Raw genomic sequence first — 53,153 nt, forward strand, 5'->3', positions numbered from 1 at the left:
GGTGCCGATCGCCATGACGATCGGCACCGGCGACCGCAGCCGCCGTTCGATCTCGGCCGCCGCCGCCTCGGCGACGCCGATGACGGTGGAGGAAGAAGAAGGGTCGCTCGGCACCACCTCGACCAGATCGAGCGCAAAGCGCGATTTCAGCCGTGCCGCAAGGTCGAGGCAATTGGCGATCGGATGGTCGACGCGCACCTTGATCAGCCCTTCAGAGACTGCGAGCGACACCAGGCGCTGCGCCGTCTGCCGCGAGATGCCAAGCGTGGCGGCGATCTGGTCCTGGGTGTTGCCTGCGACATAATAGAGCCAGCCGGCACGCGCCGCGTCGTCCAGCCTGTTGCCGCCGCTGTCCTGCCGCGAATTCAAGTTCCTGCCTCCCAACCCCGCCGAGCATAAGAGGCGGAGCGCAGTAGTTTCGCAGGGAATGAACTTGCGCGCAATTGCCTATTGTAAGAGCAATTGCCTGTTGGTGAAACTTGGTGTTTGGAGCGAAGTGACAAGTCGACCCAGTCTCGTTGCAACAGCAAGGCTGTCGAGGTTGCACCAATCCCGGTTCTAAAGCGCGTTGCGTTCGATCGGCCTCATGCGACACGTTTTAGGTTGCTTTTTATGCATGTCGTCATCGCAAAACCGCTGCACACTTTGCGCGACATGCATTAGCGGGGACGCGGCGGTTTATCTCGTGCGCTAAACGCTTTAAGGAATTTTTTGAGAATGGAGCCTGGCATGACGCCGAAAGCGGTTTTCTGGGATATGGACGGCACGCTGGTCGACAGCGAGCCGCTGCACGAGGCGGCGCTGATTGCGGCGCTGCACAGCGTCGGCATCGCGCCGCCGGCCGACCTGCATGAGCGCGTGCTCGGCATCGCCGCATGGCCGGTCTACGAAATGCTGCGCGACGAGTTCGGCCTCGACCTGCCTTTCGACGACTGGATCGTGCGCAAATACGATCACTATCTGCCGATGGCCGAAACGCTGACGCCACGCACCGGCGCGATCGAGATTTTCAATGAGCTGCGCGCGCTTGGCGTGCCGCAAGCGGTGGTGTCCAACTCGGACAGACTGATCGTCGATGCCAATCTGCGCGCCGTAGGCCTCGTATATCCCGGCATGAAGACGGTCAGCCGCAACGACGTGCGTGAAGGCAAGCCGCATGCCGAACCTTTCCTGCGCGCCGCCTGGTTGGCCGACGTCGATCCCGCCAAGGCCGTGGCGGTCGACGACAGCGTGACCGGCGCCACGGCGGGGCTGGCAGCGGGAATGAAGACGATCTTCTGGCCGGAGGTGCCCATGGAAGGACCGCCGGGGGCGATTGTCATCAACAGCGCCGACGAATTGCGGGCTCAGTTGGGGCTTTAAGCCAGGCTCGGCCGGACCGCGCTCAACTCCGGTAGGCAGGCTCCTGCTCGTCGAGGATCGCCTTCAGTTCGGAAAGGTGGCGCTCGGCCTGGCCGGGATAGTCTTCCTGTTCCGTTGCCGCTTTCTCCGCGATCTCATCCGACAGTACCCGCAGCGGCCGGCCGGTCCACAGCGCCTTGATATAGGTTTCGGCGGCGCGCTCGAAATAGAACATGCGGTTGAAGGTGTCGGCGACGCTGTCGCCGATGACCAGCACGCCATGGTTGCCCATCACCATCACCTTGACCTTCGGGTCGACAAGAAGCTGGGAGCAGCGCTCGCCCTCTTCCTCGAAGGCCAGCCCGCCATAATGAGCGTCGACGACATGGCGGTTGAAGAAGATCGCCGAGTTCTGGTCGACCGGCGGCAGCGTCGAGTCGGCGAGCGAGGCAAGCACGGTGGCGTGGATCGAGTGAACATGCATGACGCAGCGCGCATGACGCACGTTGCGATGGATGGCACCATGCAGGCCCCACGCCGTCGGGTCAGGCGCATTCGGGCCGACCAGCGTGTCGGGATCATTGGCGTCGATCAGAAGCAGATCGCTCGCCTTGATGCGCGAGAAATGCACCTGGTTAGGGTTCATCAGTAATTGCGAGCCATCGTCGTTGACCGCCAGCGAAAAATGATTGGCCACCGCCTCATGCATGTTAAGCCGCGCCGTCCAGCGGAAGGCGCAAGCCAGATCGACGCGCTCCTCATAGAACGCCAGGTTGGTCAGCACTTCCTTCTGCAGGCGAGTGATGCTCATCGTAAACCTCCGTGAAAAAAGCAAGGATGCCGCGCGGCTGGAACACGCGCAACCCGGTTTCGTTTGGTGCAGGCGAGCGCCGTTATGCCGCCGTGCTGGTGGCCGCGCCGACCCTCAGCCCGCCATGCTCGACGATGAAATCGATCACCTCCTGCAGCCCCTTGCCGCGCGACAGGTCGGTGAAGCCGAACGGCCGCTTGCCGCGCATGCGGGCAGCATCGCTCTCCATGATGTCGAGATTGACGTTCACATAGGGCGCAAGGTCGCTCTTGTTGATGACCAGGAAATCGGACCGGGTGATCGCCGGTCCGCCCTTGCGCGGAATCTCCTCGCCCTGGCAAACCGAGATGACATAGAGCGTCAGGTCGGCAAGGTCCGGCGAGAAAGTGGCGGCGAGGTTGTCGCCGCCCGATTCGATGAAGACGATGTCGAGATCCGGGAATTTTTTGGTCATCTCGGCGATCGCCTGCAGATTGATCGAGGCGTCCTCGCGAATGGCGGTGTGCGGGCAGCCGCCGGTCTCGACGCCGACGATGCGATCCTCAGGGAGCGCCTGCAGCCGGGCCAGCATCATGGCATCTTCCTTGGTGTAGATGTCGTTGGTGACGACGGCGATCGAGAACTCGTCGCGCAGCGCCTTGCAGAGCTTTTCGGTGAGCGTCGTCTTGCCCGAGCCGACCGGACCGCCGATGCCGACGCGAAGAGGACCGTTGGCCTGTGTCATCTAGGGAACTCCGTGATCGCAAGAACGGCGAAGCCTGCCCCAATCAAAAGGCAGAGCGGCGAATAGTAGCGGACATCGAGCCGCGCGAAAGGCTGTTCGGGCGCCAGCCGTCGCCACCAGGGCGTGAAGCCGGCAATGCCGCGCGCCAGGAACACCAGCGCGATGAGCAGCGCCGTGGCGGCCAGCCCGGCCTTGGGAAAGGGCGTGGCGAACACGCCTTCGAGCGCCATCGGCCACAGTGTCGCAAGGCCAAGGCAGGCGGCAACGGCGAAGCTGGCGAAGGGTGCCGGCATTTCGTCGACGCCGCGAAAGCCGATGACCGCACGAGCGCAGGAGGCGGCGTCCCTGCCCGGCCAGATGCCGCCAATGCCCCAATAGACATGCAGTGCCGTGATCAACAGCAGGACGAGCGAGAGGGCGAAAGCAAGGACGATCATGAGCGGAACAGCCGCGAATACTGGGCCTCGTGCTTCATCGCCGTGACGTCGGAGATGAAAGCGCAGCCGCCGAGATCATCGAGCGTCGAGCCGGCAGCGCGGTCGGCCGTGGTCAGGGCAAGCGGTTCGAAGGCGGCCAGTAGCGTCATCGCGGCACTCTGGCCAGCGATGCCAAGCCGGATCGCAGCCTGGACGAGATTGGAGAAGAAGGCCTGCAGAAAGGCCGCCAGGGCGTCCCGCAGCGCAATGCCGTGACCGCCGGCAACGACGCCGACGGCAACGCAATAGGCACATTCGGCCGGCAGGCGATCCAGCACCTGGCACGGCCAGGCGAAGGCCGCCTTCAGGAAAGCAGCGCCCTGCAGCATGGTCTCGGCATGGCGCTCGCGCGAGCCTGCCAGAGCTTCGGCAAGGGCGACGATTTCATCGAGATCGCCGGTTTCGCGCGCCCTGCGCCAGCTTTCGGCAAACAGCACCGCATCATTCCAGCCCGAACCCATCTCGACCAGCGTTTCCAGCCACGCGGCGAGCTCTTTGCTGTCGGCAACCAGCCCGGCATGCACGGCTTGCTCGAGACCATGGCTGTAGGAAAAGCCGCCGACCGGGAAGGAAGGCGACAGCCACGCCATCAGCCGCAACAAAGCAATATTGGAAGGCTGGGCAACGTTGGAAGGCTGGTCAGTCATGGTCATGGTCGTGCGAATGGCTGTGGGAATGCGATTCGGTATGGGTATGGGAATGCGCTTCGGCATGGCTGTGCGCATGCGCCTCGGCGTGAGAATGGCCATGGCCGGAATAAGCGCCGCGCACCGGCTTGAATGGCTCGGAGACGTCGCTCACCGTGGCGCCCAGCCCTTCCAGCATCGCCTTGATGACATGGTCGCGCAGGATGAGGATTCGGTCAGCCTCGATGCTTGCCGCGAGATGACGGTTGCCGATATGCCAGGCAAGTTCGGCCAGATGGACAGGGCCGCCGGCACGGATATCGTACAGCGGCTCCTCGGCCGCGATGATCTCGATGTGGCGGCCATCCTCCAGCACCAGCCGGTCACCATGGTTCAAGGTCACCGGTTCGGGCAGGTCGACCAGCACCTTGTCGTTACGCACCGTTTCGATGGCGCGACGGCGCAGATGCCGCTCGTCATGGGCAAGCACCGCACTGTCGTATGGCGTGGTGGTTCCGGCTTCGCCTGCGGCCAGGACGGAGACGGCGCGCGGGAATTTGGTGAAGTCGGTGCGAATATCGAGCTTCATGTAAAAACTGCCTCTCCCAAAAAGCCTAGCCTATCGCGTCCGCCGCCCCAATGGGGCTCAGACGATCGTGTCGAAGAGCCGCAGGATGAACGATATCTGATAGACGAGCGCGCCGGCGACAAAGGCGATGTGAAAGCGGCGGTCGCGCAGCAGGATCGCAATGACGCAAAGCGCGACGAAAACCGGCGTGCGGATCAGATATTCGACGCCAAAATGGGCGAAATGCTCCGGCCCTTTCAGCAGCGTATCGATCACGTCGAGCAGATAGGTCGCCGCCAGCAGGCCGAAGAACCAGGCCCGGCGCGAATAAAAGAAATCCTCATAGCTGGTGTAGTCCAGCATCGAATCCGGAAACAGCAGCGCGCAGAGCAGGAACAGCGTGACGGCGTAGAAGATGATGAACAGGTATTTGCCGAAAGTCCAATTCTCGATCTGGAACAGGCCGAACTCCCACCACCAGAAATGCACCAGCATCAAAAGCACCGACGCAACCCAGGCGAGGTGCACGGGATAGAGCCGGTACTGGCCGGGATGCTGGACGATGCGGGCGAGCCCCGACAGCAGCCGTGTGACGCCAAGGCCGATCACCATGCCCAGGACGATGCGGATATGCGGGAAAATGTCGTGGGCGTAGGGGAGTTGCTGGTCCATAGGCCTGGCGCGGCATGTTCTACATTTGGCGTTCTAGATTGTGATCTGAAAAGTGAAAACCGGTTTCTGCTGCGCTGACCTGCCGTTCGAATCTTGAGTCCGTTGAGACCTTGGCTATTGGTGCGCCGCAAGCAGATCGGATGAAATGGATGGCGTCTGCGCCAGATACTTCGTTGCCTTGCGAAAATAGGCCAACGGCCCGGAATCCAGATACTCGCGCGCGTCCTGTATTCCCTGACCGCGCGCCTGGATGAACAGCGCCAGCGCAAAGGCGCGTTCCGCTGGCGACAGATAGCCTTGTCGCTCGAAGGACCAGCCTTGCGTGCCGGTGGCGGTGTCGCGGTACTGAGTGAAACTCGCCGCAGTGTTGGAATTGAAGATACCAAAGCCGAAGAAGGTGACCGCGAGATCGGTTGCGAACTCCTCCATCTCGGTTCCGCCCGGCGGTTCTTCAGGCACCGAGAACAGCAATGGATGACAAATCTCATGCGCGAACGTCGTAATGAGCTTCATGGGCTTGGGAACGATCGCCGGATTGTAGGTGATTGTCATGGCACCGCCCCGGGACACGGAGAAGGTCCCGGCAGGCTCCCGCGGCGCGTCCTGAAGGACCTGAAGCGGTCCCAAAACCGGATCGATTGAATCTTCCTGTGGCACGAGATTGAAGCGGGCCGCATCGATGCCAAAATATGCCGCCACCTGCCCGAAATAGTGCGATGCAGCGGCGTGCCCCTGTTCTTCAGAGGGGGTGAAAAATGCTCGTGTTGGCAAGATCAGCGAACGTTTGCGCAGCGCGGCTGCCCCGCCGAAATGCCTGAGCAGCCAACCCCAGCAATCGAGCTGCCACTCCTCGTCGTCGGCGTCCAGCGGGGAGCTTGTGCGCCAGAACACGCATCACCTCAAAACAAAAAGTACCTTTGCGCCATCGGTAGCACGGTTGCTGGCTCGCAGGTCAAGAGTTCGCCGTCGGCGCGGACCTCATAGGTTTCGGGGTCGACCTCGACATGCGGCGTGGCGTCATTGAGCACCATCGAATGCTTGCCGATGCCGCCGCGGGTGTTTTCGACCGCGACCATCTGCTTGTCGACGCCGAGCCTGCCGCGCAGGCCGGCGTCGAGCGCGGCCTTCGAAACGAAGGTCACCGACGAATTGGTCATCGCCTTGCCGTAGGCCCCGAACATCGGCCGGTAATGCATCGGCTGCGGCGTCGGGATCGAGGCGTTGGGATCGCCCATCGGGGCGGCGGCGATCATGCCGCCGATCAGCACCATGTCCGGCTTGACGCCGAAAAAGGCCGGATTCCACAGCACGAGGTCGGCGCGTTTTCCCACCGCCACCGAGCCGATGTCCTTCGACAGGCCATGCGCGATGGCCGGATTGATGGTGTATTTGGCGATGTAGCGGCGGACGCGGAAATTGTCGTTGTCGCCGGTCTCCTGCGGCAGCGAACCGCGCTGCCGCTTCATCTTGTCGGCGGTCTGCCAGCAGCGGATCGCCACTTCGCCGACACGGCCCATGGCCTGGCTGTCCGACGAGATGATCGAGAAGGCGCCGATGTCGTGCAGAATGTCTTCGGCGGCGATGGTTTCCTTGCGGATGCGGCTCTCGGCAAAGGCGATGTCTTCGGGGATCGACGGCGACAGATGGTGACAGACCATCAGCATGTCGAGGTGTTCGGCCAGCGTGTTGATCGTGTAGGGGCGTGTCGGGTTGGTCGAGGACGGAATGACGTTAGGCAGGCCGCAGACCTTGATGATATCAGGTGCGTGGCCGCCGCCGGCGCCTTCGGTGTGGAAGGCATGGATGGTGCGGCCCTTGATCGCCGCGACCGTGTTTTCGACGAAGCCGGACTCGTTCAGCGTGTCGGTGTGGATCATCACCTGTACGTCGTAATCGTCGGCGACCGACAGGCAGCAGTCGATTGCAGCCGGCGTCGTGCCCCAGTCCTCGTGCAACTTCAGCGAGCAGGCGCCGGCAAGCACCATCTCCTCGAGCGCGGCGGGCAGCGACGCGTTGCCCTTGCCCGACAGGCCGATATTCATCGGGAAGGCGTCGAAAGACTGGATCATGCGCGCCAGATGCCATGGCCCAGGTGTGCAGGTGGTGGCCAGCGTGCCGTGCGCCGGGCCGGTGCCGCCGCCGAGCATGGTGGTGATGCCCGACATCAGCGCTTCCTCGATCTGCTGCGGGCAGATGAAGTGGATATGCGCGTCGAAGCCGCCGGCGGTCAGGATCTTGCCCTCGCCGGCGATTATCTCGGTGCCGGGACCGATGACGATGGTGACGCCGCCTTGGGTATCCGGATTGCCGGCCTTGCCGATCGCGGCGATACGGCCGTCCCTGAGGCCGATATCTGCCTTGACAATACCGGCGGTGGCATCGACGACCAGCGCATTGGTGATGACGGTGTCGACCGCGCCTTGCGCGCGCGACACCTGGCTCTGGCCCATGCCGTCGCGGATGACCTTGCCGCCACCGAACTTCACCTCCTCGCCGTAAAGAGTGAGATCCCTTTCGACCTCGATGAACAGCTCGGTGTCGGCGAGCCGGACCTTGTCGCCGACGGTCGGGCCGTACATCTGCGTATAGGCGGCGCGGGTGATTTTAGCCATCAGCAATTGCTCCCGAAATACAGCCCGAAAATACCGCTTGTCGAAGCCGGGCCCCACATTGCCGCCATCCTATGGTCACGCAATGACCCGCTGAGCGACACTTTCCGATCCCATTTAGCGTTTGAGGTGGCCGGGCCACCCCAAAACCACAATTTGCCAATCGATGGAAAGGAACATCCATGCGCAAAACGACCCTTCTGGCAGCCGCCGCCACGCTGGTGCTCGCAACCGCCGCCAGCGCCCAGCAACAGCCCGCGCAGCAGCCCAGTCCGGCGCCGGCCGCGCCTGCTCCTGCCGCGCCCGGGGCGCAGCCGCAGGCCCCCACCATCCACGCGATCAACGTCGTCGATATCAAGGATCTGCCCGCGGACACTCAAGCCAAGGTCAACGAGGTGATCGCCAAGCGCAGCGATGCCGACCTGCAGAAACTGCGCGGCTCGATCGACGCGACACCGCAGGTCAAATCCGCGCTCGAAGCCAAGGGGCTCACCTCGGCGCAGGTGATCGCCGCCAGCATGAGCACCAATGGCGCGCTGACGCTGATCACCAAGAAAGCGAGCTGACGAGACGAGGCGGCGGGCCGGCGCCCGGCCAGCCCGCCGCATCGCAAAGGGAACCTTCACGGGGGACGTTGCGTTTCGGTCCTGTCGCCCTGACACGAGCCTCGAAAAGAACCCTGAGAACGAGCGATGGCGATCACCACCTTCTCCGACACCAGATGGCTGCATGGGATTGCCGCGACCGCGTTTCTGGCAGCCAGCATTCCGCACGCCGCGCTGAACGCGCAGAGCCTCGACAGCGCCGAGACCGTCAACCGGATCGTCGGCTCGGAGGTCGGCCAGGAAGAGACCCAGACAAATGCGGAAGCCGGCAAGGTCAGTTCGGCGATCGACCGCACGCGTGAAAACATCGCCGCCGTGCGCAAGACATCCAAGCTCGACAAGGTCGATATCGTGTTTCTTACCGATGCCGCGCGCACCGAAGGCGGCCCGCCGCCGGCGATCGAAAACAAGGTCAGGCAACATCGGGACGACATCGCCGAGCTGCGCAAGGAGATCGAGGCGAACGCATTGCTGTTCAACGCCATCGATTCGCGGCGAGTGCAAACCGAGGACGTTCTGGCGGTGGAATTCGACGATCCGGGAAAGATCGTCATCTATGCGGCGGCCAAGCCGCCCGGCTGAGCCGAAACTGCTCGACGCCTTCGATCTCACAGGGCGCCCATGATCTTCTGCTGAAATCCGTAGACCTCGCGCTTGCCGCCGAACGGCACCAGGGTAACGTCGCGCTCTTGGCCGGGCTCGAAACGCATGGCGGTGCCGGCAGCGATGTCGAGGCGCATGCCGCGGGCCTTGTCGCGATCGAATCTCAGTCCCTCATTGGTCTCGAAGAAATGATAATGGCTGCCTACCTGGATCGGCCGGTCGCCGCTGTTGGCTACCTTCAAGGTGACCGTCGCCAGACCCTTGTTCAGTTCGATCTCGCCGCTTGCCGTGATGATTTCGCCGGGGATCATTGCGGCCTCACATGACGTCAAAAGCGAGGCCGGCGCCAAGCGCGGCACAAGCGGCGCCAGCGGCGCGGGCAAGCCCGCGGAAGCGCCAGCCGAGGCCGAGACCGGCCGCGATGCCGACGGCGTGGAGCAGTGCGGTGGCAACGGCAAAGCCCGCCATATAGCCGAGTCCGCCGACATTCTCAGGCACCTCGGTGCCATGGGCATAGCCGTGGAACAGCGCGAACAGGCCGATGACGGCGACGCCGGCCGAGACAGGAAGATCGACGGCGAGCGCAACCAGCAGCCCGAGTGCCACGACGGACGCCAGTATCGCCGGCTCGACGAAAGGCATCGGCACATGCAGCATGCCGAACACGCCGCCGGCCAGCATGACGCTTACGAAGGCCAGCGGCCATGCCCACATCGCTTTGTCGCCCTTGAGCGCGGCCCATAGCCCGACGGCAATCATCGCCGTCATGTGATCGAGGCCGGAGAGCGGGTGGGAGAAGCCGGCGGTGAAGGACCAAACCGTGCCGACGCCGACATGGGCATAGGCTGGCATTGCTGCCGCCAGCAGCAGGACCGCCGACAGCGTTGAGCGTTTCATCGTCGCGGGGATCATCGGCGTAGCTTCCATCTTCGAGTACCTCTCACGCCGCCTTGCGGGCCGGAGCGCAGCCCTCTGCCTTGAGGACGCGCCTGGTGGAGGCCGGATATTTCTTCAGCAGCGCTGCCGGACGGATCGGGCGGGCCGAGAAGTTGCCGCCGCAATTCGGACAGGCGCCGCCGAGCACGTTTTGTGCGCAGTCGGCGCAAAAGGTGCATTCGAAGGTGCAGATCACCGCATCCGTCGCATCGGGCGGCAGATCCTTGTCGCAGCACTCGCAGTTGGGACGCAGCTCAAGCATTTTCCTCTCCTTGGCGGTGTTATCTGATCGGCTCGTGCACGGTCACCAGCTTGGTGCCGTCTGGAAACGTCGCCTCGACCTGCACATCGTGGATCATTTCTGCAATGCCTTCCATCACCTGGGCCCGGGTGACGACATGGGCGCCGGCCTCCATCAGCTCGGCGACCGCGCGGCCGTCGCGGGCGCCCTCGACGACGAAATCGGTGATCAGCGCGATCGCTTCCGGATGATTGAGCTTGACGCCGCGTTCGAGCCGCTTGCGGGCCACGATCGCCGCCATGGCGATCAGCAGCTTGTCTTTCTCCCTCGGCGTCAGATTCATGCTTTTTCCTGCGGTGGCACAATCGAAATCAGAGTGACCATAATTTGGGCAGGCCCGCCCGTCCGTTGAGCAATTCGACAAGCGGCACCAGCCGCTTGCGGAGCTGGTAGCCGTCGTCAGCGAACAGCCTCGCAAGAAGCTTGCCAGATTTCCGCACGCTCCAGAAACTGACGCCGCCCTGGCCGCCGACTATGCCCCGGGCCGGCTCGAGCAAAGCCTCTGCCCGTGGCGACACCATCAGCAGCGTCGCCACTGCGACGGCACCGCCGGCCGCTGCGGGACGGTTCAAGGTGGCCGCAATGTCCGGCCCGATGCGGAACTCCTCTGCATGGACCAGCGCCCCGTCCTGGCGGACGCGCCAGCGGTCGTGGAAATGGCCCTGCGAAGCCCGTTCACCCATGGCCAGGCGGCCGAAGACGGTAGCCTCCAGGATCAGCGCCTCGGCTCCGGTGGCAAGCTCCACGTCAAGGCTGCGGGCAAAGGCCGAGCGGTCGAAGACGATGGTTTCCTGTGGCAGCCAGGCAATGTGGCCGTTTTCCCCGACAGTCAGCTGCACCCGCACTTCGGCGCGGTCGGATGCGGCGCGATAGATTTTCTCGCAAGCCTGCGTTGTTATGGTTGCGGAAGCGCCGGCACCGACATCGACCTCCCAGGCGAGACGGTCGCCACCGGTCAGCCCACCGGCGGTGTTGATCAGGACGGCTTCGAGCGGATCGGCCGAGACCGCCGGCATGCGGATCTTGGCCGAACCGTCCTGGTACAGACGCCGAAGACGCGTGCGGCCTCCGTTCCAGTCGCAGCCAAGCCGCGCGACGCCGGCAACACGCTGGGCCGGCGGCACTGAAGTCAAGCTATATGCGATCGTATCCACGACACCAACGTTAAGCACTGCGGCGGCTTTGTCGATATATAGCTTGTTGCTTGACAGCGTTTCGGTTTCTATAGAGGGAGCCACCTTGGTACGGTCACCGGCGCCTGGCGGGGGTAAAAGGCGACGATGACGACGTAATCGAGGACAAAAGGGGCGCTGATCAGTTGGCGTCGGGAAACGACAGAGTTGGGGAAGAAACCGAATGGCTGACCAGCTGGCAAACGATATCATCGCCAAGATCAAGGCTCATGCCGAGCCGGGCGGCGAGGAAATCACCACCAGTACCGAACTGACCGCCCTTGGCATCCATTCGCTGGAACTGACGGAGATCATCTTCGATCTCGAGGAAGAGTATGGCATCGAAATCGAGATGAACACTGTCGATGCCTGGAGCAATCTGAAGAATGTCGGCGACATGGTCGAGGCGGTTCGCGCGCTGATCGCGAAAAAAGCCTGACTGAATGCACAAGCGCGTCGTCATCACGGGCATCGGCGGATTATGCGGGCTCGGCACCAATGCATCGGCAATCTGGAATGAAATGCGCGCCGGCCGTTCGGCAATCGGCGCGATCGACAATCCGCTGCTGCATGATCTGAAGGTCAAGGTCGGCTGCGAAATCAAGGCGCTTCCCGAGCACGGCATCGACCGCAAGCAGGTCGTGTCGATGGACCGCTTCAGCCTTCTGGCGACGATCGCCGCGCGGGAGGCGGCACAGCAGGCGGGATTGAACCCGCACGCCGCCAACACCTACCGGATGGGCACCGTCGTCGGCGTCGGCGTCTGCGGCTGGGAGGCGATCGAAGAGAACTATCGCGCCATCCTGCTCGAAGGCAAGAACCGCGCCGGCATCTTCACCGTCCCGAAAGTAATGCCGGGCGCTGCAGCCGGCCATGTCAGCATGAATCTTGGTCTGCGCGGGCCGGTGTTCGGCATCACTTCTGCCTGCTCGTCATCCAACCACGCCATTGCCTCGGCGGTCGATCAGATCAGGCTCGGCCGGGCCGACGTCATGGTCGCCGGCGGCACCGATGCGCCGCTGGTCTGGGGCATCCTCAAGGGCTGGGAGGCCCTGCGGGTACTGTCGCCGGACACCTGCCGGCCGTTTTCGGCCGACCGCCAGGGGCTCGTGCTCGGCGAAGGCGCCGGCATGGTGGTGCTGGAAACATATGAGCATGCCATGGCGCGCGACGCCGCCATCCTTGCCGAAATCGCCGGCGTCGGCCTTTCCGCCGACGCCTCCGATATCGTCGCGCCAACCATCGAAGGGCCTGAGGCGGCGATGCGCTTCTGCCTCGTCGATGCCGGGCTCAATCCCGAGGACGTCGACTATCTCAACGCGCATGGCACCGGCACCAAGGCCAACGATCAGATCGAGACGGCGGCGATCAAACGCGTGTTCGGCGGCCATGCCTACAAGCTTTCGGTGTCCTCGACCAAATCGATGCACGCCCACTGCCTCGGCGCCTCCGGCGCGCTGGAAATGATCGCCTGCGTGATGGCGATCCGCGAAGGCATCGTGCCGCCGACCGCCAATTATCGGGAAGCCGACGCCGACTGCGATCTCGACATCACGCCGAACGTGGCGCGCGAACGCACCGTGCGCACCGCGATCAGCAACAGCTTCGCCTTCGGCGGCACCAATGCGGTGCTGGCGGTAAAGGCCGTGTGACCGCACCCCTTGCGGGTCCTTCACCGGGGCCGGCGAAACTTTCCATGCGCATATTGATCGCGCCAGGCGTCGCGCCTAACTCTCTGCGACCCGCCATGACCGTGCCGCTCGGCGCGGTCCCCTACCAGGAGTTTCGATGACCGATCTGTCCGCGTTTCCGATTGCCAGGCGCTGGCCGGCGAGCCACCTCGACCGCATCCAGCTTTATTCGTTTCCGACGCCGAACGGGGTGAAGATATCGATCGCGCTGGAGGAACTTGGCCTGCCTTACGAGCCGCATGCCGTCGATATCGGCAAGAACGAGAGCTGGACCCCGGAATTCCTGTCTTTGAACCCGAACGGCAAGATACCGGCGATGATCGATCCGGACGGCCCGGGCGGCAAGCCGATCGGCTTGTTCGAATCCGGTGCCATCCTGCTTTACCTCAGCGACAAGACCGGCCAGCTGGTCCCGGCAGACGCGACGCTGCGTTATGAGACGATCCAGTGGGTGTTCTTCCAGATGGCTTCGATCGGGCCGATGTTCGGCCAAGTCGGATTCTTCCACAAATTCGCTGGGCGCGAAATCGCCGACAAGCGCCCGCTGGAACGTTATCGCGACGAGTCGCGACGGCTGATCGGCGTCCTCGAAACGAGGCTCAAGGGCCGTAGCTGGATCATGGGCGACGATTACACGATCGCCGATATTTCGATGCTTGGGTGGGTGCGCAATCTGATCGGCTTCTACGAGGCGCGGGAACTCGTCGGTTTCGACGATTTCCCCAGCGTGGGCGCATGGCTGGAGCGTGGCCTCGCCCGACCGGCGGTGCAGAGGGGCCTCACCATTCCGGCCAGAAGCTGATCTTACGTCGATTCCGCTCGGCTATTTTGCCTTGGTCCGGGGCTTTGAGCCGCCCTTGCCGACTACGGAAGCAGCAAGCGACGCCGCACCTTTGGCGGTGGCAAGCACGGCACCGGCGGCGACATTGGCCGTTGCTTTAACAGTGCGCATTGCGCTGCCTGCGATCGATCCTCTGCTGCTTGCCGATCTTTTGGGCTTGGGTGCAGCGGCTTTGGCCGCGGCAGGCATCACCTTTTTCGGCGCCGCCTTGCCAAAGCTGGGCTTTGCCGCATCCTTGGAGCGGGCCGCTGCTGCCGGGCCGGCGCTGGTTTTCACTCGAGTGGCTTTTGATCGTGTTGCCCTGCCCTTGGCGGGCGCAGGCTTTCTTGCCATGGTTTCCATCGAACGGTTCCCTCATGGGCACAATTGCCGTGTCCGGGATAACGGCCTGAAACTGGCAAGGTTCCGGCCGGGCGGTTCCTTGCAAGTCAGGCCAGGTCGCCGACCACCAGGTCGGCGGGCCGCCGACGGGCAAGCACGCGGTCGATGTTCGGCATATCGTTAGAGGCGATCCAGGCGCGCGCGTCCTCGTCGGAGCGGCCGTGCTCGTGCCATCGCGCCAGCAGTCGGCGCTCGAGCTCGGCGCGCGGCACATCGACGAAGATCGAGAAGTCGAACAGCGGCGCCAGCCGCGTCCAGGGTTCCTCGTCGAGCAGCAGATAATTGCCTTCGACCAGGATGAATTTGGTGTCGGCGGCGACAATCGCAGCGGCGGCGCGCGACAGCTCCATGCTGCGGTCGAAGACCGGGATGGCGATATCCGGCTCGCCGGCGCGGATGCGCTTCAGCAGCGCTTCGAAGCCAGCAAAATCAAAGGTTTCCGGAGCACCTTTTCGCGCGCGAAGGCCGCGTCGATCGAGCACGACGTCATCGTAATGGAAGCCATCCATCGGCACGACTTCCGCCGTGCCTTCCGGCAGCAGGTCGTGCAAGCCTGCCGACAATGTCGACTTGCCGGCGCCGGGCGGACCGGCAATGGCAACGATGAAGCGCGGCGCCTTGCCGGCGCGCTTGAAAATGGCAGCAGCGATATGGGCGATTTCTGACATTGGCCCCCTTACGGTGGTTCTGGCGCATTTTGGCGGCAGTTTTCGGAAATTTCAAACGCCGGATTGTGCCAAGCCTTCAATCGGGCCTGGATTGACCGATCCGCAGGAAATCGCCGTCGAAGCCGATGTCGCGCACGGCACCGTCAGCCGCCAGGATACGCATGCGGCCCGGCGAGGTCGTGACGTCGTGCGGCGGCTCGCCGGATGGCCAAGGCAGCGCGCCGATGACATGGCGGAACGAAAAGCGGCGCCCTTCGGAAAGGGCAAAGGCGGTCGCCACGCCTTCGCGCTTCAGCCAATTGTCGCCGAGCGATGCGGCGTGGCCGACGGCCGTGCGGCCGTCCTCGATGCCGAGCACGCCGCGGTGGCGGCCGCTCCACGGCGCATAGTCGCGCCCGCCATTGCTGACCCACAGCATGGTGACCGGCAGTTCGGCCGGGTTCTTCAGCACCAGCACGAGGTCGGCTTCCGCCTGGCGCGCCAGCGCCGTCCAGCCCGGTCCGCCATGGTCGGCTTCGACCAGCGTGACGAAGTCCTCACGCAGCTGGTCCATGCGATAGGTGGTCAGGTCAATCGTGCCGCCGTCGGCAGCGGGAAAGCGCGTCAGGTCGGCGGTTCGCGCCGGGTAGGCGAGCAACGAGCGGCCGCGGGCCGGATCGGGCTCCGGCGCCTCACTCGGCGTTGCGGCAAGGCGCTTCGGCGAGAACGCTAGCCTGCCGCCGGCCGTCATCACCGTCATCGGGTGGTGGGCGACGGGAATGGCGCCGGCGCCGCCGGAAAAGACGTGCTCCTGATAGAGAAAGGGATGATCGTCGCGCAAGGTCAGGATCTTGTCGACGGTTGCGCCCATGACCGGGCGCTGCAGGCGGAAGACGGCGCGCCAGCCGTCGGCCGCTGCCGCGCTGTCGACGACGTCCCAGCGACTATTTGCCGGCCAGCCATGCAAAGGTGCCGCTTCGACGTCGCTGATCGAGAAGGGTGCGCAGAGGAAATCGCCGGACAGGTGGACCGTCCCTTCGGGCAGGTCTTTCGGCAGCATCTCGCGCGGCTCGCCGACCCAGGGTGCGCGATGCAGCGGCTTCAGCCGGCGGCCATCGATATCGACCGTCATGTCGGCGAGATGGCCGACGGCAAGATCGACCGATACCGAAATGCCCTTCGCCGTGATCGTGACCATATCCATGTGCACCTACCGATTCAGCCCGATTCTGCCAGCCCGATTCTGGCGGCCCGATTCTGCCGGCGCCAGCAAAGCCCACTCGCCGCCGGTTGCGCAAGCGCGGTGGCCGGCAATTCACATCAGGCGGCGCCACGTCGGCCTGTGGACAGGGCACCGTTCGAGGCCCCGACCGATATTAACCAAATGGACTGTGCCTTTGCGTTAAGATAGCTTCGCGTCGTCTCAGAAACAGCCTGCCTTCGGAACTGACTTGTCCGCCTTCCGGTTCTTTTCGTCCGTCCACAAATGCGTCGCTGTGCTGGCGCTGCTGCTGTTTGCTGCCGGCTGCACGACTGTCACGCCGCCCGACAGCGTGCTGGCCGTACCGGCGCCGCCGCAGAAATATGCCGCCATGGTCATCGATGCCGGCACCGGCAAGACGCTGTTCGAGGTCAATTCGACGGCGCCGCGTTATCCGGCGTCGCTGACCAAGATGATGACGCTCTACCTCCTGTTCGAGGCGCTGGATTCTGGCCGCATCAGCAAGGAGACGCAAATTCCGGTGTCGGACAACGCCGCCCGGCAGCCGCCGACCAAGCTGCGGTTCAGGCGCGGCGAGACCATCGACGTCGATTCGGCGATCCGCGCCATCATCGTCAAATCGGCCAATGACGTGGCGGTCGCAATTGCCGAATATCTCGGCGGCAGCGAAGAGGCGTTCGCCGGCATGATGACCGCCAAGGCGCGCCAGATCGGCATGAGCAGCACCGTGTTCCGCAACGCCTCGGGCCTGCCGGACGGCGACCAGCACACGAGCGCGCGCGACATGGCGGTGCTCGGCATGGCGCTGCACGCCCGCTTCCCGCAGCATTTCCACTATTTCTCTGAAAGCGACTTCATGTTCCGCGGCAGGCTGGTGCGCGGCCACAATGACATGCTCGGCCGGGTGCGCGGGGTCGACGGCATCAAGACCGGCTACATCAGGGCTTCGGGCTTCAACATCGTCACCTCCTATAATGCGGACGGGCACAGGCTGATCATCGTGGTGATGGGCGCCGACAGCGCGCGCCAGCGCAACGACCACGTCGAGGCGCTGATCCAGCGCAGCCTGTTGCCGACCTCCGAGGCAAAGACGCGGCTGCTGTATGCCGAGGAGCAGTGATAGTTGAAGTCCGAGTGTTGACCGCGTGCGGGTTCAGGCGACAAACGCAGAGCCGCCGTTTTGCGCGACACTGCTGAGATACTTTGCCGGCGGCTTGCCAAGCGCTTTCTTGAACATGGTGATGAAGGCGGTGACCGATTCGTAACCGAGATCGGCCGAAACCTGTTGCACGCTGGCGCCGGAGGCCAGCTCGCGCATTGCGACGATCAGGTGCAGTTGCTGGCGCCAGCGCCCGAAGGTCAGCCCTGTCTCCTTCACCACGAGACGTGCGAGACTGCTCTCGCTGAGCGCGACGCGACTGGCCCATTCCGCCAGGGTGCTGCGATCGGCAGGATCTTGCGCCAACGCCGCCGCGATGCGCCTCAAGCGCGGCTCGGACGAGATCGGCAAATGCAGCTGCTGGACAGGCATGCGCGGCAGTTCGGTGAGCAGAGCCCTGGTCAGGAGCTCGCCCCTCGCGTCATCGTCCTCAACGCGATCCGTCAGCTCTATGATGAGCTCGCGCAGCAACGGCGTGATCGAAAGCGTGCAGCACCGGTCCGGCAGGTCGGCAGCTCCCGGTTCGATATAGACGAAGAAAATCCGGGCATTGGCGGTCGCGATATTGCTGTGCTCCATGTCGCCGGGAATCCACACCGCGCAATGCGGCGGCACCATCCACAGACCGCTGGGGACGCGACATGTGACGCCGCCGCCCAGCGCGAAGACGAGTTGCCCCTTGCGATGGTGGTGGTCCGGCACCTCCGCCCCGGTTTCGGTAACGTCAACGCGCACGGCGATTGCCGGGGCGAGGACGTCATCCGGATCGAAAGGCCAGGGGTAGCGGAGCGGCTGTCTCACATTGACTGTTTTTAGCGATCGACTGCCAAGATATCTAAATTACTCAAACAGGAAAGTCGATAGTTTAGGGATGAGTAACTCAGAAGCCGACAGGCGGACTTCCATTTAGTCATGCCCTGCTTGCGTTCTGAACGTCGGACCAACAAGCCCGGCGCACGAAAACAGGCTGGCGTCCGCCACGCAGCAAGAAGGGACGATACCAATGCTCGCCTTGGTCACATCTTCCGACAGCGCCACCGGGTTGCGGCTCGCCGAGCTTGGTGAGCCCGAGCCCGCCCCGCATGAGGCGCTGGTCTCGGTCCGGGCAGTCTCGCTGAACCGCGGCGAACTGCGCTTGCTCAACATCCGTCCGAACGGCTGGGTGCCTGGCCAGGACGTCGCCGGAATTGTCGAGCGCGCCGCGGCCGACGGCTCCGGGCCGGCCGTCGGCGCCCGGGTTGCGGCTCTGGTCGACGAGGCCGGGTGGGCCGAACGGGTCGCCGTTCCGACCGACCACCTCGCCGTCCTGCCGGACGACGTCAGCTTCGTCTCCGCCGCCACTGTTCCGGTCGCGGGCACGACCGCGCTGCGGACCCTGCGCCTCGGCGGCGACCTGGCCGGCCAGCGGGTCCTGATTACCGGCGCAAGCGGCGCGGTCGGCCGTTTCCAGATCCAGATCGCCCGCCAGCAGGGCGCGTCGGTGGTGGCGGTCGCCGCTGAACGGCATGCCGACGATCTCCGCGGCCTCGGAGCCGAGCGGGTCGTCGAAACGATCGAGCTGACCGAAGGACTGTTCTCGCTGATTACCGAATCGGTGGGCGGCGATAGCCTCGCCCACGCGATCGAACGGATCGCGCCCGGCGGGACCGTCGTCATGTTCGGCTCGAGCCGCGGCGAACTCACGCCCATCGGCTTCCGCCAGTTCGTTCCGGGGCACGAAGGTGCGCGGCTGCAGACCTTCGCCTACTACGCTTCTGGTCCGGAGGTAGGCGCCGACATCGCCTCGCTGCTCGCGCCGATCGCAGCCGGCCGGCTCGAAACGCGGGTGGTCCTCACCGTGCCGTGGCGGGACGTCGGTCAAGCCCTCGACGCGCTGCGGCAGCGCAGCATCAGCGGCAAGGCGGTGCTTACCGTGACCGAATGAGCAGGCGGTGGCGGCGGACGGGACGGTGTCTGTCTCCCCCGGGCTGCTACGGCAGTTTGAGCCCGCTGGCGATTGCCCGTTGAAGCCGGCGCCTGCTTCCGCTAAGAAGCCGTGGCTGGCCGGTTTACCGGCTGGTTCGTTTTTGGGATCACCGATCCTGAAGGCACCCGTAGCTCAGCTGGATAGAGCGCTGCCCTCCGAAGGCAGAGGTCACAGGTTCGAATCCTGTCGGGTGCGCCAAATCTCAAATTGTCCAACCCGGAGACATGGGTTGCGGTTTATACCGGAGACATGGTGGACCGCATCCCTGGGTGAGACACCAATTAGGGACAGTTCCCCAGATTTTGGATTGCGTACGACCTCATAACGCAACGGTTAAGTAGGCGACCGCGGCAAGTCCGCTGGGGTCAAGCCTGTGTAAAAACGCCGTGGCCTGGTCCAATCAGATCCGTGGATCGTGTATTGTGATGGGACGTCGGGACCGAGGATCAGCGGATATGGACGAGGAGGGCTTGGCCGAGATCTCAGCCCGATATATTCGCTTCGCCGATACGGAAGCTCGCGGTCGCTCGCCGCTCTACGAGGAGTTGGCTCGGGCAGTCGCTGGGGATCGGGAGGCGCTCGGTTTCCTGTCGACTCTTCCGGACCTAAAGCGGCAACCGAACCTTCTACTTGCAGCGGTGCGTCACCTGTTCGGCACGCCGACAGGGTGGACCGAGCTTCGCCAGGCGCTTCAGGCTAATCCCGACGCTATCCGCTCGCTCATGCTCGAGCGCTCAACGCAAACCAACGAGCCGGGAAGATGCGCCACCCTGCTCCCCGTCCTGGCGCGTTTGCCGCAGCCGCTGGCCCTCATCGAGGTCGGGACCTCCGCAGGGCTCTGCCTCATGCCCGACCTCTACGGCTATGACTACGGACGCAAGGTGATCCGCGCACCTGCAATGGCCTTGGAGCCGCCTGTCTTCCGATGCCTCGCCAGCGAAACAACGCCATTGCCGACGGCCTTGCCGCAAGTCGTCTGGCGGGCGGGATTGGACCTGAGCCCGATAGATGCTTCGGACGACTCGCAAGTCGCATGGCTTGAGACACTGGTCTGGCCGGAACAGACAGCACGGCTTGCCAATCTGCGGGCGGCCCTAAAGATCGCTGCCACAGTCAAACCTCGGGTGGTGAAGGGCGACCTGCGCGGGAGCGACCTCGTGCAACTCTGCAACCAAGCGCCAAACGACGCTACACTCGTCATCTTTCACACAGCCGTCCTCGACTATGTCTCCGACCTTGGTGACAGAGAAGCTTTCGCCGAGCAGGCGATGCGTCTCGCGCCTTATTGGGTATCGAACGAGTTCCCTCGCGTCTTCCCGTCCATCGCCACACGCACCGGAACAAGCTGGCCGCCTGGCCGCTTCCTCCTATCTGCGAACGGCTCCCCTCTAGCTTGGACTGACCCGCATGGCGCCTCGCTCGAATGGATCGCGGACGAGGCGTAGGCTATAGGTGGTGGATTGCCGTCCTTGGCCAGAGACGCCACCAGTTCTCAGTTTCATCTATGCTCGTTTGCCACTGCTTGCGTCTTGAATTCGCGGCAAGCGCCCTTCGGACTTGCTATCGGGCGGTTGAAAGAAGGAACGGCGCGCAGGGCGCGCGAAGACCGCATCCGCAGTCGGGAACCACAGCTATCGGCAAGCCGTTTACGCTGCAAACCCGCCTGTCGATCCTCAGAGCCGGGCGAGTTCTCCGAGATCCACAAATTGGAGATTGATCATGACTAGCGCTGCCGACCGCGATCCACGCCACCACACGCAGAAAATGCAGAAAAAGTTGGAGGAGGTGAAGCAGCACCTTCGCGAGGACATCGAGAAGGTCGATGAGCCGCAGCTGAAGGCGATGTTCGAGACGTCTGCCGAGGTGATCGGCGGTCTCCAGAAGGCGTTCCAGGACTATGAACAGAAGAATGAACCCGCTTGGCGTTAAACGGCTTCTTCGCGGGTAGGTTTCAAAGGAGCGCCCCCGTGCCTGCACCACCTGAAATGGATGTCGTCCTCGAAAAGCTGCCTTTGAGGATCGGCGCCTATATCCCCGACGACTTGCTGGAGGACTGGTTTGCGCCGGGAACCGGCATGAACCCGGTCAGCAAAGAGGCGCTTGCCACCGCCAAGAACTATGGCTGGCGCTTCGAATGCGAGTTCAAGCATTACCCCGACCGCAAGGAGGGCGTGTTCTGGAAGTGGGTGCCGGCGATCTGACCGGCGCTGGACGGTTCATCGTTCCGCGGAAACGCAGAACCTGTCTATCTTATTGTTTGACGCAAATACCGGACGGAAAACCGCTTCACACTTTTCCTGGAATTGCTCAGCCTCCGCCTATCGGCGTCATCACCTTGCCGGTTCCGCCGCATTCGGGGCAGGTGCGGCCGTCGATCATGCCTGACCCTGCACAGCGGCGGCAAATATTCTCGCCAGCGCCTGGAGTGCCTGCGGGGACTTCGTCCGTGTTGGTCTGAGCGGCTTGCCGGGGGTTGCCCTGCAGCTTGTTTCTCAGCCGGGCGACCCAGCCTTCGTCGACCTCGAGCGGCCTGCTGCTGTCGTCCGGCAGGCCTTCGCCGGATTGGCCGATGGTTTCATTGCGCGGCCGGTCGTTCGCGCCTGTCGTGATCTTCTGAGCCATTGCGTTTGCCTTTACGCCTTGCAATTTTCGAACGCCTCAGCTCCGCAGAGGTTCCGGTTCGACCGGCAGCCTTTCAGCGGGGTGTTTGCCGCACATTATCTATCCTGAACCCGGATTTCGGCCGCGCCGGCATGCGGGCAAGCGAGACGGTCATATCCTGATCAGGCACCTGGTAGGCCATCGACCGCGTCAGCAGGCGAACCGCTTCCATGATCAGCGCGACGGTGACGGCTTCTCCGGGGCAGCGATGGGTAGTCGCCGGATCTCCGCCGCCATGCGGGATGAAGTCGAAGCCGTGGGTTTTCCAGCTCAAGCCGCGCTCCGGGATAAATCGGTCCGGCTCCACAAACAGGCGCGGATCATGGTTGGTGCCGTGCAGGTCGAGCAGGACCCAGTCGCCTTGGTGGAAACGGTAGCCCTTCCATTCGAAGGGGTGGCGGGCGCGGCCGCCGATGAACGGGAAGAACGGGTAGAGCCGGTGAATCTCCTCGGCGAAGGCTTCCAGCCCGTCGTCATCGCCGGCGGCGAACTTGTCATACCATTGGCGGTGCTGGTGAAGCGCCAGCGCCGCAAACATGATGAAGCGGCCGATGGCGACGATTGGACGGATAATGTTGATGATTTCGACCGCGGCACTGGCAAGATCGAGCGGCATTCCCTCGGCATCGACATGTTCGCTGACCAGGCGGACCGGGCTGTTTGCCGGCAAATCAAGCGCGCCGCTTCGAACGCGCCGTACAAGCTCGCCGATAGTGCGTTCGGTCCGGCGTCGCCGCCACAGCGCCAGCACGGTCGACGGCCCAATGCCGCCGGCGTTCTCGACCATGCCGCTGAGCTCGCGGCAGAGTTCGGCGCGATCCTTGTCGGCGGGGATGCCGGCCCAAGCCGCTGCCGCCTGGGTCAGGACGAGGTTTACGGCGTCGAACAGGACGATCTCGTCACGCCGCTGCCAGTCTTCCAGCTGGTCGAGCCAGGCGCGACGGAAGGTTGCGCGGAGCCGCTCGATCTGGTCACCATCCAACAGGATCGACAGGAAAAGCGCCTTGCGGTGGCGGTGAGCGGCGCCGTCGAGCGCCTGGACGCTGCCCTTGTCCTGCAGCAGACGCAGCGTGGTCTGCGGCATCGCACCAATTCGGGTGAAGTGGTCGCCGCCATAAAACATCTCGGCAGCCTCGGCACCACGGACACAGATTGCCGGCCGCAGCATCAGGCGCGTCGCAAAGATGTCGGTGTTCATGCGCCGGCAGCGGGCCGAAATGAAGTCATAGCCCTCGCGCAGCAGGGCCAAGGTGCTGTCGAACGCGGCATCGCGCGGGATGGGCTTTGCGACACGCTTGCCGCCGTCGGCATCGATCAGTTCACGTCTGTTCATGGCGTGCTCCCTGGCGTTGAAATTCCTCAACGCACGGCCGGCACTTTCGATCACTCGACTTTTTGACGGCTTTGCCGCGCCGCCCTTCGGCCGCGGCTGGCAAGCATGGTGGTCAGCGTGACCGGACGAAAATCCCAGCTGTCGACGCCGACGTCATACTGGCGCGTGACCGGGGTCAGCCTGCCGTGGGAATGGCCATGCAGGTCGATCGATTTCCTGCCGATCTGGTTCCAGGTGCGAAAAGGGTAGTGACAAAGGATCAGCAGACTGCCGTCGAGCGCCAGCTCCTTGTAGTGTTGCGTGCTCGCCCAACCTGTGGCCTCGATGGTGGCCGCAGCATCGTTGTTGCCGATGATCAAATGCTTGCTGCCATGAAGAGACGCCAGAAGCGACGACACGAACGCGGCCGATCCCCTGGCAAAATCGCCGAGATGCCAGACCTCGTCGTCCGGCCCGACAGTCTCGTTCCAGAACGCAACGAGCGACCGGTCATGTTCCGCCAGCGAGCCGAACGGGCGGCGGTCGATGCGCAAAATGCGCGGGTCGCTGAAATGCGTGTCGGCGGTGAAGTAGATCATGCGCTGGAGCCTGTTTCGAACTGCCGATCTGGGCGCGTGGCGCACCAAGTCCATGTTGCTCTCCCGATGCTTGCTCAACCCGCTCGATCGCCGGTTGTTCCTGGAAGCAGGCCCAGGCGGATTCCGCTCGTTGGCACTTTGAAACGGGGGAACTTTGAACCGGGGAACTTTGAACCGGGGAATTTTGAAACGGGGGAACTTTGAAATGAGACGCAGGTTAGAATGCTTGAGGCCGATGCTCTGAAAGGACCTCGACGATGACCGACGCAGCACCTCTTGGGCGAAGCCCGGCTCAAGCGCGGGGCGATATCGACGCCGGGCGCGAAGGGGACAAGACCCCGGGCATCGACCCGGCTGCGGCTCCCATGGAGACCGACGCGGAATCAGCCGGCAACGCTCCGCCGAAGAGCCCTGCCGCGCGCCATGAAACGGCGAAGTTTACCAACCAGGCGAGCTATACCAATGCGATGCGCCCGCTGACGGATGAGCCCGACGTCCAACCGAGCAGATATTGGCCGGTGCTGATGATTGCCGCCATCGTCGTGCTGGCCGCGGCGGTTTTCATCGGCGCAGCCATGCTGCGCTGAATACCTTCATCCGAGAGCTGTGGCTGGACATTTCGTGTCCGGTCCGGGAACTTGCTGACGCGCCAGGTCCAGGCGCGATCGAGTCTGCCGCACAATGACCACGACCCATCGTTTGTTTGCCCGTGACGCCACCACCGTGGCGCGCGACATGATTGGCGCCTCGCTGCTCTTGCACGGCGTTGGCGGCATCATCGTCGAGACCGAGGCCTATCGCCCGGATGACCCGGCTTCGCATGCGTTCGGTGGCAGGACGGTGCGCAACGGCGCAATGTTCGGCGCCCCAGGCAGCGCGTATGTCTATCGCTCCTATGGCCTGCATTGGTGCCTCAATGCCGTGTGCCTGCCCGGCAGTGCCGTGCTTGTCCGCGCAATCGAACCGCAATCCGGGCTGGAGGTGATGCGGGCCAATCGCGGCGTTGACGATCCCCGGCTGCTTTGTTCGGGACCGGGTCGCCTTTGCCAGGCGCTGGCAATCGACAAATCCCATGACGGGCTGCCGCTGGACGTGCCGCCATTCGAATTCAGGCAGCCGGGCGACGCCAGCGCCGTTCTGACAGGCCGCCGGATCGGCATTTCCAAGGCTGTCGATGCAGAGTGGCGGTTCGGCCTGCGCGGCTCGGACTATTTGAGCCGCAAGTTCTGACGCCCGCGGCAGCGGCAGAGCAGTTGCCTGGCATCACTCGTCGGGTTTGCCGAGATGCATGGGTGTCGCCTGCTGGCGGGCTTCCCTGGTCACCTCGTCGGCTCCGGCAGGTGAAATCCCTCGCAATGCCTTCGCAGCTACGGTCAGGCGCCCGCGATCATTGCCGAAGCTCTTGATCAGCTGGCGGACCTGATCGGCGGTGATGCCGTTCTGTTGGGCAAAATACTCGACTTCACGGTCGTCTTCCGTAGAAACGCGGTCGCGCTCGCGGAAATCTCGCTTGCTCTTATCGTCGGCCATTTTTTCCTCCTGGTGGAGCGTCGCATCCATCCATGGCAACGTGGACAACGAGCTTTCGTTGCCGCGATCGGGCGGACTTTTCCGCCGTTGTGCCGACTGCCCAGGAACCATGAGGCGAGCAGCCGGTTTGGCTTGGATGCAGACATATTCGGCCACAATTCATACCGATGGAGAATACGATGACGCTCGCAAGCAAAACCACTGTAATTGTCGCGGCGCTGGCCATGTTGGCCGCGCCGGCATTCGGCCAGACGAGCCCACCTGCGCCCGCCGCGCCGGCACCGGATCGTGGCGCCGAACCGTCGCCCGGAGTGATCGGGCAGAGCCAGGATGCCATGCGCGATATGATGCGCCAGATGATGACTGAGATGCTGGAGGAGAGAATGCAGGAAGATCGCGCGCCCTGGACAGAACGGCGAGGTCCCGACCGCTGGCATCGCGACTACAGGATGGGCCCGCCTGAGCGAGGGTGGGAGATGGGAGGGCGCGGCGGCATTCCACGCGGGATGCATGGCGCGAAGATGCGAATGATGTTCGCCATAGTAGATGCGGACGGCGATGGCGCGCTTTCTCAGAGCGAAGTCCAGGATTTCGTCGGGCGAATATTCAACGCCGTCGATGAGGACGGTGACGGCAGCGTCGACATGCAGGAAATCCGGTCCTTCTTCCACGGAGGCGGCGCCGAGGATCAGGAGTAAGTCTCCTACCGGTCGGCAGGAGGCCTGTCTGGGGCAGCGCGAGCTCGTCGGCCGGGGAGGATAAAAAGTCGCCGGCAACTGGATACCAGGCTGCCAGCCGGGGAGATGCGTTCCTTGGCTGGCCTTGCCGAACGCCGCGGACCAATCAGACCAGCAGGAATTCATTGGCCATGACAGAGAAAGCTACGGAGAAAACCCCGACCATCGCTCGTATCTGGCGCGGCAGAACCGCGCCTGAAAAGGCGGATGCCTACGAGAGTTACAATTACGAGGCCGGCATCAAGCCGCTGATCGAGAAGGCGCTGGGCGTTCAGACCTTTCGCGAGGACACGCCGACCCATTCGGAATTCGTGACGATCTCCTATTGGGAAAACGTCGAGGCGATGGCGGCGTTCACCGGCGGCGATCCGACGAAAATCCACCATCTGGAGCGGGACGAAGAGTTCCTGATCGAGCTGCCGTCGCGGGTGCAGGTGTTGCGCATCCGCTCCAGTCACGGCCGCCTCCAATAGCCCTGAGGAACGCCGCCCGGTTCGGCCCGATCTAGGAAATCGCCTTCAAATCGATCTCGGTGATGTGCCAGCGGCCGAGATTTGCGGTGTAGAGCTTGTCGCCCTTGAAGGCGATGTTGGTTGGGTGGGCGAGCGTCGTTGCCGCCGGATCCTCGATCAGCACCTCGAGCCCGCTATCCTTTCGCCAGCGGTAGATGCGGCTCGGCTCGTAGCATGAGATGAACAGCGAACCGTCCGGCGCCAAGGCGACGCCATCGGGAACGTTGTTCACGCCGTCCACGACGAGCTGGCGAGGTCCTGCCGTGCCGTCGGCACGGATCGGCACATAGCTGAGGCAGGCTGCATGGCTTTCCACGACGTAAAGCCCATCGCCACCCGGCGCCATCGCCATGCCGTTGGCGAAGGCCATGGTCTCGCTGCACCACAGGCCGCCTTCGCCGGTCTTAAAATCGTAGCGAAAAATGCCGGAGCGGTTGTCTTCGCCTACGCTGTCCGACACGTAGAGCCAGCCGCGCGCCTCGTCGATCACGGGATAGTTCGGCACGCGGATGCCCGCCGAGGCGAAGCGCGTCATATCAGCCGTCGCGGCATCCCAGCGAAAGGTCGCCGAATGTCTCAAATCGCATGCAAAACAGTTTCCCGCGCTATCGAAGGCGATGCCGAGCAGAAAGCCTTCCGTGCCGCCCATGCGTTCGACCGAGCCGCCATCGGCGGCCAAGCGCAGCAGGTCGCCGGTTTCGGTGCCGCACCAGATCGAGCCGTCGCGATGGATCGCCACGCCTTCCGGATGCGCGACGCGCGGGCTGGTGAAGATGCCATCGAAGAAGACCCTCGCGGCCGACATTTCGAGCAACGGCTTTGCCATGCGCACCCCCTTCAATCCGGTGCAGTATGCGACCGCTGTGCGGCGATGCAGCGCTCGACCATCCGCCGGTCGGTGGCGAGGATCTCGGCGATCAGGGCGCTGCGCTCCCTGGCGCTGACGAATTCGAGGCGCCGCAGGCCGAGCGGGTCGATGCGGTTTCGCAGGATGTCGAGCGTCTCGTTCGAGGGTAGCGCAACTTCGCGGCAATCGGCATCGAATGTCAGGGCAAAGCCGGTGGCATCCTGGAGCTGCTGGCGCGTCAGGCCCGGCATGGTCTCGATGACGGCCAATTGCCGGCTCTCCCCGTCGAGCCGAAACACGCAAAGGTCGGTGAACACCAATGCGGCGCCGGTCCGATAGCCCATCGGCTCGCGTTCGGCCTCAGTCAACAGGCCGCGCGCCGAGCTGGCAATCTCGACCGTCTCGACCAGCGACTGCACGGAATGGCGGGGGACGTAGAGCAGATAATCGCGATGCATGTTGGCGACGTCGGCCATGCCGCCTTGCCCGGGCAACCGGATAAGGCTGCCGTCACGCTTGCGCAGCGCAATGGTGTTGACGCGCCCACGGCGGTCGACCTGCGCGGCACCGACGATCTCATGCGTCACCGCGCCGGCCTGATAGTAGGTCGAATAGGTGTCGTCGCCGCCGGCATGCGCCACCGCCGTCTCGCAATCGAGGCTTTCGATCAGCGACAGGATCATCGGGCTCGGTGCTATGTCGAGATGACCGCAACTCATGGTAGCGATGATCATGTCCGGCGCGTGCGTCGCTTTGGCCAGCCGGTAGGCGACATTGGCGAGCGGCGACACCGCGCCGGCACTGGCAAAGCTCTCGTTGTCGAGCTCAGCGGCGATGCGGGCGGCGATGATCTCGTCGATGGACGCCTCCTTGTTGCCGTGCACGAGCCTGGGCATTGCGAGGACTGTTTCAGCGCGGGCTTTTGCAGCATCTTGAACCCGCTCCGGCACGCCTTCCGAAGGCATGCCCAGGCTGTCCGGCAAAGGTATTTCCTTGGCCGCGAACGCCCCCGCCAACGCTTGATAATCCGTCACATAGAATGGCAGGCAGGAGGCGGGATAGGCGCCGCCTGGTGACAGCGCGATCGCCGACACCTGGTTGCGGGTCAAAATGCTCTGCCGACCATCCTGCCGCAGCGCTCCGACCGGGACGATCTCCTCGACCGTCACCAGCACCTCGCGCGCCGCGCCGGCCATGGCGAAATCCAGCGCCCGTGGTCCGATGATCTGGACATTGCCGCTCTCGTCGGCACGCTGGGCATGGACGACGAACGTATCGAGCCGCAAGGCCGGGATGATCCCGGTCGTGATTCCCGCGATCGGATCGGGCGCGGCGATCGCACCCGGCACGCGCGCCAGCATGTCCGAACCCTCCGGAAGCTGAAACGGCATCGACGGCAGGTTCTGCTGCCCCGCCCGCAGCGCCTGGATCATGGCCAGCGCCGTCCAGTCGCGGACCGGCACGGCATTGGTCTCGGCGGCCGCGCGGAAGCGCGGCGGCAAGCCAAAAATATCGAGGCTGGAAAAGCAGATATCGACCGCCGCCACGGCATTCGCTTCGAGAAGCAGTTCGAGCGGCAGGCCGCCGGCCCAGCAGACATAGCGAAGATCCTTGACGCCCAAGCGGGCGATGGCCCGCAGCAGGGCGATCGGCAGCCGGGCAAAATGATGGCCACCGACACCGAAGACGTCGCCGCCGCCGACCATCGCCGCCAGGCCCTCGACATCCGTGAAGCGCGGCCGGTTTTGCTTGACCAGGGACGTCATTTCGCAGCCTTCGGCCGCGCGGCGCTTTTTTCGGCGAACGCCTTCACCCGCTGCTGGCCGGGCTCGCTACGATAAAGCCCGCCCAGTAGGTCGCGCTCCATGGCAAGGCCTCCCGCCAAGTCGCCCGACACGGCGTGCGCTGTCAGCGCCTTCAATGCCTCGATCGCGGCAGCCGGTTCGGCGGCTATCATGCCGGCGAGTTCCAGCACCCGCGGCATCAGCCTTTCGGAATCGACGACCTCGTTGACCAGACCGGCGGCGACGAACTCGGAAGCCGGCACGATGGCGCCGGTCATCAGCAAAAGGTTGGAGCGGTTGCGGCCGAGCTTCTGGACGCTGCGCTGCGTGCCGCCGCCGCCCGGGACCAGCCCGAGCTTGATCTCGGGCAGGCCGAGCTTCGCGAACTGGTTGGCGATGACGATGTCGCAGCACAGCACCAGCTCCATGCCGCCGCCGAGCGCAAAGCCGTTGACCGCGGCGATGACCGGCTTGCGGTTGTTCTCGACCGCTGCGTACATGCGCGTGCCGGCGGCCTGGAAGGCGTCGAACTCGATAGCTGTCTGGGCAGCGTATTCCTTGATGTCGGCGCCGGCCATGAAGCCGCGCCCCTCGCCGGTCACCACGATCGCGCCGACGCCGTCATCCTGCGACAGCGCCTCGAAAACCTCGGTGATCTCGCTTTGCATCAGCCGGTTCATGGCGTTGAGCTGATCGGCGCGCCGGAAGGTGACGACTGCGACGCGCCCGGATATTTCCAAGCTGAGTGTCTGGTAAACGCTCATCGTCAGGCAGCATCCACGGTCATGTCGCCGGACGCCTCAAGCGCTGCAATCTCGCCGCTGGAAAGGCCGAACTCGGCCAGTATCTCGCGGCCATGCTGGCCGACCAGCGGCGCCGGCCGCTCTATGGTAGGCGGCGTCTCGCTCATCTTGACAGCCGGCGCGACCACCCTGACCTTACCGCCGCGCGGATGATCGTAGCTGGTGATCATGCCCAGGTGCTTAACCTGCGGGTCCTCGGCTGCGCGCCTTATGTCCTTCACCTCGGCGCACCAGATGTCGGCTGCGAGCAGCCGCGCCAGCAGGTCCTGCGTGGCAAACTTCCTGGTTTCGGCGTTGACCTTGTCGAACACCTCGTCGCGCCTGTCGAACAGCGTCTTCAGATCGTCGTAGACAGCAAGCTGCGGCGCCTCCAGCACTTCATACAGCGTCTTGAACGGGCTCATGGCGATCGACACATAGCCGCCGTCCTTCGCCTCATAGACACCGAACGGCGCCTGCATGCCGGGGTGGCCGATGCCGGAATTCGGGCGCACGAAATCCTCGCCGAGATTGAGCACGGCGACATATTCCTGATTGAGATGCGCCAGCATGGCGGCGAGCAGATTGACCTCGATCTTCTGGCCCTTGCCGGTCTTCTCGCGATAGTAGAGCGCCGACAGGATGCCGTAGACCATGTTCATGGCGCCGATCTGGTCGGCCAGGCCGGCACCGGCCGGAACAGGAGCCTGATCGCCGCGGCCGGTGTTGGAGATCAGCCCGGACAATCCCTGGATCAGCATGTCCTGGCCGGGGCGCTCGACATAGGGGCCTTCCTCGCCATAGCCGGAACCCGAGCAATAGATGATGGCGGGATTGACCGCCCTGAAATCCTCGTAGCCATAGCCGAGCCTGGCGAGCACGCCGGGGCGGAAATTCTGCACCACCACATCGGCCTTCTCAGCCATGTCCATGATGATGGCATGCACCTTGCGACTTTTCAGGTTGAGCGCGATGGAGCGCTTGTTGCGGTTCCAGGCGAGGAAATTCGGGCTTTCGGAGCCGCCGACCCATTTGGCGAAGAAGGTCATGCCGCGGAACATGTCGCCGGCGCCGGCACGCTCGATCTTGATGATGTCGGCGCCCATGTCGCCGAGCAGCTGCGTGGCGAACGGCCCTTGCAGCAGATGGCTGAAATCGAGAATGCGGACGCCTTCGAGGGCTTTGTTCATTTCATGTCTCGTTGGTTGTCAAAGCAGGTCGGGTACGTAGCGGGGTGCCGCGGTGAGGCCGCCGTCGACGCGCAGGTCGGTACCGGTGGTGAAGCCGGCGGCGTCGGAGGCCAGATAGACGGCGGCTTCGGCCACCTCGGACGGTTTGCCGATGCGGCCGAGCGGATGCATCTTGACCCAGGCCTTGGCGAGATTGCCGCCGATCTCCTTGACCAATTTGTAGTTCATCGGCGTGTTGATAGTGCCGGGCGAGATCGAGTTGACGCGGATGTTGAGCGGGCCGAACTCGACCGCCATCTGGCGCGTCATCGCCATCACCGCACCCTTGGCGCCGGCATAGGCGGTCCAGCCGTCGAGCCCGATATGCCCTTGCGCCGAGGCCATGTTGATGATCGAGCCCGATTTCTGCGCGATCATATGTGGCAGCGCATATTTGCAGCCGCGGAACACGCTGGTAAGGTTGACCGCGATCAGCCGGTGCCACTGCTCGTCGCTCATTTCGTGAACCGGCATGCCGCCGATGGCGATGGCGGCATTGTTGACGAGAATATCGAGATGGCCGGTCTTGCCGACGGCTGCGTCGATCAGGGCGGCGATGTCGGCCTCCTCCGCCACGTCGCAATGGATGTAGTCGGCGCGGTGGCCGGCGGCGCGCAGCTCGGCTGCGAATTTTTCACCCTTCTCGTCGGCGATGTCGCCGAGGAAGACGTGCGCGCCTTCCCTTGCCATCGCCTCGCTGATCGCGTGGCCGATGCCGTCGGCGGCGCCAGTGACGATTGCGGTTTTCCCTTTGAGACGATCCATATCAGCCTCCAATGGCGCGCCGGCGCTTTGCTTCGTCGAAGGCGACGGCGGCAATGATGATCATGCCGGTGATGACCAGTTGCCACTCGGTCGGCAGGCCGAGACCGCGCAGCCCGTTGGACAGGAACTGCAGGATCAGCACGCCGAGCGCCATGCCGGTCAGGCTGCCTATGCCGCCGGCAAGGCTCACCCCGCCGAGCACGGTGGCGGCGACGACCTGGAACTCGAAATTCAGCCCGGCCGTATGCTGCGCCGAACCGACGCGGGCTGCCAGGATGATGCCGGCTACCGTCGCCAGCAGCGCGCTGATGATGAAGCAGGTGAACTTGACGCGGCGCACGTCGTAACCCGCCAGCCGTGCCACTTCCGGATTGCCGCCGACGGCATAGATCTGCCGCCCGAACGGCCGGTGCTGCATCACGTAGGCGAAGACGGCGAGCAGGACGATGGCGATGACAGCCGAATAGGGAACGACGTTGAACAGGCGGCCGTCCGACAGCGCGATGAAGCTGTCGAGCGCGGCGTCGTCTGGAATAGCACGCTGGCCGGTATAGAGATAAACGCCGCCGCGCATGATGAACATCGTGCCCAGGGTCACGATCAGCGAGTTGATGCCGGCATAGGCCGTCAGATAGCCATTCACGACGCCGATGATCAGCCCGAACAGCAGCGCGCCGCTGATGCCGAGCAGCAGAGAATTCGTGTCGTTCATGATGATGATCAGCGGCAGTGCGATCGTCGCCAGCAGCGAGCCGATCGAGATGTCGACCTCGCCTGATATGAAGACGATGGCGCAGCCGATGCCGGCTGTCAGCGCCAGCGAAGCCTGACCGAGCACATTGGTGATGTTGCGCACGGAGAAGAAATTCTCGGCGGTGAAGGAAAAGAACGCGATCACCAGGATGAGGCAGAGGAGCAATGCCAATTCCTGCCGCGCGACGAGCCGCGCCAGCATGGACGGCCCAGCTTTCATGGAGTCGGTGCTTGCCAGGCTCATCGCTTGGTCCCTTTGCGAAGCGTCATCGTCTTAGCCGATTGCCGCATTGAGGATGTTCTCCTGCGTGGCCTCGTCGCGAGGCATGATCGCGGTGAGGCGGCCTTCGCACATCACCGCGATGCGGTCGGCAAGCCCCAGCAGCTCGGGCATTTCGGACGTCATCATGACGACCGCCAGGCCTTCGCCGGCGAGCCGGTCGATGAGCGCAAAAATCTCCGACTTGGCGCCGACGTCGATGCCGCGGGTCGGCTCGTCGACGACGATCACCTTCAGGCCTCGCATCAGCCAGCGCGAGATCAGCACTTTCTGCTGATTGCCGCCGGACAGGTTCTTGACCTGCTGGAACAGGCTGGGCGTCCGGATGCGGAAACGGTCGACATAGTCCTGCACCGCCTTGCGTTCGCTGACCTTGTCGACGAAGCCCATTCTGGCGAAGGCGCCGAGTGAGGCGAGGCTGGCATTCTGGTAGACCGGCAACTCGCCCATCAGCCCCTCGCTCTTGCGGTCCTCGGTGAGCAGGCCGATGCCGAGCCGGACGCCGGTGTGCGTTTCGTGCGGCAGCAGCCGGCTGCCATCGACCGAAATGGCGCCGGACGTGATCGGGTCGTAGCCGACGATGGCCTTGGCGAGCTCGGTTCGGCCCGCTCCCATCAAGCCGAAGAAGCCGAGGACCTCGCCGGCATGCGCCTCGAACGACACATCCTTCAGCTTCTTGGCGGTGCTGAGCCCTTCAACGGAAAGCGCGACCTTGCTGCCCGGCGCGCCGCGCTTGCGCGGGAACAGGTTTTCGATGCGCCGGCCGATCATGTCCTGGATCAGCGTGTCGTTGGTATGTTGGCCGATCGGCCTGGTCGAGACGTGGCGGCCGTCGCGCAGCACGGTCACGGTGTCGGCGATCTCGAAGACCTCGTCGAGCTTGTGGCTGACATAGAGCACCGCGATGCCCAGCGCGGCCAGCCGGCGGATGACGGTGAACAGCAGCGAGACCTCGTTAGGCGTCAGCGAGGAGGTCGGCTCGTCCATCACCACGACGCGGGCCTCATGGGCGAGTGCGCGGGCGATCTCGACCATCTGCTGCTGGCTGACCGGCAGCGATCCCGTGCGCGCCGCCGGGTCGACGTTGAAGCCGATACGCTTGAACAGAGCGGCCGCATCGGCACGGATCTTCTTCCAGTCGATCGAGCCGCCTTTGCCGGTCGGATAGCCTTCGAGGAAGATGTTTTCGGCGACGCTGAATTCGGCGATCAGCGCGATCTCCTGGAACACCACCTTGATGCCCTCTTTCAGGCTATCGCGCGGCGACTTGATGTCGGCCTCGCGGCCGCGCAGGCGGATGGTGCCGGCATCCTTGCCGTAGACCCCGGCCATGATCTTGATCAGCGTCGACTTGCCGGCGCCGTTCTCGCCCATCAGGGCATGGATTTTGCCGGGTTCCAAGGTCAGATCGACATTGTCCAGCGCCATCACGCCGGGAAAACGCTTGCCGATGCCGCGCATCTCCAGCGCCGGCACGCTTTTGTCGACAGCCACGGTTTCGCCGGGGTGAAGGAAATCAACCGACATTGGCTCTGTTCCGCACGATGTCGAGATAGGTCGCCAGGATGATGACGATGCCGGGCACCACCATCTGCAGGTCCTGGTTCCAGCCGAGGATGATGATGCCGTTGTCGATGACCTTCAGCACCAGCACGCCCAGCAACGTGCCAAGCAGCGAGCCGCGGCCGCCAAGCAGGCTGGTGCCGCCGAGGATGACGGCGGCAATCACCGTCAGCTCGAAGCCGCGGCCAGCGGTCGGCTGGCCGGCATTCATCAGCGACGACAGGATCATGCCGGCGACGCCGACGCACAGGCCGGTGACGACGAAGGCGAACAGTTTCAGCCGTTGCGAGCGCACGCCGGAGAGACGAACCGCGCGCTCGTTGGCGCCGACAGCGTAGAGATAACGGCCGAGCGTGGTGAAGCGCAGCGTTGCCGCGGCCAGCGCGAAAATCACCGCGGCAACGACCACGGGCAGCGGGATCGCGCCGATATAGCCAGCGCCGAGATCGGTGAAGCCGGCAAGCCGGTGGTGGTTCTGCACCGCCTCGCGGGTGAACAGGTAAACGCCGCCCTGCAGCATCATCATGGTGCCGATGGTGGCGATCAGCGAGTTCACCTTGAGGCTGGTGACGACGAGGCCGTTGAAAAGGCCGACCGCGCCTGAAAAGGCGAGCGCCACCAGAAGCCCGAGCGTCAGGCTGTGCGTTGAATTGAGCACGGCCATGCCGATGCAGCCGACAAAAGCCAGCGATGCACCGACCGACAGGTCGACTTCCGCAGTGATGATCAGCATCGTCATGCCGGAGGCAACGATCAGCACCAGCGCGCATTGGCGCAGGATGGCGATGATGTTGGCCTCGGAATAGAATTGCGGCGCGGCAATCGAGATGGCGATGCAGAGCACGGCCAGGATCACGCCGAGCACCAGCTGGCTGCTGCCCAGCAGCTGGCCGCCGATGAAACGCCTTGGCGCAGAGGATTGCGTAAGCTCGCTCATGTCCATTTCATTTCCGGGCCCGTATCGGTGCCGTCGCCATCTGGAAACTGCCGGCCAAAACAGGACGGTTGCCCTGTTTTGCCGTTCGGCATATCCGATCCGCCGCCCTTCCCGCCGTGCGGGAAGGGCTACCCGGAATCCTTACTTCTTCAGATCGGCGGAAGTTTTCATGCATTTTTCCGGTGGCTGAAGCGCATTGACGGCATCCCATTTGATTTTGCGTGTGGTGCCATCGTAGTCGTAGAACTTCTTCCAGTCGTCGCCGTTCATCGGCGCGGTCGGGCTGACGATGTGTTCCGGCACCTCTTCGCCATTGAAGAGCTTAACCGCTGCATCGATGGCGGTGTAGCCTTCCTTTTCCGGGAACATCGCGGCCTCGATGCGGTAGGACGGCTCGTTCTGCATCGCATTGATGAAGGCGAGGCCTTCGCCGCCGGTGCCGACAGTCAAGAGGCCGTCCTGCGACTTGCCGGCCGCTTTCCAGGCCTGAAGGCCGCCGAGCGAAGAGGAATCGTTGATGCCGTAGATGATGTTGATGTCGGCGTTCTTGGCAAGAGCCGCCGAAGAGACTTCGAGCGCGCGATCGGGATTGCCGCCGCCGTCGAGGTCGTGGACCATGACCGCGTCGGGGATGATGGTCTTGAGGCCATCCATGAAACCCTGCGACCGCAGCACGGTGGCGGACAGCAGCGGCAGGCCGACATTCATCACCTTGGCTTTGGCTTCGAGCTTTTCCTTGGCGTATTTGCCGGCTTCGACGCCGGCGGTGTAGCCGGTGTCGTAGTCGCAGATCGCGACCATTGTGGTCATGCCCTTGACCGGATTGCCTTCGAGCACGACCGGAACGTTGTTGGATTTCGCCTGGCGCAGCAGCGGCACGACGCCTTCCTCGTTGACGGGCGTGATGATCAGGACGTCGACGCCCTTGGCCATGAAATCTTCGGCGGCGGAGACCTCCTTGGCAACGTCCAGATTGGCGTCCTGCACCTCGAGCTCGATACCGAGTTCCTTGGCGCGGGACTGCATGCCCTTGATGACGTTCTGATACCACTCATGCGTGGCGTAGTTGGTGACGTAGCCGATGCGCTTCGGCATGTTTTCGGCGTGTGCCGCGGCGGCGCTCAGAGCAAGCACCGCCGCCGAGGCAAACAGCATCGATTTGGACCAGTTCATGTTTCTTCTCCCTGTATTTCTTGTCAGTTGCTGAACGGATAGTCCCGCCGTTCCGGGTCGGCACGTGAAGAGGCGGCAGCTTCGCCCGCGCCCAGCGCCGACGATATCGCCTCGGCCGCCGCCTTCGTCCGCTCGAACACGGTGCTGCGATCGAAGCGGGCGGCCTTTTGCGGCAGGAAGGGGACGGTGAGCGCGGCAATGACGGCGCCGGTATGGTCGCGCACCGGCATCGAAATGTTGGTGCAGCCCTCGACAGCCAGCGAGGCGCGCATTTCATAGCCGAGCCTTGCGACTTCGTTCAGCCGCGCTTCGATTTCCGCCCGGCTGCCTTGGCCTTCGCCTGCAGCGACGATCCGTTCGACGATGCGGTCGCGCTCGGCGCGGCTCGAATGCGCCAGCAGCACCGCGCCGGAGCTCGTTTCGAGGATCGGGAAATGCGAGCCAAGGGCAACCGAATAACGCATCGGCAAAGGCGAATCGATCTGCAGCACGACCAGTGCGCTCTCGCCTTCGCGCACGACCAGATGGCAGCTCTGGTCGGCATTGGCGGCGAGGCCGCGCATCACCGGCAGCGCGCATTCGACCAGGCGGTTCACCGGCGGATGCATATGCGCCAGTTCGAACAGCTTCAGCGACAGCCGGAAGCGGTCCGATTGCGTCCGGAAAATGTAGCCGCGCTTCTCCAGCAGCAGCAGGATGCGGTAGATCTCGTGAATGGAGCGCCCCATTCCGGTGGCGATCTCGGTCTGGGTCAGCGGCTCGCCGCTGGCAGCCATGAATTCCAGTATGTCGAGCGCCTTCTCCACCGCCGGCACCCGATAGCCGTTGCGGCCGCTTTCGCCTTCGTCGACGATCTGGGCAATATCGGCGGCCATTACGCGACGCTCCGTTGCGGCTGGCCATGCCTGGTCTCGCGATAGAGCCGGTTCAGCCGATCCGCGAGCTCGGCCGCCTGCAATTCGCCGGCGATCGCCGCCACGGCATGAGGGGCGCATTGGCGGAAGAAGCTGATGAAGCCCGGATGGGTCGGGCGCAGATAAGAGGCTTCGATCGTCGCCAGCGTCGAGGCGAAGAAGCCGCCCGAGAGCGCGTTGACCTCGGTATCCTGCCACGCCGCCAGCGACCCCGGCTGTCCGCCGGATTTCACATAGTCGCCGCGCTGATAGCCGGGCGAGCACAGAAATAGCGCGTAATCGATGGCTGCCTGCTTGTGTTTCGATTGGGCGCTGACGCCGATGCCGGCGCCGCCGAGCAAGGCGCCGGCGGATCGCGGCGTCGGCACGTCGGCGAAGCGCAGATACGGCCTGTCGGCCTTAGAGGCGTAGTTCATGTAGCCGAAGGCGAACGGCACGTAGACCACGTCGTCATGCGCGATCATGTGATCGTAGCAACGGATCGGGTTCCATTTCGGCGAGTTCGGATGCGACAGCGCCGCAAGCTGGCGCAATTGCCCGACGGCCCGCTCGATTTTTTCCCCGGCGATGAACTCGTCGCCGTCTTCCCGGGGCTCACCCAGCGTCAAAAGCAGGCACATGGCGTCAGTCGGCACCAACGGCAGCCCAAGCCATTTGCCGTCCTTCAAGGCGCGCCGGCCGAGCTCCAGCACCTCGTCATGGCTGCGCGGCAGCGGTCCGTAGCGCTCCAGGAGATCGGGGCGATACGAGGCAACCTGACAGGCAGCATCGATCGGCAACGCCCATTGAAGCCCGTCCCTTGCGTAGGATTGCCAGGATGCGCCGACCGAATCCCGTTCGAAGCCGTGGCGCTGCTCGGCCGACAAATCGAACGGCACCATCAGCCCGCCTTCGGCAATATCGCCGATGAACGGATGGTCGAACACGACAAGATCATAGGCGCCGAGCACCGGACCAAGCGCGCCCTCGCCGAATTCGTAGAGGCTGCGGCGGTCCCATTCGATCTCAAGACCGGGATTGGCGGCACAATACGGCCCGATGCTGGCGTCGAGCGGACCCCAGCAGCGTCGGTGATCCCACGCGAGGCCGCGCAGCCTTGTCATGCCGAAATTCCTCCCAGAGGCGGCCGTGCGCCCGCCCAGCCGATTAGTAGCAACTATTTTTACCTAGACAAGTAGTTTTTACATACGCAAAGGCAGTCCTCGCTTCCGTTTGGCGAGAAAGCCGCCCAACCATCCTTGGTGCGCATCGCGTTGCCGCCGGCCTGCAACCAAAGGCTGCGATGGATCTGGCTTTTTGGGAACTTTCGCGACGAACATTCGTTCGGTTGGCGCAGCCATCTGGAGCAGCAGCACTGGAATCAGCAGCCACGTCGCAGGGAGCGGACTAAATGGACCAACCTTGGGCGGGGCCATGAACCGGTTTACCGCCTTGGCATTCGCCACGTTTCTGGCGATAACTTCGATCTGGGCACTGTTTCTGATTTCTTAGGATTTGGCTCTGGTTGCTTGGGATTTGCCGCTGGTTTTTAGGATTTGGAGGGTTCTCGACAGGTTGACCGCTTAACGATGACGTCCGCCGCGTGTGGTTCTGCCAGCCGGAGCCCCGTGCGTGAAGAAACTGTCGCCAGGAGCACACCGGCGCGAACATTCGGGGGTTGGCAGCCACGCTGCCTGCAACGTTCCATCGGTTTTCAGGAAACGGCGAGATGTCATGTTGCTGAGGGCGATCGTTCGAAATTGTGCCGCCATCCGTGTTGGCCGCGTCGGCGCGACGATGCTTGTTGCCGCGCTGCTTGCCGGCTGCCAGGGCGGCGTGCTCGATCCGCAAGGGCCGGTGGGGGCGGCGCAGCGGACGATCCTGCTCAATTCGGTCGCTATCATGCTGGCCATCGTCATCCCGACGATCGTGGCGACGCTCGGCTTTGCCTGGTGGTTCCGGGAAACCAACACAAGAGCGCGGTACCTGCCGGAATGGGCCTATTCCGGACGCATCGAACTGGTAGTCTGGTCGATCCCCATCCTCGTCATCCTGTTTCTGAGCGGCATCATCTGGATCGGGTCGCATGACCTCGACCCAATGAAGCCGTTGGATTCCCAGCAAAGGCCGTTCGAGGTGCAGGTCGTCTCGCTCGACTGGAAATGGCTGTTCATCTACCCCGAGCAGAATGTCGCGAGCATCAACCAGCTCGTGGTGCCGGCGGGCAGGCCGGTGCATTTCTCGCTCACCTCGGCAAGCGTCATGAATGCGTTCTTCGTGCCTCAGCTCGGCGGCATGATCTACACGATGAACGGCATGACGACGCAGCTTCACCTGCAGGCGGATCAGCCGGGCGAATTCTATGGGCGGTCGGCCCATTTCAGCGGTGACGGTTTTCCAGGCATGCAATTCGTGCTGCATGCCGTCGCGGCCGATGCCTTCGAGGCGTTCGTCAATTCGGCGCGAAGCCAGGGACAGGCACTCGACAAGGCCAGCTACCAGGAACTGGCCAGACAGAGCATCGACGTGCCGCCTTCGACCTATCGCTCGGTCGAGCCGGACCTTTTCCACGAAATCGCGACGCAGGGCGTTCCACCCGCGCCCGGCCCCCAGGCCGGTCGCCCCGGGCCGAGCGTATCGCCCAAGGCAGGAGGCTGACAATGCTCGGAAAATTGAGCTGGGACGTCATTCCGTTCGATCAGCCTCTGCCGATGATCGCCTCGGCGGTCGTCGCCCTGGCAATCCTCGGCGTGCTGGCCTGGGTCTTCCTGGCCGGCCATTTCCCCTATCTCTGGCGCGAATGGATCACCAGCGTCGATCACAAGCGGATTGGCGTCATGTACACGCTGCTGGCGCTGCTGATGCTGCTGCGCGGCTTCAGCGACGCCGTCATGATGCGGTCGCAGCAGGCCCTCGCCTTCCAGGCGCCCGGCTATCTGCCGCCCGACCACTTCAACCAGGTCTTTTCCGCCCACGGCACCATCATGATCTTTTTCGGGGCGATGCCGTTCGTCATCGGCCTGATGAACCTGGTCGTGCCGCTGCAGCTCGGCGTCCGAGACGTTGCCTTTCCGACGCTCAACTCGGTGAGTTTCTGGCTCACCGCCACCGGTGCGCTGCTGGTCAACATCTCGCTGGTGATCGGTGAATTCGCGCGTACCGGATGGCTGCCCTATCCGCCGCTCAGCGAGACCGCCTATTCGCCGGGCGTCGGCGTCGACTATTATCTGTGGGCCGTGCAGATAGCGGGCGTCGGAACGCTGCTCACCGGGATCAATTTCGTCACCACGATCCTGAAGATGCGGTCGCCCGGCATGAGTTACCTCAGGATGTCGATGTTCTGCTGGACCTCACTTGCCGCCAGCCTGCTCATCGTCGCCGCCTTCCCGATCCTCACCGCCACGCTCGCGATGCTGACGCTCGACCGCTATTTCGGCTTTCATTTCTTCACCAATGAAGCTGGCGGCAACATGCTGATGTTCGTGAACCTGATCTGGGCCTGGGGCCATCCCGAGGTCTACATCCTCGTCCTGCCGGCGTTCGGCATCTTCTCGGAGGTCATCTCCACCTTCTCCAGCAAGCCGCTGTTCGGCTACCGCTCGATGGTGGCCGCGACGCTCTTCATCTGCATCGTCTCCTTCATGGTGTGGCTGCACCACTTCTTCACGATGGGCGCCGGCGCCGACGTCAACGCCGCGTTCGGCGTCGCCACCAGCATCATCGCTGTCGGTACCGGCGTGAAGATCTATAACTGGATGTTCACCATGTATGGCGGCCGCATCCGCTTCGCGACGCCAATGCTGTGGTCGCTGGGCTTTATGGTGACATTCGTCATCGGCGGCATGACGGGTGTGTTGCTGGCGGTGCCACCGGCCGATTTCCTGCTCCACAACAGCCTGTTCCTGGTGGCGCATTTCCACAACGTCATCATCGGCGGCGTGCTGTTCGGCGCCTTCGCGGGATATACCTACTGGTTTCCCAAGGCATTCGGCTTCCGGCTGCACGAGGGCTGGGGCAAGCTGGCCTTCTGGCTGACGCTGATCGGGTTCTACGCCACCTTCGTACCGCTCTACGCTGTCGGCCTGCTCGGCATGACCCGCCGCATGCAGCATTTCGACGTGCCGGCATGGCATCCGTGGGTGCTGGTTGCCGGCGTCGGCATGTTGATCACCACCGCCGGCGTGGTCGCGCAGATCGTACAGCTCGTCGTCAGCATCCGGCAGCGCGCGGCGCTTCGCGACGCCACCGGAGATCCCTGGGACGGCCGCTCGCTGGAATGGGCCACGCCCTCGCCGCCGCCGGTCTTCAACTTCGCCGCGCTTCCGCATGTCGAGGGCGAAGAGCCCTACTGGAGCATCAAGCAGCGGGCACGCGAGCAAAACCGGCTGCGCGACGAACCTGACTACGAGCCGATCGAGATGCCCCGCAACAGTCCCACCGGGTTCATCTGCGCCTTCTTTGCGACCGTGATGGGCTTTGCTCTCATCTGGCACATCTGGTGGATGGTGGCGCTCGGCGCGCTCGGTGCTTTGGCCACCTTCGTCGTATTCGCGTGGCGCGACATCCCCGAATACGTCATTCCTGCCGCCGAAGTCGCCCGGATCGACCGCGCCAACCGAAGTGCGCGCCGCGAGGCGCTGGCCACTTACACGGGGCCAAGGCCATGACCGCGATCGACGTTCGAGAGCGTGACCCCTACCGCCTCCATGGCGGGCACGGCCATGCACCCGGCCACGGCGACGGCGGCCCGGCTCCGATCCGGATCGTCGTGGGCTACGGCTTCTGGATCTTCCTTCTGAGCGACATCGTGATGTTCTCGGCCTTCTTCGCGGCCTATGCCGTGCTGGCGGGCAAGACGGCGGGCGGGCCGAGCGGGGCCGAGCTGTTCGACCTGCGCAACGTCGCGATCGAGACGGCCGCTTTGCTGTTGTCGAGCTTTACCTGCGGTCTCGCCAGCCTTGCCGTGACAGCGCGGCGAAGCTCCTGGTTCTATGTCGCGATGACTGTCACCTTCGTGCTCGGCGCCAGCTTCATCCTGCTCGAGTTGCGCGAGTTCGCGCATATGGTTGCCAGCGGTGCCGGACCGACGCGCAGCGCTTTCCTGTCGGCGTTCTTCACGCTGGTTGGATGCCATGGCCTTCACGTCACGGCGGGGCTGCTGTGGCTGCTCACGATGATGGCGCAGATCTTCGCCAAGGGATTCCGCGACGATATTCTTCGGCGTTTCATGTGCTTCAGCCTGTTCTGGCACGCCCTCGACATCATCTGGGTCGCCCTGTTCACGGTGGTCTATCTCCTGGGAGCAAGTCGATGAGCAATGCGGACGATCGCCACGCGCAACGGCGCGACACCGATGGGCTGGAGCGCTACGACATCGATACGGCGCCGGGTGACGAATACCTCGGCGACACCGAGGTCGGATCCGGGCTACGCGGCTATGTGATCGGCCTCGGGCTGGCAACGCTGCTGACCATCGCCTCGTTCTGGTTGCCCGGAACCAACCTGATATGGGCACCCGGCATTCCGGTGGCGCTGGTCGTGCTGGCGATCGCCCAGATGGGCGTCCATCTCGTCTTCTTCCTGCACATCACGACGGGACCGGACAACACCAACAACGCCCTGGCGCTTGCCTTCGGCGTGCTGATCGTAGTTCTGGTGATCGGCGGCTCGATCTGGATCATGGCCAATCTCGACCACAATTTGATGCCGATGAATGCGACCATGAACATGAACCGCTAGCGATGTGAGGCGCAGCGCAGTGCCTCCAGCCCGGCCTTGCCCGCCGCTTCAGACGCATTGCCGGATGACGGACCGGTATCAGCTGCGCTGGCTGGAGTTTTGATTTTTGCGATCCTTCGGCGATATCGCGCCTTTCGAGGCCTTTGAGCCGCCGCCCCACTCCTGGGCTTTCCGTGCCTGATCGCCTGCTTCCTTCGGTGCCTCGGCCTTGTCGCTGCCGCTGGCTTTCTTGCCGGATATGGGTTGGTCGACAGGGTTTGATTTGTTGTCCATCATGCTTCTCCGTTTGTGCCGAACCAGGCGACGGGGTGGCGTGGCGTCCTCAAGCCCGTTCGAACGTGCCGACGAGCTCGGCCTCTCCCACGACGTGCGGCTCGGCCTGTTTCAGCACGTCTTCGACGGCAGCCTTCTCGCCGAGATGAAGCGTCTCGGCGTCGAGTGCAAGAAGCCGGAAATGGTAATGGTGGAGCCCATGCCCAGGCGGCGGCTGGGGGCCGTCATAATGAGGATTGCCGAAATCGTTGACGCCGTGTCCGAGGCTCTCGGTCTTGGCGCCGGCGATCGTGCCTTCGGGAAGAAAGTTGCGCTGTGCGTCGATGTTGTAGACCGCCCAATGACGGAACGTGCCTGAAGGGGCGTCGGGGTCCTCGACGGCCAGGACGAAGCTTTTGGTTCCTTGCGGGGCGTCCGTCCACTCCAATGGTGGCGAGACGTTGCCGCCGTCGCGGGAATAGCGCGGCGGTATTTTGTCGCCATCGGCAAAGGCAGAGCTTTTGAGAGTGAAAGCCATGGTCTCCATCTCCCTGTCTGAGATTCCCTCATAAACAGCTACGAGCCGCCGATGTTCCGGTCGCCGCCCCGGTCAAACCTCGGTCAAACCGGATTGCCGGCCGTTGGCCGGAACATTCGCCGAGGAAGCGGGTTTTTCGGTTCGGACGCATCGCCGCGGAAACGGCAATGGGCTCGGCAATGGACGAAGGGCGCGACATGACCGGGCTAAGCGGTAAGCAACCAAGCGGGGCGAAAGGTGTTGTGGTCGCATTCTCCGTGCCGGGCGGCGAGACGATCTATACCCACGAGCGGGAAACCGTCGCTGCCGTTGCGCGCACGATTGCGGCGTTGAAGGGCTTTGCCTTCCGCGAGGGCCTGCGTGACGGCGGCGGTGACGGTCGCCGACTGTATTTCGTGCCGGACGACAGCCTGCTTGCCGTCGATGCGCTCCAACTGGGCATAAACGGGCCGGAGGACCTCTTCGGCGGTGTGGTGCCCTGGCGCCTCGCAACCACCAAGGCCATAACCCACGAGCTGGTGGACGGGTCGGCGGCACGGCCAAAAGAATGGCCAGCCGGCTTCGGCAGAGCCGTCGGCGCTGCCGTACTGCCCGGCTATACCGCATTTTCACGCGATGACGCGCTGCGCGCAGCGGAACGTCTGCTGCAGGTGGGGCTGGTCCGGTTCAAGCCACCGCGCGCATCGCGGGGCCGCGACCAGCACACCGCCGCGACCGTTGCCGACATCGAAAGGCTGCTGGAACGATATCCATCCTCCGACCTGAGGGAATACGGCCTTGTTCTCGAAACGGAGCTTCGCGACATCGTCACGCTGAGCATTGGCAGAACGGCGATCGACGGAACATCGGTCGCCTATTACGGCGTGCAGCGAATGACGGCCGACAATGCCGGACAGCCCGTTTACGGCGGATCCGATCTGGTCGTCGTGCGCGGCGGATGGGAGGCGCTGGACGGGCTGCGGCTTTCTCCGGCGCTAAGTTTGGCTGTGGCGCAGGCGAGGATCTACGACGCCGCGATGGATGGCTATCCCGGATTCTTTGCCTCACGGCGCAACTACGACATCGGCCAAGGTGTCGATTCCTCGGGCATCTGGCGATCGGGAGTGCTGGAAGCCAGCTGGCGGATCGGCGGCAGCAGCAGCGCCGAACTTGCGGCGATGGACGCCATGAAGCGCGACCCCGACGTGCAGATCGTGCATGTCTCCGCCGTCAAGCAGTTTGGCAGCACTGCCCACCTGCCGCTGAACGCAGCGATCCATTTCCACGGGGAGGACCCCGAGGAGGGTCAAATCACGCGTTATACCGTCGTCACCCAGGCGATCCGAGGGCCGGTCGGGGAGGCCGGCCGATTGTCATTTTAGGTCGAAGTGAAACACGCCTTGGCAGGGAACATCCACGAATGGCCCGAGTTTGTTTCAGGCAGCCAGCCAGTCAGAAACCGGAGGAAAAAATGATCGAGATGATTTCCGCTCCCCAGAACGTCGCCGCCTTTCGTGTCACCGGCACTGTGACGGCGGACGACTACGACAGAGTCATCCCGGCAATCGAAGCGAAACTGAGCGACCATAAGGACATCGGCGTCCTGACCGATCTTACTGATTTCGAGGACATGACGGCTGGCGCCTTGCGGCGCGACCTGCAGTATGGGCTGAGCAAACTTGGCGAGCTCCACCGCTTCAAACGTGCCGCCGTGATTTCCGACAAGCAATGGATCAAGGCAGCTACGGAAATGACGGACGCGCTGTTTCCGCAAATCGAGGCGCGGGTGTTCCCGGAGGACGAAAAAGCCCAGGCCCTGAAATGGGTGGCAGGCGTACAATAGCGGTGTTGGGGAGTGCCATGCCGTTCGACAAACGACTGGATTCAGAAGGCCTCTGGGAGGTCTATGACAGCGAGAGCGACGAAGCCGTCGTGGTCGGCGGGTTGCCGCTTTCCGGTCTCGACGAAAGCGAAGCCGATGAAGCGATTGAAAAGCTCAATCGGGGCGATCTGACGTCGGACAACATCCCCGAGACGGTTCGGTCAGGGTGGCCTCCGACCAAGGACGGTTTGTGATGACAGCCTGACGGACGTCACCGAGGACCGGTCGCGGATCTACGACGAGGCCTTGACCCCAAGCTTGCGGGCTTTGTCCTCAAATTCGTCGCGAATATCCTCGATCGTCGGCAGATGCAGGCGCCGCAGCTGGGCGTGCAACTTTTTGGCGGCATCTGAGCTCAGGTCGCGCTTGAAATTGGTCGCGACCTCCTCGGCCGAGCCGTAATGGCGATAGCGCTCGATCTCGGTCTTCGTGGCTTGCTGGACGTGCTCGAGCGTCTTGCGTTCGGCATCGGATTTTCCGTCTGGTTTGGCCCGCATGACCGGATTGAACGCTTTGCTGATAACGAATTCGACCAGTTCCTGCTGGGCGTGAGCCATGATTGTTCTCCCTCGAAGAAGGGCTGTCCGAGCCTAGAACGGTTCATCGGGGGAAACGCTGAACCGATCACTCTTGTTTTGACGCAATTCCGAACGGAAAACCGTTTCACACTTTTCCTGGAATTGCTCTAACCGCGGCGGCAATTGAAGGTTCCCTGGCTTGGGATTTCATTGCCGCTGGAGGTCAAGGGCGAAGATCACAGCCGCGCCTTGGTGGTGCGCGGCGTTGCCAGGAGCAGGCTTGTTTCGCTGCCGGTAATTCCGGGAATCAGCCGGATACGTCTCAGCACCGCATCGAACTCGCTCAGCGTCTGGGTTCCGAGTTCTATCACCAGGTCCCACCGGCCATTGGTGGTGTGGATGGTCGAGACCTCGGAGAAGCCGCCCAGCGCCCGGATGACGCGATCGGCGGCATGGCCCTCGATCTCGATCATCATGATGCCACGCACCCGCTGATCGACCGCGTCGGCGCGTAGAATGACGGTGTAGCCGACGATGACGCCGTCTCTTTCAAGTCGCTCGATCCGGGACCTTACCGTTGCCCGGGAGACACCCAGGCTAACGGCAAGGTCGGAAATGCTGCGCCGGGCGTCGTGCCGCAAAGAGGTGATGATCTGCTCATCGAGACGGTCCATGTTTGCTCACAACGGAAGTAGATGCTGCCGCTATGGTAAGGCACTTCGACAAATTTGCCAATTTGACATGTTCATTCTGCCAGCGATGCGGGCTTCACTAAAGGGCATCGTAATTTGGTGGGTTATGAGAATGCATTGCACGATCGTTGGGGCGCCGATCCAGGCCGGCTCCGGCCGCATGGGCTGCGAGATGGGGCCGAGCGCGCTTCGCACGGCCGGTCTGGCCGGCGCGCTGACCGAGCTTGGCCATACGCTGACCGACCTCGGAACGATTGTCCCTGCCGATATGCGCCCTGTCGTACACGGCAACGCGGCGGTGAAGGCGCTGCCGGAAATCGCCGCCTGGACGGCAGCGATCAGCGAAACTGCCTATGCCGCAAGCGCCGATGCGATGCCGATCTTTCTCGGCGGCGACCACAGCATTTCGGCCGGCACGCTCGCCGGCATAGCCCGCCGCGCGGCGAATGCCGGTCGGCCGCTCTTCGTGCTGTGGCTCGACGCCCACCCCGATTTTCATACGCTCGACACGACGACCAGCGGCAATCTGCATGGCGTGCCGCTGGCCTATGCCAGCGGGCAGCCCGGCTTCGAGGGCTATTTCCCCCGCCTTGCAGCACAGGTGGAGCCGGCTTGCATATGCGCGCTGGGGATCCGCAGCGTGGACCTGGCGGAACGGGATGCATTGCGCAGAGCCGGCGTGACGGTCCACGACATGCGTTCGATCGACGAGCACGGCATAGCGCAACTGCTTCGCGCCTTTCTCGAACGGGTGAGCGCCGCCAATGGCATGCTCCATGTCAGCCTCGACGTCGATTTTCTCGACCCGTCGATCGCCCCGGCGGTGGGCACCACCGTTCCCGGCGGCGCCACCTTCCGCGAGGCGCATCTGGCGATGGAAATGCTGCATGACAGCGGCCTCGTCACCAGTCTCGACCTGGTCGAGCTCAACCCATTTCTTGACGAGCGCGGCCGCACCGCCACGCTTTTGGTTGACCTGACCGCAAGCCTGATGGGCCGGCGGATCATGGACCGCCCGACGAGGGGGTTCTGAGCCATGACCGCCAATTTGAACATCGTCCCGTTCGTCAGCGTCGACCGCATGATGAAGCTGGTGCTTGCCATCGGCATCGAGCGCTTTCTGGTCGAGCTTGCCGCCTATATCGAAGAGGATTTCAGGCGCTGGGAGCTGTTCGACAAGACGCCGCGCGTCGCCTCGCACAGCATTGACGGCGTCATCGAGCTGATGCCGACCAGCGACGGGCAGCTTTACGGCTTCAAATACGTCAACGGGCATCCGAAGAACACGCGTGACGGCCGCCAGACCGTGACCGCTTTCGGCGTGCTTGCCGATGTCGGCAACGGCTATCCGATGCTGCTTTCGGAAATGACCATCCTGACGGCGCTCAGAACCGCCGCAAGCTCGGCCGTCGCGGCGAAATACCTCGCTCCAGAGGCCGCCAGGTGCATGGCGATCATCGGCAATGGCGCGCAATCGGAATTTCAGGCGATCGCCTTCAAGGCGCTGCTTGGCGTCGACAGGCTGCGCCTCTACGATATCGACCCGGCGGCCTCGACCAAATGCATGAAGAACCTTGCCGGCCTGGGCTTCGACATCAAGCTCTGCGCGTCGGCGCAGGAGGCCGTTGAGGGTGCAGAGATCATCACCACGGTTACCGCCGACAAGCGGTCGGCAACAATCCTGACCGACAACATGGTGGGATCCGGCGTGCACATCAATGCGGTAGGCGGCGATTGCCCGGGCAAGACCGAGCTGCATCGCGACATTCTGCTGCGCTCGGATATTTTCGTCGAATATCCGCCGCAGACGCGCATCGAAGGCGAGAGCCAGCAGCTCGATGCGGATCATCCGGTCACCGAATTGTGGCAGGTGATGACAGGAAAGGCAGCAGGCCGGACGGACGCCCGACAGATCACATTGTTTGATTCCGTCGGCTTTGCGATCGAGGATTTTTCCGCGTTGCGTTACGTTCGCGATCAGCTTCAGCGGACCGGCCTTTACGAGGAACTAGACCTTCTGGCCGATCCCGATGAGCCGCGTGACCTGTTTGGCATGCTGCTGCGCGCCGAAAAAGCGACCGGGCTGGCGGCCGCCGGCAGCTGAGCTGCGATCCTGTCGGTCAGTCCTTCTTTTCCTGATACAGGCGCTCGGTGGCGCGCTCGCTTTCCCTGCGCTCCGCCGGGCCGCGACGGCGCTGCGTGAGCAGGGCGTAGGCGATCAGGATTGCCAGCAGCAGTGGACCGCCTGCAACAACGAGCAACCACAAACTATTCCCAGACATCGACCGTCTCCTTTCCTTCACAACCGGGAAGGACCCGAACCGTTCCTCCGTCTTGTTGGGAGTCGTCAGCGGGGCGCGGTGCAATTCAGGATTTTATGCCTCGGTCAGGACGTTGCACGCCTTGTCTGCACTCAGGATGTCCTTATCTAGACTCTTATCCTTCGATCACATGCACTCTCTGCGAAGTGAAGGGAACCACAAGGGCTTTCTGACATTTGGTTGTTCAAGAGACAAACGTGCAGCCACACCGGCTCCGGGGCTAGGAATACCATGCGTGAGAATCAATCCGACGTCTTCGATCTGTTTTCCGAGGTTTACAAGAATGCGGCTCAGGAGGAGATAAGCCTCCAGCAATATCTGCTTGCCTGCCGCGAGGACAAGTCGATGTACGCCTCGGCACCCGAACGGATGGTCGAGGCGATCGGCGAGCCGACCTTTGTCGATACCAGCAAGGACGAGCGGCTCGGCCGTATTTTTTCGAACCGGACGATCAAGATCTATCCAACCTTCGCCGACTTTTACGGCATGGAGGATACGATCGAGCGTATCGCCGGTTATTTCCGCTATGCCTCGCAAGGGCTCGAGGAACGCAAGCAGATCCTCTATCTGCTTGGCCCGGTCGGCGGGGGCAAGTCCTCGCTTGCGGAGCAGCTGAAAAGGCTGATGGAGCAGCGTCCGATCTATACGCTGAAGGTCGGCGGCCAGGTCAGCCCGGTCTTCGAATCGCCGCTCGGGCTGTTCGACCCCGACCGCATGGGCGACCTTTTGGAGGACAAATACGGCATCGCCCGACGGCGGCTGAACGGCCTGATCTCGCCCTGGGCGGCCAAGCGCCTCGACGAATTGTCCGGCGACATCTCCAAATTCAGCGTCGTCAAGCTGATGCCGTCCAGGCTGCGCCAGATCGGCATTGCCAAGACCGAGCCGGGCGACGAGAACAACCAGGACGTTTCGGCCCTGGTCGGCAAGGTCGACATCAGGCAGCTGGAAAACTTCAGCCAGTCCGATCCGGACGCCTACTCCTATAGCGGCGGGCTGAACCGGACGACGCAAGGGCTGCTCGAATTCGTCGAGATGTTCAAGGCGCCAATCAAGGTGCTGCATCCGCTGCTGACCGCCACCCAGGAAGGCAGCTACAACGGCACCGAGAATTTCGGCGCTTTCCCCTATCAGGGCATCATCGTTGCCCATTCCAACGAATCGGAATGGCTGCAGTTCAAGAACAACAAGAACAACGAGGCGTTCCTCGACCGCATCCTGGTGGTCAAGGTGCCGTATTGCCTGCGCGTCACCGAAGAGCGGCAGATCTATGAGAAGCTGTTGCGCGAAAGCGAATTGGCTAACAGCCCCTGCGCTCCGGAAGTGCTCGATATCCTCAGCCGGTTCACCGTCTCGACCCGCCTGGCCGAACACGACAATTCGCCGCTCTACACCAAGATGCGCGTCTATGACGGCGAGAACCTCAAAGAAACCGATCCCAAGGCGAAGTCGGTCCAGGAATACCGAAACGCCGCCGGCGTCGACGAAGGCATGACCGGCGTCAGCACCCGCTTCGCCTTCAAGATCCTGTCGCAGACCTTCAATTACGACACCGAAGAGGTGGCGGCCGATCCGGTGCATCTGATGTACATCCTTGAAGAGGCGATCAAGCGCGAGCAGTTCCCGAAGGAGACCGAGGCGGACTATCTCGATTTCATAAAGTCGGAGCTGGCCACCCGTTATGCCGAGTTCATCGGCCACGAGATCCAGAAGGCCTATCTGGAATCCTACAGCGAATACGGCCAGAACCTGTTCGACCGCTATATCGCCTACGCCGATGCCTGGATCGAGGATCAGGACTACAAGGATACCGATACCGGCCAGATCCTCAATCGCGAGGTCTTGGACAACGAATTGTCGCAGGTCGAAAAGCCGGCCGGAATCGCCAATCCCAAGGACTTCCGCAACGAAGTGGTGAAGTTCACGCTGCGCGCGCGGGCCAGAAACCATGGCCGCAACCCGTCATGGACAAGCTATGAGAAGCTGCGCGAAGTCATCGAGAAGCGGATGTTCGGGCAGGTCGAGGACCTGCTGCCAGTGATCAGCTTCGGCTCCAAGCAGGACAGCGTGACGGAGAAGCGGCATACCGAATTCGTGCAGCGGATGATCCAGCGCGGCTACACCGAGCGCCAGGTCCGCCGGCTGGTGGACTGGTACATGCGGGTGAACAAGGCGGGTTGAAGCCAGCCCGGGGTAACATATGCCGATCTTCATTGATCGCCGACTGAACCCGAAGGACAAAAGCCTCGGCAATCGGCAGCGTTTCCTGCGGCGGGCGCGCGAAGAGTTGAAGCGCACCATCCGCGATCAGATCCGCGCCGGCAAGATCGCCGACGTGGACGCCGAGCATGCCGTTTCGATGCCGGTGCGGGGTACCGGCGAGCCGAGCTTCAACGATGCCAGGAACAGCGGCAGCCGCCAGCACGTCCTGCCCGGCAACAAGCATTTCACCCCAGGCGACCGGCTGCCCAAGCCCGGCCAGGGCGGCGGCATGGGATCAGCCCCGGGAAGAACCGAATCGGAGGACGATTTCCGTTTCGTGCTGTCGCGCGAAGAGGTTCTCGACCTCTTTTTCGAAGACCTCGAACTGCCGGACATGGTCAAGCTCAACCTCAAGGAGATCCTCGCTTTCAAGCCGCGCCGGGCCGGCTTCGCCGCGACCGGCTCGCCGACCAACATCAATGTCGGGCGCACGATGCGCAACAGCCATGGCCGCCGTATAGCACTCCGGCGCCCCAAGCAGGAGGAACTCGACGCAATCGCGCAGGAGATCACGTCGCTGGAGGCGAAGCCGCAGAACGCCGAGATGCGCCAGCGCATCGTGGCGCTGCAGGAAGAGCTTGAGCGACTGGAGCGCCGCCGCAAGCGAATCGCCTATGTCGACCCGGTCGACATCCGCTTCAACCGCTTCGACGCCCAGCCGGTGCCGAATGCCAATGCGGTGATGTTCTGCCTGATGGACGTGTCCGGCTCGATGGGCGAACGCGAGAAGGATCTGGCCAAGCGCTTCTTCGTGCTGCTGCACCTGTTCCTGAAACGGCGCTACGACCGGACCGAGGTGGTCTTCATCCGCCACACGCACGAGGCGCAGGAGGTGGACGAGGAGACCTTTTTCTACAACACCCAGAGCGGCGGCACGGTGGTTTCCACGGCGCTCGAGGAGATGCACCGCATCGTCGAGCAGCGCTATCCCAGCCGCGAATGGAACATCTATGTCGCCCAGGCCTCGGACGGCGACAATTTCGTCACCGATTCGGAGCGCTGCATCACCCTGCTCGACGAACAGATCATGCGGCTTTGCCAGTATTTTGCCTACGTCGAGATCCTCGACGAGCGCGAGAGCCACATCTTCGGCGCCACCGACAACGGCACGTCGCTGTGGCGTGCCTACAGTGCGGTCAAGCTGAGGTGGTCGAACTTCCAGATGAGCCGCATCGCCACGGCGGCCGACATCTACCCGGTTTTCCGCCAGCTCTTCGCCAGACAGCCGGGTTATCAAAAGAGCGGTGAAAGAGGGGGCTGAT

General features: G+C 63.4%; 66 protein-coding genes and 1 tRNA gene (1 of these 67 running past the window's edge). 28 read left to right on the forward strand and 39 right to left on the reverse strand.

Translation table 11 applies throughout. The annotated features are described in order from the left end of the window. A partial coding sequence (locus tag NKH90_RS24780; protein ID WP_352821535.1) for a helix-turn-helix domain-containing protein occupies positions 1-369 on the reverse strand: 369 nt, incomplete at its 3' end. Between the two features lie 360 nt (positions 370-729). On the opposite strand from NKH90_RS24780, the gene NKH90_RS24785 reads away from it, so the two are divergent. Beyond that, positions 730-1,362 carry an HAD family hydrolase gene (locus NKH90_RS24785; RefSeq protein WP_352821537.1) on the forward strand — a complete coding sequence of 211 codons (633 nt, stop codon included), beginning with the start codon at positions 730-732 and terminating at the stop codon, positions 1,360-1,362. A 22-nt stretch (positions 1,363-1,384) separates the two neighbouring features. Here NKH90_RS24785 and NKH90_RS24790 read toward each other — a convergent pair whose 3' ends face one another. The 8 genes from NKH90_RS24790 to ureC all read right to left on the reverse strand — a co-directional run bounded on the left by NKH90_RS24790 (position 1,385) and on the right by ureC (position 7,830). Further along, positions 1,385-2,152: a class II aldolase and adducin N-terminal domain-containing protein gene (locus NKH90_RS24790; protein ID WP_352821539.1), complete on the reverse strand. Its 768-nt coding sequence runs from the start codon at positions 2,150-2,152 to the stop codon at positions 1,385-1,387. A gap of 82 nt (positions 2,153-2,234) precedes the next feature. Further along, positions 2,235-2,876 carry an urease accessory protein UreG gene (gene ureG / locus NKH90_RS24795; RefSeq protein ID WP_352821541.1) on the reverse strand — a complete coding sequence of 214 codons (642 nt, stop codon included), beginning with the start codon at positions 2,874-2,876 and terminating at the stop codon, positions 2,235-2,237. Continuing rightward, on the reverse strand, positions 2,873-3,313 hold the full coding sequence (locus NKH90_RS24800) for a DUF3995 domain-containing protein (protein ID WP_352455921.1): 441 nt from the start codon (positions 3,311-3,313) through the stop codon (positions 2,873-2,875). The genes ureG and NKH90_RS24800 overlap by 4 nt, the downstream gene beginning before the upstream one ends. After that, positions 3,310-4,005: an urease accessory protein UreF gene (locus NKH90_RS24805; RefSeq protein ID WP_502898875.1), complete on the reverse strand. Its 696-nt coding sequence runs from the start codon at positions 4,003-4,005 to the stop codon at positions 3,310-3,312. Before NKH90_RS24805 ends, NKH90_RS24800 begins: the two co-directional genes overlap by 4 nt. Then, on the reverse strand, positions 3,992-4,567 hold the full coding sequence (locus tag NKH90_RS24810) for an urease accessory protein UreE (protein ID WP_352821547.1): 576 nt from the start codon (positions 4,565-4,567) through the stop codon (positions 3,992-3,994). Before NKH90_RS24810 ends, NKH90_RS24805 begins: the two co-directional genes overlap by 14 nt. 57 nt (positions 4,568-4,624) lie before the next feature. After that, positions 4,625-5,218, reverse strand: coding sequence for a hypothetical protein (locus tag NKH90_RS24815; RefSeq protein ID WP_352474742.1), 594 nt, complete (start codon positions 5,216-5,218; stop codon positions 4,625-4,627). A 114-nt stretch (positions 5,219-5,332) separates the two neighbouring features. Beyond that, complete coding sequence (locus tag NKH90_RS24820) at positions 5,333-6,109, reverse strand: hypothetical protein (RefSeq protein WP_352821550.1); 777 nt, start codon at positions 6,107-6,109, stop codon at positions 5,333-5,335. An 8-nt stretch (positions 6,110-6,117) separates the two neighbouring features. Further along, positions 6,118-7,830, reverse strand: coding sequence for an urease subunit alpha (gene ureC / locus NKH90_RS24825; RefSeq protein WP_502898876.1), 1,713 nt, complete (start codon positions 7,828-7,830; stop codon positions 6,118-6,120). Positions 7,831-8,009: 179 nt separating this feature from the next. Here ureC and NKH90_RS24830 point away from each other — a divergent pair, with 179 nt between their 5' ends. Beyond that, positions 8,010-8,393, forward strand: coding sequence for a hypothetical protein (locus NKH90_RS24830; protein ID WP_352821552.1), 384 nt, complete (start codon positions 8,010-8,012; stop codon positions 8,391-8,393). A 126-nt stretch (positions 8,394-8,519) separates the two neighbouring features. Then, positions 8,520-9,014: a hypothetical protein gene (locus tag NKH90_RS24835; RefSeq protein WP_352821554.1), complete on the forward strand. Its 495-nt coding sequence runs from the start codon at positions 8,520-8,522 to the stop codon at positions 9,012-9,014. A gap of 26 nt (positions 9,015-9,040) precedes the next feature. Here NKH90_RS24835 and NKH90_RS24840 read toward each other — a convergent pair whose 3' ends face one another. The 5 genes from NKH90_RS24840 to NKH90_RS24860 are packed head-to-tail and all read right to left on the reverse strand — an operon-like array spanning position 9,041 to position 11,426. Next, positions 9,041-9,346: an urease subunit beta gene (locus NKH90_RS24840; protein ID WP_023677008.1), complete on the reverse strand. Its 306-nt coding sequence runs from the start codon at positions 9,344-9,346 to the stop codon at positions 9,041-9,043. Between the two features lie 7 nt (positions 9,347-9,353). Continuing rightward, positions 9,354-9,947, reverse strand: coding sequence for a HupE/UreJ family protein (locus NKH90_RS24845; RefSeq protein WP_352814133.1), 594 nt, complete (start codon positions 9,945-9,947; stop codon positions 9,354-9,356). A 28-nt stretch (positions 9,948-9,975) separates the two neighbouring features. Next, a complete protein-coding gene (locus NKH90_RS24850) occupies positions 9,976-10,233 on the reverse strand; it encodes a DUF1272 domain-containing protein (RefSeq protein ID WP_352539910.1) in 258 nt (85 codons plus the stop codon). A 19-nt stretch (positions 10,234-10,252) separates the two neighbouring features. Then, complete coding sequence (locus NKH90_RS24855) at positions 10,253-10,555, reverse strand: urease subunit gamma (RefSeq protein WP_023677011.1); 303 nt, start codon at positions 10,553-10,555, stop codon at positions 10,253-10,255. A gap of 28 nt (positions 10,556-10,583) precedes the next feature. Then, on the reverse strand, positions 10,584-11,426 hold the full coding sequence (locus tag NKH90_RS24860; protein WP_352821556.1) for an urease accessory protein UreD: 843 nt from the start codon (positions 11,424-11,426) through the stop codon (positions 10,584-10,586). A gap of 202 nt (positions 11,427-11,628) precedes the next feature. Here NKH90_RS24860 and NKH90_RS24865 point away from each other — a divergent pair, with 202 nt between their 5' ends. The 3 genes from NKH90_RS24865 to NKH90_RS24875 all read left to right on the forward strand — a co-directional run bounded on the left by NKH90_RS24865 (position 11,629) and on the right by NKH90_RS24875 (position 13,937). After that, a complete protein-coding gene (locus NKH90_RS24865) occupies positions 11,629-11,883 on the forward strand; it encodes an acyl carrier protein (protein WP_023677013.1) in 255 nt (84 codons plus the stop codon). A gap of 4 nt (positions 11,884-11,887) precedes the next feature. Further along, complete coding sequence (locus tag NKH90_RS24870) at positions 11,888-13,096, forward strand: beta-ketoacyl-[acyl-carrier-protein] synthase family protein (RefSeq protein ID WP_352821559.1); 1,209 nt, start codon at positions 11,888-11,890, stop codon at positions 13,094-13,096. Between the two features lie 136 nt (positions 13,097-13,232). Next, on the forward strand, positions 13,233-13,937 hold the full coding sequence (locus NKH90_RS24875) for a glutathione S-transferase family protein (protein ID WP_352771134.1): 705 nt from the start codon (positions 13,233-13,235) through the stop codon (positions 13,935-13,937). A 21-nt stretch (positions 13,938-13,958) separates the two neighbouring features. On the opposite strand, the gene NKH90_RS24880 is transcribed toward NKH90_RS24875, so the two are convergent. The 4 genes from NKH90_RS24880 to NKH90_RS24895 all read right to left on the reverse strand — a co-directional run bounded on the left by NKH90_RS24880 (position 13,959) and on the right by NKH90_RS24895 (position 16,208). Next, the gene (locus tag NKH90_RS24880; RefSeq protein ID WP_302893450.1) at positions 13,959-14,087 is read right to left on the reverse strand and encodes a hypothetical protein; all 129 of its coding nucleotides are present in this window, start codon (positions 14,085-14,087) and stop codon (positions 13,959-13,961) included. Continuing rightward, the gene (locus NKH90_RS24885; RefSeq protein ID WP_352539907.1) at positions 14,074-14,334 is read right to left on the reverse strand and encodes a hypothetical protein; all 261 of its coding nucleotides are present in this window, start codon (positions 14,332-14,334) and stop codon (positions 14,074-14,076) included. Before NKH90_RS24885 ends, NKH90_RS24880 begins: the two co-directional genes overlap by 14 nt. Positions 14,335-14,404: 70 nt before the next feature. Beyond that, complete coding sequence (locus NKH90_RS24890; protein ID WP_352539906.1) at positions 14,405-15,025, reverse strand: nucleoside triphosphate hydrolase; 621 nt, start codon at positions 15,023-15,025, stop codon at positions 14,405-14,407. Between the two features lie 76 nt (positions 15,026-15,101). Continuing rightward, on the reverse strand, positions 15,102-16,208 hold the full coding sequence (locus NKH90_RS24895) for a hypothetical protein (RefSeq protein ID WP_352821562.1): 1,107 nt from the start codon (positions 16,206-16,208) through the stop codon (positions 15,102-15,104). Between the two features lie 247 nt (positions 16,209-16,455). Between NKH90_RS24895 and NKH90_RS24900 the strand changes: the two genes are divergently transcribed. After that, positions 16,456-17,346, forward strand: a complete 891-nt coding sequence (locus NKH90_RS24900; protein WP_352821564.1) for a D-alanyl-D-alanine carboxypeptidase family protein — start codon at positions 16,456-16,458, stop codon at positions 17,344-17,346. A 33-nt stretch (positions 17,347-17,379) separates the two neighbouring features. Here the strand turns inward: NKH90_RS24900 and NKH90_RS24905 are convergent, their stop codons facing one another. Further along, entirely contained in the window at positions 17,380-18,186 is an 807-nt protein-coding gene (locus tag NKH90_RS24905) for an AraC family transcriptional regulator (RefSeq protein WP_352474758.1), read from the reverse strand. 202 nt (positions 18,187-18,388) lie between these two features. Here NKH90_RS24905 and NKH90_RS24910 point away from each other — a divergent pair, with 202 nt between their 5' ends. From NKH90_RS24910 to NKH90_RS24930, 5 genes are all read left to right on the forward strand, one after another. Then, complete coding sequence (locus NKH90_RS24910; RefSeq protein WP_352501145.1) at positions 18,389-19,309, forward strand: zinc-binding dehydrogenase; 921 nt, start codon at positions 18,389-18,391, stop codon at positions 19,307-19,309. 163 nt (positions 19,310-19,472) lie between these two features. Further along, positions 19,473-19,549, forward strand: a tRNA-Arg gene (locus NKH90_RS24915). Positions 19,550-19,806: 257 nt separating this feature from the next. Next, on the forward strand, positions 19,807-20,796 hold the full coding sequence (locus tag NKH90_RS24920) for a DUF2332 domain-containing protein (RefSeq protein WP_352821567.1): 990 nt from the start codon (positions 19,807-19,809) through the stop codon (positions 20,794-20,796). A gap of 274 nt (positions 20,797-21,070) precedes the next feature. Beyond that, complete coding sequence (locus tag NKH90_RS24925; RefSeq protein WP_352474763.1) at positions 21,071-21,280, forward strand: hypothetical protein; 210 nt, start codon at positions 21,071-21,073, stop codon at positions 21,278-21,280. 38 nt (positions 21,281-21,318) lie between these two features. Then, positions 21,319-21,552 (forward strand): hypothetical protein, encoded by a 234-nt coding sequence (locus NKH90_RS24930; protein WP_352474765.1) that lies wholly within the window; start codon positions 21,319-21,321, stop codon positions 21,550-21,552. 106 nt (positions 21,553-21,658) lie between these two features. On the opposite strand, the gene NKH90_RS24935 is transcribed toward NKH90_RS24930, so the two are convergent. From NKH90_RS24935 to NKH90_RS24945, 3 genes are all read right to left on the reverse strand, one after another. Next, positions 21,659-21,973, reverse strand: a complete 315-nt coding sequence (locus NKH90_RS24935) for a hypothetical protein (RefSeq protein WP_352474772.1) — start codon at positions 21,971-21,973, stop codon at positions 21,659-21,661. A gap of 73 nt (positions 21,974-22,046) precedes the next feature. Beyond that, positions 22,047-23,345, reverse strand: coding sequence for a cytochrome P450 (locus NKH90_RS24940; RefSeq protein WP_352821570.1), 1,299 nt, complete (start codon positions 23,343-23,345; stop codon positions 22,047-22,049). A 50-nt stretch (positions 23,346-23,395) separates the two neighbouring features. Then, positions 23,396-23,923, reverse strand: coding sequence for a metallophosphoesterase (locus NKH90_RS24945; protein ID WP_352821632.1), 528 nt, complete (start codon positions 23,921-23,923; stop codon positions 23,396-23,398). Positions 23,924-24,180: 257 nt separating this feature from the next. Here NKH90_RS24945 and NKH90_RS24950 point away from each other — a divergent pair, with 257 nt between their 5' ends. Together NKH90_RS24950 and NKH90_RS24955 are read left to right on the forward strand one after the other, a co-directional pair. Beyond that, positions 24,181-24,510 carry a hypothetical protein gene (locus tag NKH90_RS24950; RefSeq protein WP_352821572.1) on the forward strand — a complete coding sequence of 110 codons (330 nt, stop codon included), beginning with the start codon at positions 24,181-24,183 and terminating at the stop codon, positions 24,508-24,510. Between the two features lie 94 nt (positions 24,511-24,604). Continuing rightward, positions 24,605-25,153, forward strand: a complete 549-nt coding sequence (locus NKH90_RS24955) for a DNA-3-methyladenine glycosylase (RefSeq protein ID WP_352821575.1) — start codon at positions 24,605-24,607, stop codon at positions 25,151-25,153. 33 nt (positions 25,154-25,186) lie between these two features. Here NKH90_RS24955 and NKH90_RS24960 read toward each other — a convergent pair whose 3' ends face one another. Further along, positions 25,187-25,609 carry a DUF3606 domain-containing protein gene (locus NKH90_RS24960; protein WP_352539896.1) on the reverse strand — a complete coding sequence of 141 codons (423 nt, stop codon included), beginning with the start codon at positions 25,607-25,609 and terminating at the stop codon, positions 25,187-25,189. Between the two features lie 23 nt (positions 25,610-25,632). Between NKH90_RS24960 and NKH90_RS24965 the strand changes: the two genes are divergently transcribed. Continuing rightward, on the forward strand, positions 25,633-26,151 hold the full coding sequence (locus NKH90_RS24965) for an EF-hand domain-containing protein (protein WP_352539895.1): 519 nt from the start codon (positions 25,633-25,635) through the stop codon (positions 26,149-26,151). Positions 26,152-26,321: 170 nt separating this feature from the next. Continuing rightward, entirely contained in the window at positions 26,322-26,663 is a 342-nt protein-coding gene (locus NKH90_RS24970) for an antibiotic biosynthesis monooxygenase family protein (RefSeq protein WP_352821576.1), read from the forward strand. 31 nt (positions 26,664-26,694) lie between these two features. Here the strand turns inward: NKH90_RS24970 and NKH90_RS24975 are convergent, their stop codons facing one another. From NKH90_RS24975 to NKH90_RS25025, 11 genes are all read right to left on the reverse strand, one after another. Beyond that, on the reverse strand, positions 26,695-27,528 hold the full coding sequence (locus NKH90_RS24975; protein WP_352821578.1) for an SMP-30/gluconolactonase/LRE family protein: 834 nt from the start codon (positions 27,526-27,528) through the stop codon (positions 26,695-26,697). Positions 27,529-27,539: 11 nt separating this feature from the next. Beyond that, complete coding sequence (locus NKH90_RS24980) at positions 27,540-29,315, reverse strand: CoA-transferase (protein ID WP_352821580.1); 1,776 nt, start codon at positions 29,313-29,315, stop codon at positions 27,540-27,542. Further along, the gene (locus NKH90_RS24985) at positions 29,312-30,097 is read right to left on the reverse strand and encodes an enoyl-CoA hydratase/isomerase family protein (RefSeq protein ID WP_352821582.1); all 786 of its coding nucleotides are present in this window, start codon (positions 30,095-30,097) and stop codon (positions 29,312-29,314) included. Before NKH90_RS24985 ends, NKH90_RS24980 begins: the two co-directional genes overlap by 4 nt. Positions 30,098-30,099: 2 nt before the next feature. Continuing rightward, positions 30,100-31,305 (reverse strand): CaiB/BaiF CoA transferase family protein, encoded by a 1,206-nt coding sequence (locus NKH90_RS24990; protein ID WP_352682376.1) that lies wholly within the window; start codon positions 31,303-31,305, stop codon positions 30,100-30,102. A gap of 18 nt (positions 31,306-31,323) precedes the next feature. Beyond that, positions 31,324-32,109, reverse strand: coding sequence for an SDR family NAD(P)-dependent oxidoreductase (locus NKH90_RS24995; protein WP_352821584.1), 786 nt, complete (start codon positions 32,107-32,109; stop codon positions 31,324-31,326). Between the two features lies 1 nt (position 32,110). Then, entirely contained in the window at positions 32,111-33,106 is a 996-nt protein-coding gene (locus tag NKH90_RS25000) for an ABC transporter permease (RefSeq protein ID WP_352821586.1), read from the reverse strand. 30 nt (positions 33,107-33,136) lie between these two features. Continuing rightward, complete coding sequence (locus NKH90_RS25005; protein WP_352615123.1) at positions 33,137-34,669, reverse strand: sugar ABC transporter ATP-binding protein; 1,533 nt, start codon at positions 34,667-34,669, stop codon at positions 33,137-33,139. Then, positions 34,659-35,642, reverse strand: a complete 984-nt coding sequence (locus tag NKH90_RS25010) for an ABC transporter permease (RefSeq protein WP_352821588.1) — start codon at positions 35,640-35,642, stop codon at positions 34,659-34,661. The genes NKH90_RS25005 and NKH90_RS25010 overlap by 11 nt, the downstream gene beginning before the upstream one ends. Before the next feature lie 141 nt (positions 35,643-35,783). Beyond that, on the reverse strand, positions 35,784-36,815 hold the full coding sequence (locus tag NKH90_RS25015) for a sugar ABC transporter substrate-binding protein (RefSeq protein WP_352473034.1): 1,032 nt from the start codon (positions 36,813-36,815) through the stop codon (positions 35,784-35,786). 23 nt (positions 36,816-36,838) lie between these two features. After that, positions 36,839-37,690 carry an IclR family transcriptional regulator gene (locus tag NKH90_RS25020; protein WP_352615125.1) on the reverse strand — a complete coding sequence of 284 codons (852 nt, stop codon included), beginning with the start codon at positions 37,688-37,690 and terminating at the stop codon, positions 36,839-36,841. Beyond that, entirely contained in the window at positions 37,690-38,832 is a 1,143-nt protein-coding gene (locus NKH90_RS25025; RefSeq protein WP_352821591.1) for an extracellular solute-binding protein, read from the reverse strand. The genes NKH90_RS25020 and NKH90_RS25025 overlap by 1 nt, the downstream gene beginning before the upstream one ends. Positions 38,833-39,442: 610 nt before the next feature. Between NKH90_RS25025 and cyoA the strand changes: the two genes are divergently transcribed. From cyoA to cyoD, 4 genes are read left to right on the forward strand one after another with little or no spacing between them, the layout of a single operon-like run. Next, a complete protein-coding gene (cyoA, locus tag NKH90_RS25030; RefSeq protein WP_352539884.1) occupies positions 39,443-40,366 on the forward strand; it encodes a ubiquinol oxidase subunit II in 924 nt (307 codons plus the stop codon). A gap of 2 nt (positions 40,367-40,368) precedes the next feature. Further along, positions 40,369-42,375, forward strand: a complete 2,007-nt coding sequence (cyoB, locus tag NKH90_RS25035; RefSeq protein WP_352814056.1) for a cytochrome o ubiquinol oxidase subunit I — start codon at positions 40,369-40,371, stop codon at positions 42,373-42,375. Continuing rightward, positions 42,372-43,022 (forward strand): cytochrome o ubiquinol oxidase subunit III, encoded by a 651-nt coding sequence (cyoC, locus tag NKH90_RS25040; protein ID WP_352615133.1) that lies wholly within the window; start codon positions 42,372-42,374, stop codon positions 43,020-43,022. Before cyoB ends, cyoC begins: the two co-directional genes overlap by 4 nt. Further along, positions 43,019-43,447, forward strand: coding sequence for a cytochrome o ubiquinol oxidase subunit IV (gene cyoD, locus NKH90_RS25045; RefSeq protein WP_352769325.1), 429 nt, complete (start codon positions 43,019-43,021; stop codon positions 43,445-43,447). Before cyoC ends, cyoD begins: the two co-directional genes overlap by 4 nt. A gap of 78 nt (positions 43,448-43,525) precedes the next feature. Here the strand turns inward: cyoD and NKH90_RS25050 are convergent, their stop codons facing one another. Together NKH90_RS25050 and NKH90_RS25055 are read right to left on the reverse strand one after the other, a co-directional pair. After that, a complete protein-coding gene (locus NKH90_RS25050; protein ID WP_352769322.1) occupies positions 43,526-43,720 on the reverse strand; it encodes a hypothetical protein in 195 nt (64 codons plus the stop codon). Positions 43,721-43,769: 49 nt separating this feature from the next. Continuing rightward, entirely contained in the window at positions 43,770-44,237 is a 468-nt protein-coding gene (locus NKH90_RS25055) for a YbhB/YbcL family Raf kinase inhibitor-like protein (RefSeq protein ID WP_352821595.1), read from the reverse strand. A gap of 167 nt (positions 44,238-44,404) precedes the next feature. Between NKH90_RS25055 and NKH90_RS25060 the strand changes: the two genes are divergently transcribed. From NKH90_RS25060 to NKH90_RS25070, 3 genes are all read left to right on the forward strand, one after another. Continuing rightward, on the forward strand, positions 44,405-45,598 hold the full coding sequence (locus NKH90_RS25060) for a DUF3182 family protein (protein ID WP_352821597.1): 1,194 nt from the start codon (positions 44,405-44,407) through the stop codon (positions 45,596-45,598). A gap of 89 nt (positions 45,599-45,687) precedes the next feature. Further along, positions 45,688-46,059 carry a SpoIIAA family protein gene (locus NKH90_RS25065; RefSeq protein ID WP_023677052.1) on the forward strand — a complete coding sequence of 124 codons (372 nt, stop codon included), beginning with the start codon at positions 45,688-45,690 and terminating at the stop codon, positions 46,057-46,059. A gap of 17 nt (positions 46,060-46,076) precedes the next feature. After that, on the forward strand, positions 46,077-46,292 hold the full coding sequence (locus NKH90_RS25070) for a hypothetical protein (RefSeq protein ID WP_352821600.1): 216 nt from the start codon (positions 46,077-46,079) through the stop codon (positions 46,290-46,292). A 39-nt stretch (positions 46,293-46,331) separates the two neighbouring features. On the opposite strand, the gene NKH90_RS25075 is transcribed toward NKH90_RS25070, so the two are convergent. Then, positions 46,332-46,655 (reverse strand): hypothetical protein, encoded by a 324-nt coding sequence (locus NKH90_RS25075; RefSeq protein WP_352539878.1) that lies wholly within the window; start codon positions 46,653-46,655, stop codon positions 46,332-46,334. Positions 46,656-46,852: 197 nt separating this feature from the next. Then, a complete protein-coding gene (locus tag NKH90_RS25080) occupies positions 46,853-47,290 on the reverse strand; it encodes an Lrp/AsnC family transcriptional regulator (protein ID WP_352449541.1) in 438 nt (145 codons plus the stop codon). A 130-nt stretch (positions 47,291-47,420) separates the two neighbouring features. On the opposite strand from NKH90_RS25080, the gene rocF reads away from it, so the two are divergent. Beyond that, positions 47,421-48,341 (forward strand): arginase, encoded by a 921-nt coding sequence (gene rocF / locus NKH90_RS25085; protein ID WP_352473047.1) that lies wholly within the window; start codon positions 47,421-47,423, stop codon positions 48,339-48,341. A 3-nt stretch (positions 48,342-48,344) separates the two neighbouring features. Next, entirely contained in the window at positions 48,345-49,412 is a 1,068-nt protein-coding gene (gene ocd, locus NKH90_RS25090; protein ID WP_352614278.1) for an ornithine cyclodeaminase, read from the forward strand. A gap of 16 nt (positions 49,413-49,428) precedes the next feature. Here ocd and NKH90_RS25095 read toward each other — a convergent pair whose 3' ends face one another. Further along, complete coding sequence (locus tag NKH90_RS25095) at positions 49,429-49,590, reverse strand: hypothetical protein (RefSeq protein ID WP_292655465.1); 162 nt, start codon at positions 49,588-49,590, stop codon at positions 49,429-49,431. 270 nt (positions 49,591-49,860) lie between these two features. Here NKH90_RS25095 and NKH90_RS25100 point away from each other — a divergent pair, with 270 nt between their 5' ends. The 3 genes in view from NKH90_RS25100 to NKH90_RS25110 are tightly spaced (at most 19 nt apart) and all read left to right on the forward strand, a layout consistent with a single transcriptional unit that may run on beyond the window. Then, the gene (locus NKH90_RS25100) at positions 49,861-51,810 is read left to right on the forward strand and encodes a PrkA family serine protein kinase (RefSeq protein WP_352449545.1); all 1,950 of its coding nucleotides are present in this window, start codon (positions 49,861-49,863) and stop codon (positions 51,808-51,810) included. A gap of 19 nt (positions 51,811-51,829) precedes the next feature. Continuing rightward, positions 51,830-53,152 carry a YeaH/YhbH family protein gene (locus NKH90_RS25105; protein ID WP_352814062.1) on the forward strand — a complete coding sequence of 441 codons (1,323 nt, stop codon included), beginning with the start codon at positions 51,830-51,832 and terminating at the stop codon, positions 53,150-53,152. Next, positions 53,152-53,153, forward strand: partial view of a SpoVR family protein gene (locus tag NKH90_RS25110; protein ID WP_352769301.1) — a 2-nt sliver only. 1,537 nt of this gene lie beyond the right edge of the window; a 2-nt sliver of its 1,539-nt coding sequence is all that appears in the window; its start codon straddles the right edge of the window (only 2 of its three bases are visible, at positions 53,152-53,153); its stop codon lies off the right edge, out of view. The genes NKH90_RS25105 and NKH90_RS25110 overlap by 1 nt, the downstream gene beginning before the upstream one ends.

Origin of the sequence: Mesorhizobium sp. M0898, assembly GCF_040319695.1 — a bacterium.
In the GTDB taxonomy this organism is placed as follows: domain Bacteria; phylum Pseudomonadota; class Alphaproteobacteria; order Rhizobiales; family Rhizobiaceae; genus Mesorhizobium.

Bases quoted from the DNA above. Each gene is read 5' to 3' on its own strand.
- NKH90_RS24785 (WP_352821537.1), top strand. From the start codon at position 730: ATGACGCCGAAAGCGGTTTTCTGGGATATGGACGGCACGCTGGTCGAC.
- NKH90_RS24790 (WP_352821539.1), bottom strand. From the start codon at position 2,152: ATGAGCATCACTCGCCTGCAGAAGGAAGTGCTGACCAACCTGGCGTTC.
- ureG (WP_352821541.1), bottom strand. From the start codon at position 2,876: ATGACACAGGCCAACGGTCCTCTTCGCGTCGGCATCGGCGGTCCGGTC.
- NKH90_RS24800 (WP_352455921.1), bottom strand. From the start codon at position 3,313: ATGATCGTCCTTGCTTTCGCCCTCTCGCTCGTCCTGCTGTTGATCACG.
- NKH90_RS24805 (WP_502898875.1), bottom strand. From the start codon at position 4,005: ATGACCATGACTGACCAGCCTTCCAACGTTGCCCAGCCTTCCAATATT.
- NKH90_RS24810 (WP_352821547.1), bottom strand. From the start codon at position 4,567: ATGAAGCTCGATATTCGCACCGACTTCACCAAATTCCCGCGCGCCGTC.
- NKH90_RS24815 (WP_352474742.1), bottom strand. From the start codon at position 5,218: ATGGACCAGCAACTCCCCTACGCCCACGACATTTTCCCGCATATCCGC.
- ureC (WP_502898876.1), bottom strand. From the start codon at position 7,830: ATGGCTAAAATCACCCGCGCCGCCTATACGCAGATGTACGGCCCGACC.
- NKH90_RS24830 (WP_352821552.1), top strand. From the start codon at position 8,010: ATGCGCAAAACGACCCTTCTGGCAGCCGCCGCCACGCTGGTGCTCGCA.
- NKH90_RS24835 (WP_352821554.1), top strand. From the start codon at position 8,520: ATGGCGATCACCACCTTCTCCGACACCAGATGGCTGCATGGGATTGCC.
- NKH90_RS24840 (WP_023677008.1), bottom strand. From the start codon at position 9,346: ATGATCCCCGGCGAAATCATCACGGCAAGCGGCGAGATCGAACTGAAC.
- NKH90_RS24845 (WP_352814133.1), bottom strand. From the start codon at position 9,947: ATGATCCCCGCGACGATGAAACGCTCAACGCTGTCGGCGGTCCTGCTG.
- NKH90_RS24850 (WP_352539910.1), bottom strand. From the start codon at position 10,233: ATGCTTGAGCTGCGTCCCAACTGCGAGTGCTGCGACAAGGATCTGCCG.
- NKH90_RS24855 (WP_023677011.1), bottom strand. From the start codon at position 10,555: ATGAATCTGACGCCGAGGGAGAAAGACAAGCTGCTGATCGCCATGGCG.
- NKH90_RS24865 (WP_023677013.1), top strand. From the start codon at position 11,629: ATGGCTGACCAGCTGGCAAACGATATCATCGCCAAGATCAAGGCTCAT.
- NKH90_RS24870 (WP_352821559.1), top strand. From the start codon at position 11,888: ATGCACAAGCGCGTCGTCATCACGGGCATCGGCGGATTATGCGGGCTC.
- NKH90_RS24875 (WP_352771134.1), top strand. From the start codon at position 13,233: ATGACCGATCTGTCCGCGTTTCCGATTGCCAGGCGCTGGCCGGCGAGC.
- NKH90_RS24880 (WP_302893450.1), bottom strand. From the start codon at position 14,087: ATGCGCACTGTTAAAGCAACGGCCAATGTCGCCGCCGGTGCCGTGCTT.
- NKH90_RS24885 (WP_352539907.1), bottom strand. From the start codon at position 14,334: ATGAGGGAACCGTTCGATGGAAACCATGGCAAGAAAGCCTGCGCCCGC.
- NKH90_RS24890 (WP_352539906.1), bottom strand. From the start codon at position 15,025: ATGTCAGAAATCGCCCATATCGCTGCTGCCATTTTCAAGCGCGCCGGC.
- NKH90_RS24895 (WP_352821562.1), bottom strand. From the start codon at position 16,208: ATGGATATGGTCACGATCACGGCGAAGGGCATTTCGGTATCGGTCGAT.
- NKH90_RS24910 (WP_352501145.1), top strand. From the start codon at position 18,389: ATGCTCGCCTTGGTCACATCTTCCGACAGCGCCACCGGGTTGCGGCTC.
- NKH90_RS24920 (WP_352821567.1), top strand. From the start codon at position 19,807: ATGGACGAGGAGGGCTTGGCCGAGATCTCAGCCCGATATATTCGCTTC.
- NKH90_RS24925 (WP_352474763.1), top strand. From the start codon at position 21,071: ATGACTAGCGCTGCCGACCGCGATCCACGCCACCACACGCAGAAAATG.
- NKH90_RS24935 (WP_352474772.1), bottom strand. From the start codon at position 21,973: ATGGCTCAGAAGATCACGACAGGCGCGAACGACCGGCCGCGCAATGAA.
- NKH90_RS24940 (WP_352821570.1), bottom strand. From the start codon at position 23,345: ATGAACAGACGTGAACTGATCGATGCCGACGGCGGCAAGCGTGTCGCA.
- NKH90_RS24945 (WP_352821632.1), bottom strand. From the start codon at position 23,923: ATGATCTACTTCACCGCCGACACGCATTTCAGCGACCCGCGCATTTTG.
- NKH90_RS24950 (WP_352821572.1), top strand. From the start codon at position 24,181: ATGACCGACGCAGCACCTCTTGGGCGAAGCCCGGCTCAAGCGCGGGGC.
- NKH90_RS24955 (WP_352821575.1), top strand. From the start codon at position 24,605: ATGACCACGACCCATCGTTTGTTTGCCCGTGACGCCACCACCGTGGCG.
- NKH90_RS24965 (WP_352539895.1), top strand. From the start codon at position 25,633: ATGACGCTCGCAAGCAAAACCACTGTAATTGTCGCGGCGCTGGCCATG.
- NKH90_RS24970 (WP_352821576.1), top strand. From the start codon at position 26,322: ATGACAGAGAAAGCTACGGAGAAAACCCCGACCATCGCTCGTATCTGG.
- NKH90_RS24975 (WP_352821578.1), bottom strand. From the start codon at position 27,528: ATGGCAAAGCCGTTGCTCGAAATGTCGGCCGCGAGGGTCTTCTTCGAT.
- NKH90_RS24980 (WP_352821580.1), bottom strand. From the start codon at position 29,315: ATGACGTCCCTGGTCAAGCAAAACCGGCCGCGCTTCACGGATGTCGAG.
- NKH90_RS24985 (WP_352821582.1), bottom strand. From the start codon at position 30,097: ATGAGCGTTTACCAGACACTCAGCTTGGAAATATCCGGGCGCGTCGCA.
- NKH90_RS24990 (WP_352682376.1), bottom strand. From the start codon at position 31,305: ATGAACAAAGCCCTCGAAGGCGTCCGCATTCTCGATTTCAGCCATCTG.
- NKH90_RS24995 (WP_352821584.1), bottom strand. From the start codon at position 32,109: ATGGATCGTCTCAAAGGGAAAACCGCAATCGTCACTGGCGCCGCCGAC.
- NKH90_RS25000 (WP_352821586.1), bottom strand. From the start codon at position 33,106: ATGAGCCTGGCAAGCACCGACTCCATGAAAGCTGGGCCGTCCATGCTG.
- NKH90_RS25005 (WP_352615123.1), bottom strand. From the start codon at position 34,669: ATGTCGGTTGATTTCCTTCACCCCGGCGAAACCGTGGCTGTCGACAAA.
- NKH90_RS25010 (WP_352821588.1), bottom strand. From the start codon at position 35,642: ATGAGCGAGCTTACGCAATCCTCTGCGCCAAGGCGTTTCATCGGCGGC.
- NKH90_RS25015 (WP_352473034.1), bottom strand. From the start codon at position 36,815: ATGAACTGGTCCAAATCGATGCTGTTTGCCTCGGCGGCGGTGCTTGCT.
- NKH90_RS25020 (WP_352615125.1), bottom strand. From the start codon at position 37,690: ATGGCCGCCGATATTGCCCAGATCGTCGACGAAGGCGAAAGCGGCCGC.
- NKH90_RS25025 (WP_352821591.1), bottom strand. From the start codon at position 38,832: ATGACAAGGCTGCGCGGCCTCGCGTGGGATCACCGACGCTGCTGGGGT.
- cyoA (WP_352539884.1), top strand. From the start codon at position 39,443: ATGTTGCTGAGGGCGATCGTTCGAAATTGTGCCGCCATCCGTGTTGGC.
- cyoB (WP_352814056.1), top strand. From the start codon at position 40,369: ATGCTCGGAAAATTGAGCTGGGACGTCATTCCGTTCGATCAGCCTCTG.
- cyoC (WP_352615133.1), top strand. From the start codon at position 42,372: ATGACCGCGATCGACGTTCGAGAGCGTGACCCCTACCGCCTCCATGGC.
- cyoD (WP_352769325.1), top strand. From the start codon at position 43,019: ATGAGCAATGCGGACGATCGCCACGCGCAACGGCGCGACACCGATGGG.
- NKH90_RS25050 (WP_352769322.1), bottom strand. From the start codon at position 43,720: ATGGACAACAAATCAAACCCTGTCGACCAACCCATATCCGGCAAGAAA.
- NKH90_RS25055 (WP_352821595.1), bottom strand. From the start codon at position 44,237: ATGGCTTTCACTCTCAAAAGCTCTGCCTTTGCCGATGGCGACAAAATA.
- NKH90_RS25060 (WP_352821597.1), top strand. From the start codon at position 44,405: ATGGGCTCGGCAATGGACGAAGGGCGCGACATGACCGGGCTAAGCGGT.
- NKH90_RS25065 (WP_023677052.1), top strand. From the start codon at position 45,688: ATGATCGAGATGATTTCCGCTCCCCAGAACGTCGCCGCCTTTCGTGTC.
- NKH90_RS25070 (WP_352821600.1), top strand. From the start codon at position 46,077: ATGCCGTTCGACAAACGACTGGATTCAGAAGGCCTCTGGGAGGTCTAT.
- NKH90_RS25075 (WP_352539878.1), bottom strand. From the start codon at position 46,655: ATGGCTCACGCCCAGCAGGAACTGGTCGAATTCGTTATCAGCAAAGCG.
- NKH90_RS25080 (WP_352449541.1), bottom strand. From the start codon at position 47,290: ATGGACCGTCTCGATGAGCAGATCATCACCTCTTTGCGGCACGACGCC.
- rocF (WP_352473047.1), top strand. From the start codon at position 47,421: ATGCATTGCACGATCGTTGGGGCGCCGATCCAGGCCGGCTCCGGCCGC.
- ocd (WP_352614278.1), top strand. From the start codon at position 48,345: ATGACCGCCAATTTGAACATCGTCCCGTTCGTCAGCGTCGACCGCATG.
- NKH90_RS25095 (WP_292655465.1), bottom strand. From the start codon at position 49,590: ATGTCTGGGAATAGTTTGTGGTTGCTCGTTGTTGCAGGCGGTCCACTG.
- NKH90_RS25100 (WP_352449545.1), top strand. From the start codon at position 49,861: ATGCGTGAGAATCAATCCGACGTCTTCGATCTGTTTTCCGAGGTTTAC.
- NKH90_RS25105 (WP_352814062.1), top strand. From the start codon at position 51,830: ATGCCGATCTTCATTGATCGCCGACTGAACCCGAAGGACAAAAGCCTC.